This window comes from Shewanella sp. 10N.286.51.B8, from assembly GCF_041469325.1.
Lineage (GTDB): Bacteria > Pseudomonadota > Gammaproteobacteria > Enterobacterales > Shewanellaceae > Shewanella.
Map to the genome: position 1 here is coordinate 1 of NZ_JBFRKG010000026.1, position 57,671 is coordinate 57,671.

The 57,671-nt window shown below is 42.0% G+C and carries 39 protein-coding genes and 2 pseudogenes; 10 read left to right on the forward strand and 31 right to left on the reverse strand.

What is annotated here, in order from left to right; all coding sequences use genetic code 11:
- From AB4160_RS10410 to bioB, 17 genes and pseudogenes are all read right to left on the reverse strand, one after another.
- Window positions 1-437 (reverse strand): annotated as a pseudogene (locus AB4160_RS10410) (curlin); the annotation flags it as partial.
- Window positions 438-465: 28 nt separating this feature from the next.
- A complete protein-coding gene (locus AB4160_RS10415; RefSeq protein ID WP_102437989.1) occupies window positions 466-1,020 on the reverse strand; it encodes a curlin in 555 nt (184 codons plus the stop codon).
- Window positions 1,021-1,191: 171 nt separating this feature from the next.
- The gene (locus tag AB4160_RS10420; RefSeq protein ID WP_372004524.1) at window positions 1,192-2,913 is read right to left on the reverse strand and encodes a protein kinase domain-containing protein; all 1,722 of its coding nucleotides are present in this window, start codon (window positions 2,911-2,913) and stop codon (window positions 1,192-1,194) included.
- A gap of 225 nt (window positions 2,914-3,138) precedes the next feature.
- Window positions 3,139-4,606: pseudogene (locus AB4160_RS10425) on the reverse strand (NarK family nitrate/nitrite MFS transporter).
- Window positions 4,607-4,619: 13 nt separating this feature from the next.
- On the reverse strand, window positions 4,620-4,943 hold the full coding sequence (gene nirD / locus AB4160_RS10430; RefSeq protein ID WP_372004527.1) for a nitrite reductase small subunit NirD: 324 nt from the start codon (window positions 4,941-4,943) through the stop codon (window positions 4,620-4,622).
- A complete protein-coding gene (gene nirB, locus AB4160_RS10435) occupies window positions 4,940-7,555 on the reverse strand; it encodes a nitrite reductase large subunit NirB (RefSeq protein ID WP_102476411.1) in 2,616 nt (871 codons plus the stop codon). The genes nirD and nirB overlap by 4 nt, the downstream gene beginning before the upstream one ends.
- 398 nt (window positions 7,556-7,953) lie before the next feature.
- Window positions 7,954-8,598, reverse strand: a complete 645-nt coding sequence (locus AB4160_RS10440; RefSeq protein ID WP_372004530.1) for an ANTAR domain-containing response regulator — start codon at window positions 8,596-8,598, stop codon at window positions 7,954-7,956.
- A 4-nt stretch (window positions 8,599-8,602) separates the two neighbouring features.
- Window positions 8,603-9,778 (reverse strand): glycosyl transferase, encoded by a 1,176-nt coding sequence (locus tag AB4160_RS10445; RefSeq protein ID WP_102476413.1) that lies wholly within the window; start codon window positions 9,776-9,778, stop codon window positions 8,603-8,605.
- A complete protein-coding gene (gene cobA / locus AB4160_RS10450; protein WP_102438001.1) occupies window positions 9,771-10,628 on the reverse strand; it encodes a uroporphyrinogen-III C-methyltransferase in 858 nt (285 codons plus the stop codon). Before cobA ends, AB4160_RS10445 begins: the two co-directional genes overlap by 8 nt.
- Window positions 10,628-13,432: a molybdopterin-dependent oxidoreductase gene (locus AB4160_RS10455; RefSeq protein WP_372004533.1), complete on the reverse strand. Its 2,805-nt coding sequence runs from the start codon at window positions 13,430-13,432 to the stop codon at window positions 10,628-10,630. The genes cobA and AB4160_RS10455 overlap by 1 nt, the downstream gene beginning before the upstream one ends.
- A gap of 377 nt (window positions 13,433-13,809) precedes the next feature.
- The gene (gene cctA / locus AB4160_RS10460) at window positions 13,810-14,145 is read right to left on the reverse strand and encodes a tetraheme c-type cytochrome CctA (RefSeq protein WP_102438005.1); all 336 of its coding nucleotides are present in this window, start codon (window positions 14,143-14,145) and stop codon (window positions 13,810-13,812) included.
- Between the two features lie 286 nt (window positions 14,146-14,431).
- On the reverse strand, window positions 14,432-15,295 hold the full coding sequence (gene htpX / locus AB4160_RS10465) for a protease HtpX (protein ID WP_102438007.1): 864 nt from the start codon (window positions 15,293-15,295) through the stop codon (window positions 14,432-14,434).
- Between the two features lie 656 nt (window positions 15,296-15,951).
- The gene (locus tag AB4160_RS10470) at window positions 15,952-18,201 is read right to left on the reverse strand and encodes a TonB-dependent hemoglobin/transferrin/lactoferrin family receptor (RefSeq protein WP_303501975.1); all 2,250 of its coding nucleotides are present in this window, start codon (window positions 18,199-18,201) and stop codon (window positions 15,952-15,954) included.
- A 699-nt stretch (window positions 18,202-18,900) separates the two neighbouring features.
- On the reverse strand, window positions 18,901-19,617 hold the full coding sequence (gene bioD / locus AB4160_RS10475; RefSeq protein WP_198589311.1) for a dethiobiotin synthase: 717 nt from the start codon (window positions 19,615-19,617) through the stop codon (window positions 18,901-18,903).
- 45 nt (window positions 19,618-19,662) lie between these two features.
- Window positions 19,663-20,454: a methyltransferase domain-containing protein gene (locus AB4160_RS10480; protein WP_102438013.1), complete on the reverse strand. Its 792-nt coding sequence runs from the start codon at window positions 20,452-20,454 to the stop codon at window positions 19,663-19,665.
- Window positions 20,454-21,638, reverse strand: a complete 1,185-nt coding sequence (locus tag AB4160_RS10485; protein WP_303410050.1) for an 8-amino-7-oxononanoate synthase — start codon at window positions 21,636-21,638, stop codon at window positions 20,454-20,456. The genes AB4160_RS10480 and AB4160_RS10485 overlap by 1 nt, the downstream gene beginning before the upstream one ends.
- A gap of 34 nt (window positions 21,639-21,672) precedes the next feature.
- The gene (bioB, locus tag AB4160_RS10490) at window positions 21,673-22,725 is read right to left on the reverse strand and encodes a biotin synthase BioB (protein ID WP_102438017.1); all 1,053 of its coding nucleotides are present in this window, start codon (window positions 22,723-22,725) and stop codon (window positions 21,673-21,675) included.
- A gap of 111 nt (window positions 22,726-22,836) precedes the next feature.
- Between bioB and bioA the strand changes: the two genes are divergently transcribed.
- Window positions 22,837-24,210 carry an adenosylmethionine--8-amino-7-oxononanoate transaminase gene (gene bioA / locus AB4160_RS10495; protein ID WP_102438019.1) on the forward strand — a complete coding sequence of 458 codons (1,374 nt, stop codon included), beginning with the start codon at window positions 22,837-22,839 and terminating at the stop codon, window positions 24,208-24,210.
- A gap of 99 nt (window positions 24,211-24,309) precedes the next feature.
- Here the strand turns inward: bioA and AB4160_RS10500 are convergent, their stop codons facing one another.
- From AB4160_RS10500 to AB4160_RS10540, 9 genes are all read right to left on the reverse strand, one after another.
- Complete coding sequence (locus AB4160_RS10500; protein ID WP_102476421.1) at window positions 24,310-24,903, reverse strand: pentapeptide repeat-containing protein; 594 nt, start codon at window positions 24,901-24,903, stop codon at window positions 24,310-24,312.
- 203 nt (window positions 24,904-25,106) lie between these two features.
- A complete protein-coding gene (locus AB4160_RS10505; RefSeq protein ID WP_303410058.1) occupies window positions 25,107-26,732 on the reverse strand; it encodes a hypothetical protein in 1,626 nt (541 codons plus the stop codon).
- Window positions 26,733-27,179: 447 nt separating this feature from the next.
- Window positions 27,180-28,370, reverse strand: a complete 1,191-nt coding sequence (locus tag AB4160_RS10510; protein WP_372004537.1) for a porin — start codon at window positions 28,368-28,370, stop codon at window positions 27,180-27,182.
- Window positions 28,371-28,568: 198 nt separating this feature from the next.
- Window positions 28,569-29,186 carry an HD domain-containing protein gene (locus AB4160_RS10515; RefSeq protein WP_241904080.1) on the reverse strand — a complete coding sequence of 206 codons (618 nt, stop codon included), beginning with the start codon at window positions 29,184-29,186 and terminating at the stop codon, window positions 28,569-28,571.
- Entirely contained in the window at window positions 29,186-29,599 is a 414-nt protein-coding gene (locus AB4160_RS10520) for a GNAT family N-acetyltransferase (protein WP_102476424.1), read from the reverse strand. Before AB4160_RS10520 ends, AB4160_RS10515 begins: the two co-directional genes overlap by 1 nt.
- A 788-nt stretch (window positions 29,600-30,387) precedes the next feature.
- Entirely contained in the window at window positions 30,388-32,979 is a 2,592-nt protein-coding gene (locus tag AB4160_RS10525) for a TonB-dependent receptor (protein WP_372004540.1), read from the reverse strand.
- A gap of 319 nt (window positions 32,980-33,298) precedes the next feature.
- Window positions 33,299-34,657, reverse strand: coding sequence for a GntP family permease (locus AB4160_RS10530; protein WP_241904991.1), 1,359 nt, complete (start codon window positions 34,655-34,657; stop codon window positions 33,299-33,301).
- Between the two features lie 14 nt (window positions 34,658-34,671).
- Window positions 34,672-36,516: a dihydroxy-acid dehydratase gene (gene ilvD / locus AB4160_RS10535; protein WP_372004542.1), complete on the reverse strand. Its 1,845-nt coding sequence runs from the start codon at window positions 36,514-36,516 to the stop codon at window positions 34,672-34,674.
- 202 nt (window positions 36,517-36,718) lie between these two features.
- Window positions 36,719-37,447: a Crp/Fnr family transcriptional regulator gene (locus AB4160_RS10540; RefSeq protein WP_102519976.1), complete on the reverse strand. Its 729-nt coding sequence runs from the start codon at window positions 37,445-37,447 to the stop codon at window positions 36,719-36,721.
- Window positions 37,448-37,838: 391 nt separating this feature from the next.
- On the opposite strand from AB4160_RS10540, the gene AB4160_RS10545 reads away from it, so the two are divergent.
- The 4 genes from AB4160_RS10545 to AB4160_RS10560 all read left to right on the forward strand — a co-directional run bounded on the left by AB4160_RS10545 (window position 37,839) and on the right by AB4160_RS10560 (window position 42,951).
- On the forward strand, window positions 37,839-38,771 hold the full coding sequence (locus AB4160_RS10545) for a D-glycerate dehydrogenase (protein WP_102531580.1): 933 nt from the start codon (window positions 37,839-37,841) through the stop codon (window positions 38,769-38,771).
- 10 nt (window positions 38,772-38,781) lie between these two features.
- The gene (locus tag AB4160_RS10550) at window positions 38,782-39,936 is read left to right on the forward strand and encodes an alpha-hydroxy acid oxidase (protein ID WP_372004544.1); all 1,155 of its coding nucleotides are present in this window, start codon (window positions 38,782-38,784) and stop codon (window positions 39,934-39,936) included.
- Between the two features lie 279 nt (window positions 39,937-40,215).
- Window positions 40,216-41,085: a penicillin-insensitive murein endopeptidase gene (gene mepA / locus AB4160_RS10555; protein WP_102519975.1), complete on the forward strand. Its 870-nt coding sequence runs from the start codon at window positions 40,216-40,218 to the stop codon at window positions 41,083-41,085.
- Between the two features lie 255 nt (window positions 41,086-41,340).
- Window positions 41,341-42,951, forward strand: a complete 1,611-nt coding sequence (locus tag AB4160_RS10560; RefSeq protein ID WP_102519974.1) for an ABC-F family ATPase — start codon at window positions 41,341-41,343, stop codon at window positions 42,949-42,951.
- A 100-nt stretch (window positions 42,952-43,051) separates the two neighbouring features.
- Here AB4160_RS10560 and AB4160_RS10565 read toward each other — a convergent pair whose 3' ends face one another.
- From AB4160_RS10565 to AB4160_RS10580, 4 genes are all read right to left on the reverse strand, one after another.
- A complete protein-coding gene (locus tag AB4160_RS10565) occupies window positions 43,052-44,992 on the reverse strand; it encodes a S9 family peptidase (protein WP_102476432.1) in 1,941 nt (646 codons plus the stop codon).
- A gap of 188 nt (window positions 44,993-45,180) precedes the next feature.
- Window positions 45,181-45,327 (reverse strand): hypothetical protein, encoded by a 147-nt coding sequence (locus tag AB4160_RS10570; RefSeq protein WP_157936287.1) that lies wholly within the window; start codon window positions 45,325-45,327, stop codon window positions 45,181-45,183.
- 185 nt (window positions 45,328-45,512) lie between these two features.
- Window positions 45,513-47,696 carry an OsmC domain/YcaO domain-containing protein gene (locus AB4160_RS10575; protein ID WP_303410083.1) on the reverse strand — a complete coding sequence of 728 codons (2,184 nt, stop codon included), beginning with the start codon at window positions 47,694-47,696 and terminating at the stop codon, window positions 45,513-45,515.
- A gap of 276 nt (window positions 47,697-47,972) precedes the next feature.
- Window positions 47,973-49,139: a N(5)-(carboxyethyl)ornithine synthase gene (locus tag AB4160_RS10580; protein WP_372004547.1), complete on the reverse strand. Its 1,167-nt coding sequence runs from the start codon at window positions 49,137-49,139 to the stop codon at window positions 47,973-47,975.
- A gap of 669 nt (window positions 49,140-49,808) precedes the next feature.
- Between AB4160_RS10580 and AB4160_RS10585 the strand changes: the two genes are divergently transcribed.
- Complete coding sequence (locus tag AB4160_RS10585; protein ID WP_102437087.1) at window positions 49,809-50,204, forward strand: hypothetical protein; 396 nt, start codon at window positions 49,809-49,811, stop codon at window positions 50,202-50,204.
- Between the two features lie 272 nt (window positions 50,205-50,476).
- The gene (locus tag AB4160_RS10590) at window positions 50,477-51,838 is read left to right on the forward strand and encodes a M17 family metallopeptidase (protein WP_303410089.1); all 1,362 of its coding nucleotides are present in this window, start codon (window positions 50,477-50,479) and stop codon (window positions 51,836-51,838) included.
- Window positions 51,839-51,959: 121 nt separating this feature from the next.
- On the opposite strand, the gene AB4160_RS10595 is transcribed toward AB4160_RS10590, so the two are convergent.
- Window positions 51,960-52,487: an Lrp/AsnC family transcriptional regulator gene (locus tag AB4160_RS10595; RefSeq protein WP_102437084.1), complete on the reverse strand. Its 528-nt coding sequence runs from the start codon at window positions 52,485-52,487 to the stop codon at window positions 51,960-51,962.
- Window positions 52,488-52,716: 229 nt separating this feature from the next.
- On the opposite strand from AB4160_RS10595, the gene AB4160_RS10600 reads away from it, so the two are divergent.
- The 3 genes from AB4160_RS10600 (at window position 52,717) to AB4160_RS10610 (ending at window position 57,575) form a co-directional block, all read left to right on the forward strand.
- Window positions 52,717-54,870, forward strand: coding sequence for a TonB-dependent receptor (locus AB4160_RS10600; RefSeq protein WP_102437082.1), 2,154 nt, complete (start codon window positions 52,717-52,719; stop codon window positions 54,868-54,870).
- A gap of 64 nt (window positions 54,871-54,934) precedes the next feature.
- Window positions 54,935-56,323 (forward strand): cytosine permease, encoded by a 1,389-nt coding sequence (locus AB4160_RS10605; RefSeq protein ID WP_372004549.1) that lies wholly within the window; start codon window positions 54,935-54,937, stop codon window positions 56,321-56,323.
- Between the two features lie 112 nt (window positions 56,324-56,435).
- A complete protein-coding gene (locus AB4160_RS10610; protein ID WP_102519968.1) occupies window positions 56,436-57,575 on the forward strand; it encodes a DUF917 domain-containing protein in 1,140 nt (379 codons plus the stop codon).
- The last annotated feature ends 96 nt before the right edge of the window (window positions 57,576-57,671 follow it).

Consider the following 57,671-nt stretch of genomic DNA (forward strand, 5'->3'; position numbering starts at 1 on the left):
GATAGCGCGCCATCGGCATTGTTTTGCATGACTTTAGCACTATTGCTATCACCCAGCTGATTCACCGTCGCGGTCGCATTAAAGCCATTATAATATTGCTGCTCGATTGCAGCGCTATTACCGTTACCTTCGGAGTTTATTACTGCCGATGCAGTTTCTGTTGAATGATGCTGATAAATTTCAGCGTGGTTTTCATCACCCTTTTGGGTGATGATTGCTGAAGAGTCCGAGGTATCTTGTTGGACAATATCGGCGGTATTTAATGAACCATCTTGATCAATGATCGCTGTATTACCTTCGCTATTAAGCTGCTGGGTCACTGTAACGGCATTATCCTGGCCCCATTGATCCACAATTGCCGTATTACTGTCACTGGCAAATGCGCTAGTTAAACCTAATGTTGCTGTAATCAATATCGCTATATATGTTTGTTTCATCGTGGTATTTCCTTTTACGCTTTGTTTGTTACTTCCCTTGGGTTATTGCAACATGTTGCCCATTACCCCATTGCAGCACGCCTACGGCAAGGCCAGAACCATATTGTTTTATGCCAATTGAATTATCGAATCCGCTTTGTTTTATCAACGCCACGTTTGCAGTGCCTGTTTGCATAATATCCACATAAAGGTTGTCACCATCTTGATATGACACCAGCACATTACCGGCCCCCATCTGCAAAATTTCAGCTTCGATATTGGCACCAGACTGATAAACAGCAGAATATTGTTGCGACCCTTGTTGGTTAACTTGAATGGAATTAGTGTGGCCCAATTGTTGAGCATAAAGTTGGTGGCCAACACCTGATTGATCCAGTGTTAAATCATGATCAAAACCATCTTGGCTCACTTGAGTCGTATTTTCGAAGCTAGAAAGCTCATTAAAGTGACTCAAATCTGGCTGACTATAGCTCGGTAGGCTCACGAGGTTCATGACCAAAAATAGTAACGCGGCGAATATTGTAGAATGTGCTCTGGGGCGGTTTTTTCGATGAGTTGTTATTATTGGCGGTTGCATATCCATGCTTCATATCCTTATTAGAATGAAAGACGTTATTCTTTCAATACCTTCACCATAAGAGTATGGGCTGACTATTTCTTGTTCGAATCATCCTCTAGTATTAAAATCTTACCAGGAGTTAAAATCAAAACTTTAGGACGATAAAAAGATGAGAAACAATGCTGGCTGAGTCATTTATTTAAATAATAAATACATCGACCAAAGAAATAATGTCACGCTCAGCGTTTGCCAAAACTTAATGGGATTACGCTGAATAAACGGAATAGACGTTTTTGAAGTGGTTGAGGCAGGAGTCGTTAACGCATGTAAAAATTCACTACTATCAGCAAAACGTGTAGCGGGTTCTATGGATAATGCTTTTTCTAATGCTTTATCCATCCACTCAGGCACCATAGGATTGGTTGCATAAACAGGTATATAAACCAGTTTTTCAAAATCTTTTCGGCTTAAGCATTTACCTAATTGGCCTTTAAAGGGTTGTTCACCGGCCAACATCTCATAAGCGATAACAGCAAAAGAGAATAAATCGGCACGGCCATCAGATTGATAACCCAGTATGACCTCAGGCGCAGTATAATCTGCAGTGCCCAGAATGGTATCGCGTTTAAGCGGGGTGGTGATTTCAGCAATACCTTTAATGTAACAGGCACCAAAATCGATAATTTTAACAATCCCCTCTCGAGTGATGAAAATATTGTCCGGCTTTAAATCTTGATGCAGGGTTTCTTTACGATGAAAAGCGCGAATACCCGCCTCAACTTGTTTTAAAAGCTGCAGCACATCTTCAACCGGGCCGCGTTTATGTTGCGTCATCCAATCAGCTAAGCTCAACCCTTGTAAATAATCAGTGAGATAGTACAGCGCTGATTTAGGCATATGATGATCGACAACGTTAACCACATGAATGCTATTAATACGGTGCCCTATCCAACTTTCAAGCATAGAACGTTCAATATAAGCCCCGTCATCAATGTAATTTACCGACGGCGTTTTCATGCACTTTTCAATACCTTGCTTGTCTTTTACCACATAAACTTGGCTGCGCTGACTTTGATGAATAATCCCCGTCACTTCATAGCCATCTAACTTCATCCCTACTGATAGTGGCGGCGGAAAAGGTCGGCTGGCGAGTTTATGATAAACATCGTCAATAGCTTGAGTTGGCAGCTGTGAGATTGAAATTAACTGCGCACTGAGGTTATCTTGGCTGTCTAACAGATAGGCTTTATCGACCATTTTTTGACAAAATGCTTCACATAATTCGTCAGTAATTTCAGCGTGGCTTTGCTGTAGATGAATCAACATTTTCGACAATTCATGATCGGTCACCACATCATGAATACCATCCGTCGTCAGTAAATACATGTCATCTAAAGCAAGGTTAACCTGCTTATAATCAACATCTAACTTTACATCCATGCCAATAGCGCGGGTAAGATAACTGGAAAATTGATTTACTGAAGTGCTGTGATCACGACTTACCTTCATTAACTCACCATCGCGAAAACGATAGATTCGTGAGTCACCAACATGCAGCATATGCGCCGAGCAAGACTTGAAAACCAATGCACTAAACGTACACACATAGCCTTTTCTGGCATCGCGATAATCTTGCCCTAAGCCATACAACCACCGATTTAACGCCGTAAGAACACGGGTACTGGATGTTTGAACGCTCCAGGATTCAGGCGTTGAATAGTAATCAGCGATAAAGTTACTCACACTGATGGCAGAGGCTTTTGCACCACCTTCAGCTGCGCTAACCCCATCGCTGATAACACTCACAATACCTTTGGTGGTTAACATTAAACCTGAAGGAATTTTAATGCCTATAGCATCTTCATTATCCGCTTTTCTGCCTTTATCTGAGACTTGACCCGCCTTTACTTCCAACACGCCCGATATAGGCAGTTGATCTTAGGTTCTATTTTCTTCATGCAGCTTTACATTAGATTCAGTCTTAAGTTCAGACCCTGATTTAGACTCAAAATTAGCATTAATCACCCAATGTCCACCTTTTAATAAAAACGACAACACCGCTAAATTCATTAGCAGTGTTTTCAGGGTTAGTAACAATAGCGTTTAGCATTATTTATATTAAGTCATAGCCAATAATATAAACTAGTTAACGCTAATCAAGGTAACTTCACCTTCTTCATTCACCTCAGCGATATGGCCTTTGGGTTCAGTCATGAAGAATAAAGTAATAAACCCTAGCACCGCACTGACAGCAATAACATTAAAGAACACGGGTGTCGGTACCATAGAGTAGACCGTTAAAAAGAACACCGCGCCGACATTACCATAAGCACCTGTCATGCCTGCTATTTGCCCTGTTAATCGACGTTTAATCAGTGGCACTGCAGCAAACACAGCACCTTCACCGCCTTGAACGAAGAATGAACACGCCATTACCACCACAATAGCTAAAGGTAATGACCAAGTACCATCAATGAGACTGACGGCAAAGTAACCAACAGCTAGACCGGCAGTTAAAATCATCAATGTTGTCTTACGGCCAAACTTATCACTTAACCAACCACCGCCCGGACGAGACATTAAGTTCATAAAGGCATAGCTAGAGGCAACCATACCCGCTTGTGCCATCCCTAAATCAAATGTCTCAGCAAAAAACAGTGGCAACATTGACACTACGGCGAGTTCTGATCCAAAAGTCGTAAAATAAAGCACATTAAGTACAGCCACCTGTTTAAACTTATAACGTTCAAACTCAGGCACTTCTTTAACAAAAATATCTTTATTCACTTCATAGGTTTTATAAACATCAAAAATGAAAATGACGACTAATGAAGCATAAATGATATAGGTCATTTGTTGCTCAAGCATACTCACGCCTGCTGGAGATAACTTCCATGCCAGTAGAGCAAGTGTTGCATACATCGGGATCTTCATGAAAATTAGCAGTGCGAAATCACCTTTACTGGTTACCTCTAAGCCACCCGCTTTTTTCGGTTTAAAGTAAGTCGAGCCCTTTGGAGTATCTGTGACGTTAAAATAATAGACAAAAAGCAAATAAGAAGCTCATAACTCCCGTAAGCCCAATGGCATAACGCCAGCCATCTTCGCCGCCAAAGTAAATGGCCACCGCAGGTAAAGTAAACGCTGCAGCTGCGCTACCAAAGTTGCCCCAACCGCCATAAACACCTTCGGCCGTGCCTAACTCTTTTGCAGGAAACCATTCACTGACAATACGAATACCAATAACAAAACCCGCACCAATAAAGCCAATCAGGAACCGAGCCATGGCTAATTGCTCGAACGAGTCGGCAACTGCAAACATAAAACAAGGTATGGAACAGACCCCCATTAATACTGAATAAGTCAGTCTCGGGCCGTATTTGTCGGTCACCATGCCGATAATAACCCGAGCAGGAATCGTTAACGCCACATTCAAAATAAGTAAGGTTTTGATTTATGACTTTGTTAGTCCTAAGCTGTCTGCAATAACACTGAGTAAAGGTGCAGCGTTAAACCACACCACAAAAGTGATAAAAAATGCCACCCAACTCAGATGCAAGACTTTCATCTTGCCCGAAAACGAAAATAGATTAAATTTCTGAGAACTCATACTGCACGTCCTTTTATTTAGCTAAAACCAATACCTGGCCAGCTTCCTTTTTAATTTCGTATGGCGAAGCAACCAAAGCATTGTCTTCTAGACAGATACCTGTTGCTAAGCTGTAATGCTGTTTATATAGCGGAGAAGCCACACATAACTTACCTTCAACCTCGCAAATTAGCCCACGTGCTAACAAACTCACCCCTGTTGCAGGGTCAACATTATCAATGGCAAATAAACCGTGTTTTCCTAAATCAAAAATGGCGACGGCTTTACCAGCAACCCATGCGGCAATACCGGTCCCTTGCGGTAAAGTAGACTCATTACATACATTCACCCAACTCATACCAACTCCTCCGCAATTTCTGATTCTAATTCTGATTCAATTTCTTTAATCGCAATGTTTCCTGCACCGGTAGACGACATAGCAGGAAAACGCTGCTGACGGGCGCGATGATACAGGTGTGTTTCACCTTCAGGCTGAGCATCAGGGTTAACGAACTCATTAAAACGGGCAAGATATTCAGGTTTTTCAAGACTGGTTTTCCACTCACATTGATAAGCCGCGACCACTTTGGCCATTTGACTATCAAGCTCTGCAGCAAGGCCTAAACTATCTTGTATCACCACCGACTGTAGATATGCTAAACCACCTTCAAGCGACTCCATCCACACTGAAGTGCGTTGTAATTTATCAGCGGTTTTTATATAAAACATCAGAACTCTGTCGATATATTTGACTAAGGTATCGGTATCTAAATCGGTAGCAAATAAATCACCATGACGTGGGCGCATACCGCCATTCCCAGCAACATATAAGTTCCAACCTTTATCGGTTGCGATAACACCAATATCTTTGCTTTGGGCTTCTGCGCATTCTCGAGTACAACCCGAGACTGCAAACTTAATTTTATGGGGCGCACGTAAGCCTTTATAGCGGTTCTCTAAATCAATGGCTGTAGACACAGAGTCTTGAACACCATAACGACACCAAGTACTACCCACACAAGATTTAACCGTACGCAGCGATTTACCGTAGGCATGACCGGTTTCAAACCCGGCAGCAATTAATTTGCCCCAAATACTCGGTAACTCTGATAATTTTGCGCCAAATAAGTCGATTCGCTGACCACCAGTGATTTTGGTGTACAAGTCATATTCTTTGGCTACGGCGCCAATGGCAATTAATCCATCAGGGGTAATTTCACCACCTGCAATTCGCGGCACCACAGAGTAAGTACCATCTTTTTGTATATTGCCAAGATAGGCATCGTTAGTATCTTGCAACTGAACATGACTGCTCTCTTGGTTTAAAACATATTTATTCTGCAATGAAGCAAAAATTGACCCTGCTGCGGGCTTACAAATGTCACAACCAAACGTCGACCCAGCATTGGTACCAGCGTGTTTACCATGGCGAGTAATTAACGTCTCAAAGTCAGTAATGTTTTCAACTTGGCACAAGTGATACAAAGACTGTCTATCCTGTTCAAAATGCTCACAAATGCCAGTATTGCACTCAACCCCTTCTGCTACGAGCGCTTCATCCATGATTTTCTTCACCAATGGCGCGCAACCACCACAGCCAGATGCGGCTCGGGTGCAGGTCTTGATTTCAGCAATGGTATGATTGCCTTTGGTCACTGAAGTGGCGATATCAGCCTTAGTCACTTGATGACAAGAACAAACTATTGAGCTGTCTTTTAATTCAAGCGCCGTTTCATCACCCGTCATTAATAATTCAACCGCATTGCCTTCAATTGCATCTTGCGATAAATACAAATCCAGTAAACGGGCATAATCACTGTTATCGCCCACTAATACTGCGCCTTTAAGATATTGACCCGACTCATCTAACCACAGCTTTTTATATATGCCTGATTGATTGTCAGATAACTCCACAAATTGCGCATTGTCGAAACCGCGGCTTTCACCAATAGCGGCAACATCAACACCTAATAGCTTGAGTTTGGTGCTCATATCCGCACCAGTAAATGCCAATGATGGCGCAGGCGCCTTAGCAACTCCTGCCGCTAAATGCGACACAGCGACTCGCGCCATTTGATAACCTGGGGCAACTAGGCCAAAAATGCGGTTTTGCCATAATGCACATTCACCGATGGCATAAACATCGGGAGCTGAGGTTAAGCAGTTATCATCAATTGCAATGCCGCCGCGATCACCCATTTGCATACCGCTGCTTCTCGCTAATGCATCTTGAGGTCGAATACCGGCAGAAAACACAATCATGTCAGTTTCAAGAAAACTATCATCGTTGAATGTCATGCGGTGCTGTGCGCTCTCACCATCGATAATGGCGGTGGTGGCTTTAGAGGTATGTACTGATACACCTAAGTCATTAATTTTACTTTTAAGTAAGTCACCCGCTTTATCATTTAATTGTACTGGCATTAACTGTGGTGCAAATTCAACAACATGAGTTGTTACGCCAAGGGCCATTAATGCATTTGCCGCTTCAAGGCCTAATAAGCCGCCACCGACTACCACGCCAACTTTAGATTTTTTCGCCGCAGCTTCAATGTCTTGTAAATCTTCTATGGTGCGGTACACCACACAGCTTTCTCTATCGTTACCAGCAATAGGTGGGACAAATGGATAAGATCCTGTTGCAAGGACTAAACTGTCATAGGCTGTCGTTATGCCCGCTTCTGTGGTCACGGTTTTATTGGCGGTATCTAGCACGGTAATTCGGCTATCAAGGTGCAACTTTACCCCCCAATCTTGATAATCCTCAGCGCTAGTTAGCATCAATTCATCGGCACTACCGGTTTCAAAATATTTTGACAGTTGCACCCTATCGTATGCAGGTCGGGGCTCTTCACCAAACACTTCAATATCAAATTGCTGCTGCAACCCTTGACTACATAATTGCTCGATAAAGTGATGACCCACCATGCCATTACCTATTACTACCAGCTTGGATTTTGCATTTGCCATAGAAGGCTCCTTGAATTTTTGTTAAAGCCCTAAAAACAAAAAAGCGCCAGCCTCTGGGTTAACAGAGCTGGCGCCATTGCCAAAAGCCTTCAAATTTTAACTATAAACTGTTTAAACTACACTGTTATAGCGTCTCGATTAACGACGATTACGTGCACGCGCCATTGCATTTAGAAGTTAGAGATTCAAGCTACAGTTTGTCATGATGATAACGCTTGACCTAAACTCTTTATTTCCACGGTTATTTATTTACACAGCGATTTATTAATGCCAGCTAATGCTGCACACAACTTAATTGCTCACACGATCTAGCAAATACTAAGCATTGACTATGCCAACAAACATAAAATCGTAAGTCATTGTAAATATACAAAATAATGTATTAGCCTAAAAAGATACTAGGCTATACTGGTCACCACAGGCGCACTCGCACCAAATTGTTGCATTCGGTTCGTCCCTCTTTGATTTGCTTCAATTTGTTTTGCCGCTGCAATGATACTTTTTGCCATTTCAGCTACGGTTACCCCCTTGCTCATAGCCTGTTTTTGGATCAATTCATGCGCTATTTTTTCGCTAATACCCTGCAATTGCAGTAACGACTTGGCTTTTGACACCAGCTTCATCGCGACACATTTCTCATCTAATTGCTTCACTTTTTCGAGCATATTTGAAGCATTATCAAAGCGAATTTTTGCTAGGTTAACTAAAGAGCTTAAGCGTTTTGCTGACAGCTGCTCGGGTACGAAAGTCACCCTGCCACAAAGTAACAAACTGGCTAGATGATTTTCATCCCAATGCTGAGCATTCACAATAATGGGTAAAGCCGTATTCGATAACAAACGCTCAATAAATGCTTGCTGCAAGGGTTGTAACTCATTGGTTAGAAATACTAAACATGATCCGTTTCCTTTAAGCACATTTTGTTCTAGTTGGCTGAGGCTTGTTACTTCTACACATGCCTGAAACTGATTTAGTTGGATTTTATAATCTGTCAGCAATGCATTGTTATTAAATGATGGGTCACAATAGATATAATTAACCATATGCTTAACTCCTTACTGCATGACGAGTTGACGGAATAACGTTATTTTCAATATGTTGCCAAAGGGACGACCCCATGACATTTGAGTCTTGAATGACATATTTATTTCGCTCAAACCAGACTTTTTTGGCATGTTCTAAGGCATCATTAATAGCTAATCCTTTATTACATAGCACATTTACCAGCGCTATCGTGGCGGTGACACTGGCTATCGCTTGCTGTAATTGTGCCGTTGATAAATCGGCCTCAGCAATGTCTTCAGCCCGCCAAAGTTGCGCCAGTACAGCAGCAGACAAATCAGCTTGACCAAGCTTTGCCCCCACAAATGCCTCAAGTTGGGTAGGCAGATTAATCTCTGCAAAGTTAGCTTCATGTTGGCCATTAAAACGCAGTAAACCTACCCGAGTACTGACACGAGGGTTGATTTCTGTCTCCCCCTGCAGGCCTTTAAAAATAGCAATATCTGCCGCTTCTCTTTGGCAGCTATCCTTTGCCAAAAGCGCTGCCACTTGATGATGCAATTTATCTAATCCAGGATGAAAATAACTGCGTAGGCTAAATGCTGCATTACACGGGTTAACGCAGCGAACAGACATTTGAATAAAACTTCGTAAACCCAACTCTTGATGTAAAGCGCGGCAATCATTTAATACTGGAATAACATCTGCGCTGTTAAGGTAAATCAGCCCTGTTTTCGCTAACATTTCTGCGGCGGTTTCGGCGTTGTCACATTTAGGAATATCTAAAGCCGCAATATATGATTCAACATGACGACGATGAGGTAATGATTGACTATCTCCATGTAATACAATGGTTTTACCTTGTTTAGCCAGCATTTTTGCCGCTAATAATAACCAAGGTAACTGCTCGCGCTTACCGGCATATACCGGCCAATCAATATCTGCTTTAATAGTTTTCCACTGAGAAGAAACCAACTGCTTTAGCCCAGACGCTACACCAGCAAGTTCTTCAACTGACTCACCTCGCACTCGCATAAGCATCATCGCTGCCGCCATTTGCGCAGTAGAAATGTCACCACTTGCAAAACCTTTAATCAAGTAAGCGGCTTCAGCAAAATTCAAACTGCGGCTACCTTTAACCCCTTTGCCCATTGCTTTGATGAGCTTACGGCTATCAAAATCAGCGGCATTAAGCATATCTTGCGTTTGTTGCTCAACCATAAGCCACCTCCACAAAATCTGTTGGCTTGGCTTTTATATCAGACAATAAGCCAGCTAATTCTTGACCCACTGCAACCACTTCACCAATGATGATTAAGGTTGGGCCACTGTCTTTAATTAATGTCGCTTGCTTGGCCATATTGCTAACATTGGCATAAGTGATTAACTGATTAGGTCTGCCGCCATTGGTGACAAGTGCCACGGGTAAGTTTGCCTCAGCTTTAACAGACATAAGTCCTGCTGAAATTGCTGCTGCTTGCTCCTTGCCCATGTAAAAAACTAAGGTAGATTGTGCTTCTAATAAGCCTTTCCAATGAGTTGGAGCCTGATCTAGCCCATCATTTGTAATGCGGGTACCAGTGACTAACGTGACTGAACGAGCCATGCCGCGGTACGTTAGCGGAATACCTGTGGTTGAGGCGCAGCCTAAAGCTGCTGTAATACCAGGGGTAAATCGGCTAGCGATCCCTAATTTAGCAAGATACAGAGACTCTTCAGCCCCGCGCCCAAAAATATGCGGATCGCCACCTTTTAAACGTACAACTTTGAGTCCTTGTGTGGCAAGCTTTGCTAGTAAAGCGTTTATATCATCTTGCTTATAACTTGGCTGACCACAACGTTTACCCACAAAGTGGCGCTGACAATCTGCAGAGACTAATGAAAGAATATCGCTGCTGACCAAGCTGTCATAAACCAGCGCCTCAGCTTGAGACACTATTCTGGCGGCTTTAATGGTCATTAAATCTAATTGCCCGCAACCTGCACCGACAATTTCGACATCACCCGAAATCAAATCATTATTAGCGGCTGCGCTATTAAAGTTAATTAGCTTATTCAATGTATGACTCATTACGCCACCTCCTCTTGGGCTGATTTACGTTCTTGCTCTGACAACTCAGTCGTTATCTCAGCTAAAGCAATATGCCAAATATCATTGGCACATTGACCCACTTCACTGTGGCAGCTACCACATTGTCTGCCGCAGCCTAGCTCTGTTTGGGTTTCATCTAACGCCTTATCAAAATCTGCTTGTGTGATATCAGTGTTAATCGCTGTGGCGCTAGTAAAATCAGATGCTAAAGCACGTTTACTGAATACTGCATTATCAAGTTTTTGCAGCATGGCATATTCAATATTGGCTTGTGTGACACCGGTACAGGCACAAATTAGTGGGCTGTTACCAGCTTTAATCAGCTGATGTAATTGACGCATTAATGCAACATCTACTGTTTGACCAATAAGCAAATTCATCGCTTCAAGGGAAACAGCGACCTTTGTGCGACTTAACAGTTTCAGTGATACCAACAAGCCGTTACTGATATTGCAATGCACATGGATAATTTGCTGACTAGCAAGGGAAATTGTCCATTTTAAAGCGTGTACCGTTGACTGATAAGCAAATGCTGCATCTGTATTTTCAAAACCGATGTGATAACAACTGCCAGTGGTTAATGTTTGCTGAACATTCCAGTTCAGGCCTTGCATGTGTGGATCATGCAGACCAAAAACGATCCCTTGCAATGTCACAGCAACTTTAGTTAACGACACGGGTTGGCATTTAAACGCTGGCTGTTTTGAGTAAGGGTCAAACTGACTATCAAGTGGGGTATTAACGCCCTTACCTAACGAGAACTGCTCAGACCAATGCATTGACATAAACCCCAAGTCTGGCGCTTGGGAGTCATCTGCAACCACTCTTGCCACGGCAAAATTGGTTATTGATAAATTGGGGGCAGCAAAAGTTACCAAGTCGTCTTCAATTAATTTTAATTGCGCTAAAGTCGAAGAATGAACAGCAATAACAGGCTCTGGGATACTGGCTCTAAGCGCCGCAATATGACCTGTGCGGGTCATGGTGTGCCATTGATCTCGGCTGCGACCACTGTTTAAGCGTACTTGCCCAGCTGGCAAAGGGGCTATTTGGCAATCTGCAGTGGTTTCAATAAATTGCGCTTTTGATGATGCGGTGGCGAATATGCCATCGGCAAACAATCTTTGCTTATTGCCCCCTATGGCACCATGGTTAGCAGCAGGCCACTGCGTCGGTAGTAACTCATCATATTGCTCATCCGTTAAATCAGCCAAACCGCTTAAATCAAACTGCTTGCCTGGAAAAGATTGCTTTACAAGCTTAGATAACTGGGCAAATTCTTTAAAAACGGCAGCACTGTTTTTAAAGCTAAAACTTTGTTCAAAACCCATCGCTTTTGCGACTTCTGCCAAGGCCCACCAATCAGCTTTTGCAGTGCCTTTAGCTTGTATAAAGCCACGTTGGCGGCTAATCACTCGCTCACTGTTAGTGACAGTGCCACATTTTTCAGACCAACCCTGTGCAGGTAATAACACATCGGCTAATTGCGCAGTCGCAGAGTCTTGTGTTATCTCAGACACCACCACAAAAGGACAGGTTTCTAATGCCGCAGTTATTTTTGCAGTATTAGGCAATGACACCACTGGATTAGTGCCCATAATCCACACCGCTTTAATTGTTCCATCTGCCATAGCATCAAATAATTCAACGGCTGTGAGACCCTTATCAGTCGCGATCACCTCAGACTGCCAAAAATCTCCTAACACTTGACGCTCCGGCTCAGAAAACCCCATATGACAAGCAAGTTGTGTCGCTAAACCGCCCACTTCACGCCCACCCATGGCATTCGGTTGGCCTGTAAGTGAAAAGAAACCACAACCTTCCTTACCAACCTGACCAAGAGCTAAGTGACAATTGATTATCGCATTGCTAGTGTCAGTGCCTGCAATAGATTGGTTTACCCCTTGGCAGCTAGCTGTCATGACTTTTGCGTGAGAGATAAATAACTGATAGAAATCCTGCAACTGAGCAATAGGCACTAATAACGCTTGGGCAAGTGTTTCAACATCAGTGGCTTGACTGGCAACGTGTGCTAAGGTTTGAGTGAAGTTTTCAGTGTGCGCATCAATATATGGCTGATTTAACGCTTCATTTTTGGCAATGAAATTCAGTAAGCCATTAAATAATAACGTATCTGTCCCCGGCGCGATTTGAAGATGTAAGTCTGCTTGGCTTGCCGTAGCAGTTTTAGCTGGGTCAATTACGACAATTTTAGTGCCATAACGCTGGCGGACTTTAATCATCCGCTGAAATAAAACCGGATGGGTCCACGCTGCGTTTGAACCCACTAATACTATTACTTGTGCCTGTTCAAAATCGTCATAACAACCCGCTACAACATCCTCTCCATATGCGCGCATGTGCGCACTTACAGCAGAAGACATACAAAGGCGTGAATTGGTATCAACATTCGCCGTGCCAATAAAGCCTTTGGCCAATTTATTAGCTACATAGTAATCTTCAGTTAAAAGTTGCCCTGATAAATAAAATGCAACTGAGTCTGGTCCATATTGCGCAATAGTTTGTTTAAAGGTGTCAGCAATTGTCGTGATAGCTTCAGGCCAAGCAACTGACTTACCAGACTTATATTTGGGATAACGTAAACTATTTGGCTGGACTAAGCTTTCTAATAAACGCTCACCTTTGGCACATAACTGACCTTTATTGGCTGGGTGAGTACGATCACCTTCAAGCTCAAATCCAATGTCGTTAAGACTGCTAGGGGTTACACTTATTCCGCAGCCGACGCCGCAATAAGCACAACTAGATTGGATATTAGACATGCAACTTCCCTTCAGTGACTCAAATTCAATGACAATAACGTCGCAAATCTCGTGCCAATTGCTAACTTAATGATTTACAAACCGTTTACAAATAAGGCAAATTTAAAATCGCTACTTTTGTTCAACAAAAGTGCACCAAGCCGCACCAATAACGCACATGTCGTTGAAAACAAAAGAAAATTAATACCACTTTAGAGGTATACCGTATAGGTAGTGTGATAAATGCTAAGCCATGAATTGAATATTCATGTGGAATTATTCTTTGAGCTAATGTCGGCGGAAATATAAAAGTTATTTATAAACAGCAAAACTGGGGCAATAAAAAAGCGCTGAATTTCAGCGCTTTTAAACTTTGCTTAAAGCTAAATAATCATCAGTTATTTAGCAACGCGGCCATCATCATGGCAGCTATCACAAGTCGGTTTTTCACCAACATTCATGTCATGTGGTGCGTGACAGTCTTGACACATTAACATGCCATCATGTGGCGCATGGTTTTCATCCATTTCCGCAAGTGTTCCGTGACAGTCTTGACACTGCGCGAACTCATGCTCACCGTCAGCAGATGGCTCGCCATCAGCATGACAACTTTCACAGCCACCCATTTCAGCGTGGAAATCAGCTAAAACTTCATCTGCAGCGAATGCATTTGATGACAAAGTTACTACAGCTAAAGCTGCTGCAAACATTGCTACAAGTATTTTATTGCTCACTATTATACCCTCCAGTTACGATAGTCAAAAAGGCTCTAATAGAGAGACCTTTAATCGATATCAATTTTCAGAACGACTTTTTTAGGCTCAGTTATAAACTTAGCTAACACTGGTTAATTTAGCAACACTAAATAGTCAGCGGCAAAATTCAATCATCATCTCTGACACCTAAAAAGCGTTACATAATGTATCACCTTGAAAAGAAGGTTATATTAACGAGTTAAAATAAAAAGGGAAGCAATAAAAAAGGAGCTATTAAGCTCCTTTTATAACCAAGATCACATTATTAACTATTTCTAAGGGCGCTAATACGTTTTTCTAGTGGTGGATGGCTCATTAAAAAGTCAGTCATTGAACGTTTACCGTTAATACCTAATGCTGACATTTGCGCTGGCATTGCACCCGTTTCTGGGCCAGTTTTTAAACGCTCTAATGCCGCAATCATCTTATCTTTGCCAGCAAGCTTGGCCGCACCTTCATCGGCTTTAAACTCACGAATACGAGAGAAGTAAGCCACAACCATAGACGCTAAAATACCAAATAACATGTCAAGTACGAAAACCACAGCCATGTATGCAAACATACCAAGACCTTCACCCTCTTCATCATTACTCGCAACGAAGTTATTCACAATACCTGCAACAACACGAGCGGCAAAAATAACGAAGGTATTCACGACACCTTGAATAAGGGTCAAGGTGACCATGTCACCGTTAGCCACGTGGCTAACTTCGTGAGCCAGTACGCCTTCGATTTCATCTTGGGTCATACCGTAAAGTAAGCCTGAACTCACAGCAACTAGCGCGTTATCTTTACTTGGGCCCGTTGCAAATGCGTTCATCTCTTCAGATTGGTAAATTGCCACTTCTGGCATTTTAATCCCAGCTTGCTGCGCTTGACGAGCAACGGTGTCAACTAACCAACGTTCAGTATTATCACGAGGGTTTGTAATAACTTCACAACCCATGGTTTTCTTCGCCATCCACTTAGAGATAGCTAAACTGATAAATGCGCCGCCAAAACCAAACATAGCAGCAAAAATTAATAAACCACTCATGCTTGATGTGCTTACACCAAGCAGAGACATCACAATCGAAGCAACTAGCAAAATGGCTAAGTTGGTGGCGATTAGTAAACCGATACGTAACATTACAACTCCTAACTGGCATTCATGCCGACATAAACTCAACGCCTGAGCTCAATGCTCAAGCTGACTTGAACGCAAAAATATTATTAAACACTTAATGACATAATATGTCCTAAAAAAGATATTTCAAGCGTCTAATGGAAAAAACTGACATAAAATGACAGATTAGTTAAAAATACCACACTAAGCCTAACCTCAGCTGAATGCTTAACTTAGTAGCGGGCAGAGTCTAGGCAGCTTGTATTAATCGAAACTTAAATCTAACCAGCATTTGCTAGAAAGCCTAGTGTTTAGCGGATAGATGGCGATTAATCTTTGTTAATATCGTCACTAAGGAGCAGAACAATAACTAATTTAATTAGTTAGCAATTTATAACCCTCATTCAGCCCAGTATCCCTTTTATTCATAACCTTACCTTGAACGCTGCGAGTGAGTTAACTGTTAAGTTTAGCTAATGGCTATTCATTCATAATGGGGCTTCCCGGTCATTGACATTAATCAGCATGCCGTCAACTTATAAATACCCATTTAAGTGAGTGGAGCACTCATGTCTACATAAGAGTATCAGCCAATAAAAAAGCGTTAAATCCCATAAGAATTTAACGCTTTCTTTATCACTCAATCCAGTGAACTCATTCAGTAAACTGACTCTAATTCATTAAAAAGTGTAGCTCAGTTTAACGTTAAAGTAGCGACCTGGTTGAGAATAAGTCTCTTCAGTCACGCCCATATTACCCATTAAGAACTTTGACTGACCCGCTACATCAGAATACTCAATATATTCTTTATCAAACAGGTTAAATACGCCAGCGCGTACCGTCCAGTTATCATTCACATGGAAGTTAGCCGTCAAATCAAATACTGCGTAGCCTGCCGTGTTATACACTTCGTTGAAATCCATACCTGGCAGTGCTATAGGGAAAATATCTAAATCCGTTGTACGATCCATTTGATCAGCAAAGCGCATGGTTAAGCCAAAGTTAGCTTCAGTGTTACCTAGGTAAGTATAATAATTTACTCCCAAGTTACCTTTTAATGGACTTACGCTATTTAAGTAATCGCCGTTCTGATCTTCGCCATGGGTGTAAGCAATGTTACCCCATAGTTCAAATTCATCAGTAAACCAATGACTCATAGACATTTCAGCGCCATAAAGAGTCACTTTGTCATAGTTGATATAACGATATTCTAATGAACTTGGAATTGCACAGCCGAACCTGCCGCCACACCCCACAAATTCCCAATCGATGTAATTATCAGCTTGAGTATAAAAAGTGGTAAATTCATATCGTGTGTCGCCATGATCACCACGAACACCCACTTCAATGGTGTTACTTGATTCTGACTCTAAGTCGTAGTTTGCCTCAATGATAACAGGGAATGGCATCGCGCCATCTTTGACTTCTAACTCACCCCACTTTTGATCTGGGGTTGGCATTTTGTAGCCGTAAGCATATTGGGCATACACATTCACGTTTTCAGTCATGTGGTATACAAGGCCAAGCTTAGGTGACCAAAAACCATCACTCATCGCGGCAAAATCTTCAGGATCACGGCCAGCATCTTCAGCTTGCTGTTGATCAGGGGTGTTTTTGAAGTAATCGTAACGCAGCCCCACAATACCGTTTAGTTTGCCGTCTAAAAAGGTCATATCATCTTGAACAAATATGCCAGCGCGTAAACTTTTCGTATCAGCAAATGAGAAGGTATCGGTTTCAGATGGCGTTGAATTGCCATTTTCATCGATATCTTGATAGCTGCGTGGGCGGCTCATTTCAGACTGCTCTACATCCACGCCATAAATAATATTGTGGTCATGACCGGGTAGTGACAATGCCTTACTAAAAGTACTGGCAAAACCAAAACGGTATTCATCAAACTGGTAATCACGGTGCTGCGTTATTGCTCGGTCTGCGCCACTGATACCATTAAAGTAGTCACGTTTTTCACTTTGGTCGGTTTTACCGTAATAGAGTACGAAATCAACATTGTCATGAATGATACGGTCTTTCGTTGAGCGTAAACGTAATGAGGTATTTAACGCTTGAGTTTGGCGGTCATAATCAATTGACTCATCTTTATCAGCATATTTTTCCCAGCGGTCAAGCTGCTGGTTCATGTAATCAACGGTTAACTGCAGATTAGTATCATCATTAAAGTGATACTTACTTTTTAGTAATAAGCTGTCAGTGACTAAGTCACTATCTGGTAATGTGTTGTAGTAGTTTTGCTGTTCTTCACCACTACGACGTTGATAACTGACTAGGTTATCAAAATCACCTGCTGCAAATGCGCTAGTAAAGCCACCGCTGAACTCATCGTTCATACCTGTGTAGCCGCCATTTGCAGAGAAATAATAATCACTGCCACGTAAGTAATCATCCGCATCTTTAGTGGTCATGACCATCACGCCACCTAACGCATCGGAGCCATACATAGTCGATGCTGCAGTTTTTAACACTTCAACTTGCTTTAAGCCTTCAACTTCAGTTAATCCGCGGCCTGTGCCTTCAGCGCCTGGGCCTAATGGTGATGCATACTGGTTATTAACCCGAACGCCATCTTTAACCATCATCACGCGGTTGCCGCCAATACCACGAATAGTCACCGAGCTTGGCTTACCTGCGCCGCCTTTAACATCAACGGCAGCTTCTGTTCTAAATAATGAAGCAAAGTCGGTGCTCATATTACGCGCTATCGATTCTTCATCAATAACCACAACCGAACCGGCAACTTGATCAAGTGTTTGCTCCATACGAGAACCAGAAATCACAATTACATCATGAAAATTTGAAATAGATTGTTTGATTTCTTCTTGCGATACAATTTCACCAGTATCCGCAATAACTTGAGGGGACAATGCCGCGGCAATCGCGGCACTAATTAACTTGATCGAAAGTTGCTTCATCAACACTATCCTTAAAAAAACCTTAATAGGAATTAATCTCATCTTTAATGGCGCAGGATTCTAGCATGAACAAATTTTCACATAGCGATCATGATCTCAATATTCATTGTTGATATTCAGACTTAAGGGTTTTCTTATTTTTACATTGTTAGCGGTCACGGATATTTAATTAGCTGCAAAATAAAGCTAACAATAATTAACAGTTGAGCATCATTAACAACTCAAGATCCCAACACCCAAAGCGGTTGGCCAATGCCGTAGGGTTTCCATAAGGTTTTAAAGAGAAGATCATAGCGATGTTAAAAATATGCGGGGGAGTGAACAGTAAAAGCCAAAATACATGTTTAAAGGGTAAGTTTACCTTGATAAAACGACTAATCTAAAATCGTATAATATAAATACTCCCATGCGAACTGAACGCTATACATTGGTGGGTATGAGTTGACCTGATGCCAGAAAAACCAAAAGGCGTGTGACAGTGAGCGGTAGTCGTATACCAAGAAATAAAAGGAAATAGCCACTTTTGATGGGTGATATAAATGAAAAGGCCCAGCAAGGCATACAATACCACCCTGCGTATTTTTTCTGCCTTGGTAAACTCTGGTGCAAATTCGATGATTTCTCTCCTTGAAAATATCAAATGCTAAAACAACTACTTGTAAGCAAAAAGACAAAGGCTAAAAATCAAAACTTAAGTCTCTATAAGGTCGAGTTATCAATATGCACAGCGGCATTTATAGCTGTTGGCTCACTTAAGTACGGCACATAACCTAAGAATGGCGCTGTCATTAACTCTTTTAAACTTGATAAGTTCTCTTCTATTTCACTCATTTCAGGGTCAACTTGGTTAGCGACCCAAGCTGCAATATTAAGCCCGTCAGCTTCAATGGCCTCTTGGGTTAATAATGCATGGTTAAGACAACCAAGCTTCATGCCCACCACTAAAATAACCCCAACATCATTTTGCTGAGCCAGCTGCTGTACTGATTGCGATAAATATTGGCCTTTACTTAAAGGTAATCTCCAGCCACCAGCACCTTCAATTAATGCAAACTCGGCACTGTTTAGTGCTTCAAGTGGCAATAAATCAACAACGCCACTGGCAGTTAAACTCACCCCTTGTTGCTTTGCGGCAATATGCGGTGCAATGGCGGGTTTAAATGCGATAGGGTTAATTTGATTGTAATCGAGCGTGATAGTTGATTGTTCAATTAGGCTTAGCGCATCGCTATTTCTAAGCCCTGCGTCTGTTTCAATACAACCTGAGGCAATAGGTTTGACGCCGAGGGTTTTAGCTTCTGTGGTTTTAGCGACAGTTATTTTAGCTAGAGCCGTTTTTCTTGTTGCAAGATTAAGTAGCGCCGATGAAATCAGGGTTTTTCCGCTGTCAGTATCAGTGCCAGTAACAAAATAAATCATCGAAATAACCCCTTCACTGTTTATATCCAATTGTCTAAAAATTTAACGCTTACCAAGTTGTAAATAGCTGATGTTATAGCTCAATGGTAAGCCGTTTGCTTCACGTAAGCTTTCCGCTTTATCCATTAACGCGAGCCAATCTTTACGACCGCGCAAACGATTAGTTTTTTTATCCGTTAAGCTTTTATCTTGGTATTCATTCACTGACGCCCCGACCCCTTTAATTGAATACAGTAATGCCTTTAAATCGGCAAAATGTACTTGCTCGGTAGTGGTCTCAGCAGAGAGTATTTGCCATTTTTCGGTATCTATCGCGGCGATAATGTCATCTAAATGACGAAAACTATTATGGCCTAGCCCTAGGGTTTCAAGCTGTGAAAGACTGCCATCACTCACCACGCTAATAAAGGCTTGGCCTTGAGGTTTTATGACTCTATTAAGTTCATTAAATACTTGGGTTAATTCATCACACCACTGCAGAACTAAGTTTGAATAAATACTGTCCATGCTATTTGCAGTTATAGGTAAGTTTGCCGCATCGGCGCAAACAGTGTGATATTGCGGAAAAGACTGCTGCACCACATTTAGCATTTGAGGCGATAAATCAACTGCCGTGACCTTAGTTAGCTGGCAGTGATTTGATTCAAAGTCAGTACCTGGGCCACAGCCTAAATCCAATAAATGCCCGGTTAAACCTGCTTTTTTATCGGCATTATACTCAGTATTAGCAAGTTTTATTAACCTGCTAGCCGTGATGCGCTGTAATACATCGTGTTGTTTATAGGTAGCTGCAGCTTGGGAGAATTTAACCGCTACGGGGTTATCTAGATTCATTAATATTCTCTTGGTAACTGCACTGCTAGTGCATCAACTAATTGGGTTATTTGCTCGGCATTATGGCTGGCATTAATGGTCACTCTCAGCCTTGCCTGCCCTTTAGGCACTGTTGGCGGCCTGATTGCCCCGACCTGTAAACCTTGTTGCTTTAATGCCTTTGCTATTGCTAAAGTTCGTTCACTGTCACCGATAATTACAGGCTGAATGGCGGTTATTGACTCTGTTAGCGCAATGTTTTTAGCATTACAAAGCGACCTAAAGAAGGCAATATTGGCAAACAATGTTGATGCTTTATCAGGTTGCGACTGAGTTAAATTAACCGCTGTTAACGCTAAATGAGCACTGGCAGGTGACAGTGCGGTTGAATAAATGTAATGCCGTGATTGCGCCACCATATAATCAATAATTTGCTGTGACGCTAAAACGCAGGCGCCTTGGCAGCCGAGGGCTTTACCAAAGGTAATGACTTGAATATCGCATTGTGGTGTAACTGCCGCTCTGCTGACGTTAAAGCGATTGCTAGCAAGCTCTTCATAATTGATTCCAAAACCATGGGCATCATCAACCACTAACCAACTATTATGCTGCTTACACAAGTTCGATAACGCATCTAATGGCGCACGATCGCCATCCATACTAAAAACGCTTTCGGTAAATAAGGCGCTATTAGGAAATCGATTAAGTAACTGCTCTGCATGGGTTATATCATTGTGTTTATAGCGCTTAAGTGCAGCGCCGCTGTCTTTTACACCGTCTATCACTGATGCATGAATAAGCTTATCAGCAATAATCACATCGCCTGCTTCAAATAAGGTTTTGATTAACGCTTGATTGGCACTAAATCCAGAGCAAAATAATAGCCCTGCTTCATGACCGGTCAGCTCACATAAACCTTGTTCAAGCTTTAGGTGGGCTTCACTGTATCCAGATACTAATGGCGATGCTTTACTGCCAACACCATATTTTATCGCGCCAGCATGAATAGCGGCAATCATCTCAGGATCATTGGCCAGCCCAAGGTAATCGTTGTGACTGAAATCAATAATATTGGGAATTGTTCGAGCTAAGTTGTTAGCCGATGCCTTGTCTAACTCAGCTAACTTTCTTTGCCTCAGCAAGCCATCGGTTTGCAGTTGCTGCAAACGATGACTTATTCGTGATGATATTGGGTGATTTGCCATGAATACTGCCTTCTACTGACAAATGTGCATCGCTTTATAACGCCGCGGCATCAAAGAATTGTTGCGTTGCTTTATCTTTTTTTGCATTGGCTTTAGCCAATAACGCAGTGTCAGATTCAATGTCAGCTGATGGTCCTTGCTCAGGATGTAGCCCTAAACGTCTAAATAGGCTCATATCATCGTTTTCTTCAGGGTTGGGTGTCGTCAGTAACTTACAACCGTAGAAAATAGAGTTAGCACCAGCAAAGAAACACATAGATTGTAATTCATCAGTCATGCTTTCACGCCCAGCTGATAAACGCACTCGAGATTTAGGCATAATAATACGTGCAACGGCAATGGTGCGCACAAATTCAAAGGGATCTAAGTCATCTATCTTTTCAAATGGCGTACCTGCAACTTTAACCAACATATTAATCGGTACTGAATCAGGATGCTGCTCTAAATTAGCTAGCTGTTGTAATAAACCTGCTCTGTCTGTCGCTTTTTCGCCCATACCGACAATACCGCCAGAACACACTTTCATGCCTGACTGACGCACGTTGGTTAAAGTATCAATACGGTTTTGATAAGTACGGGTGGTGATCACATCGCCATAATATTCAGGTGAGGTATCAAGGTTGTGGTTATAGTAATCAAGACCTGCTTTGGCAAGTTCGTCAGACTGTTCTTTTGACAGCATACCCAGTGTCATACAGGTTTCCATGCCTAATGCTCTTACATCTTTAACCATTTGGGTTAAATATGGCATATCGCGCTCGCGAGGGTTACGCCATGCAGCGCCCATACAAAAACGTGATGCTCCCGCTGCTTTCGCGCTTTTGGCTTCGGTGATGACTTTTTCGATTTCCAATAAACGCTCTTTTTCAAGACCGGTATCGTAACGGGCACTTTGAGGGCAATACTTACAATCTTCAGGACAAGCACCGGTTTTAATTGATAATAAACGACTAATTTGTACTTCATTAGGATCAAACGTCTCACGATGAATACTGTGGGCTTTAAACAGTAAATCGTTCATTGGTAAAGCAAATAACGCTTCTATTTCAGCTTTGGTCCAGTCATGACGGATGGCTAATGATGACATTGATTAATCCTTTGTTATTCGTTTTATATTCACTTTATATTGGGTTAGGATACCTTCAGCACGTAAACTGTCAATGCTATCGCGCATTACACCTTGACTAACGGTTAAAATATGAACAACTCATTTTATCAGCAAGCATCCCAGACAATCGATTCTCAAGCTATAGACTCTCAAGCTATAGACTTTGAGTTTGATAAACAGCATATTTGGCATCCCTATACTTCGATGAGTCAAGCTGCCAGCGTAACTGGAGTCCATAGTGCCGATGGGTGTGAACTGACCTTAAGCAGCGGTCAAAAGGTCATTGATGGCACCAGCTCTTGGTGGGCCTGTATTCATGGCTATAACCGCCCAGAAATTATTGAAGCGATGCAGCAGCAGCTCACGACCCTAAGCCATGTAATGTTTGGCGGTATTACCCACGCCCCTGCAGTTAACCTCTGCAAGCAATTAGTGGCGATGACCAGCCCCAATTTAACCAAAGTCTTTTTAGCCGACTCTGGCTCTATTGCCGTTGAAGTGGCCATTAAAATGGCCATGCAATACTGGCAAGGTAAACAGCTACCACAAAAGCAGCGTTTATTAACCGTTAAGCGTGGTTATCATGGTGATACCTTTGCCGCGATGAGCGTCTGCGATCCTGATAATGGCATGCATACCATGTTTAGCGCAGCGGTTACTGAACACCTTTTTGCCCCAGCGCCACTATCTGTTTTCGGTGAAGCTTTAAAGCAAGGTGATACTGATGCGCTTGAGGCGATTTTAGCAGAGCATCATCAAGATATTGCCGCCATTATTATTGAACCCGTCATGCAAGCGGCTGGCGGGATGCATTTTTATTCAGCCGAGTATTTATCTGCCATTAGAACCTTATGTGACCAGTATCATGTCCTGCTCATTCTTGATGAAATCGCTACGGGATTTGGCCGTATCGGCAAGTTATTTGCTTATGAATATGCCAATATCGAAGCCGATATTTTGTGTTTAGGTAAAGCCTTAACCGGCGGTTACATCAGCTTAGCCGCCACACTATGTAGTGATGAAGTCGCCAAAGGCGTCAGTGACTCCCCTGCTGGTGTGTTTATGCACGGACCAACCTTTATGGGCAATCCGCTAGCATGCGCTGCAGCCAGTGCCAGTATGAGTATTTTACAAACTGGCGCATGGCAACAACAGGTCAGCGATGTTGAGTTGCAAATGAAGACTGAACTTGCTGAAGCTATTGATTATCAGCATGTGGTGGATGTCAGAGTATTAGGCGCAGTAGGCGTAATTGAAATGGATAGCGTGGTTAACACGGCTAAATTGCAGCAAGACTTTATTGAGTTAGGTGTGTGGATAAGACCTTTTGCCAACGTGATATACATTACTCCGCCTTATACTATTACCAAAGAGCAACTGACGACACTAACCCAAGCCATGAAAACTATTGCCGCAAATATTACTCAAGAGCAAGCCGCTGCAGATAGCTTTAGTAATGGTTAGCTGGGGTGTAAATAAGCTGGTTGATTGACGTAAAAGCAGTGTAAAACTGATAGCGCTATGACAGTGAGAGTGTACTCATAGCGCTTTTTATATTCTGTATTAATCCACCAGCTCGATAGCTAAACTCTCAAGTAAGTTTAGCGCTTCAAAACGTGAGAACTTAGCTTGGGCAATGCGGTTTTGTAGCACATCGATAGTAAAGTCAGTTGAATCACTAAAGTCGACAGCTTGTAAATTGGTTTTCATAAAAATACTATTCGTAAAATCACAAAAAGTCATGGTGGAATTGGCAAAGTCACCATTACGAAAATCAACATCATGCAGCTTGCATTCAATCAGCTTTAACTCATTTAGTACTAAGCCAAAAAATGAATTGTCATTAAGAATACAACGGCTAAAGCTTAATTGTGCATCACGATGAAATGACGGCCAATCCGCTTTAGTCCAATCAATACCCACCATTTTGCAGTCATTAAAATCTACCTCAAAAAAACGGCTACGGGGCACCTTAATTAAGCTCAAATTACAGCGATTAAACGTACAACTTAAAAACTTAGTATTTTTTAATACTGCTTCAGTAAAGTCGCAATCATTAAATTCACACTCTTCAAATTCACAGCCCTCAGTTGAGTCTATGGGTTGTTTATTGAAGCTTTTATCAAAGTACTGCTCATGTGTGACGATCTGACTCATTAAAACCCCATGCTCGATTATTCAAACTTGAGGCGTATTTTATAACACTTGCCCTGATAACAGAGAAAATAGCGCAAAAATATTATTAAGACCCCACTGATTGCTACGGCCTCACTAAAAATAAGCAAAAAAAACCGATAGTGGTTAAGTAAAAAACTTACTCACTATCGGTTACCTTGATACCGAATACTTACTTATCTAATTTAGAAGCGATAATTAAAGCTTACTGTATATGCATCACGGGTTTCACCTTTGTTATACAGCACACTTAAATTGTAATGTTTACCAATTTGCTTATTAAAGCCGACTAGATAAGCCCATTGGTTCAACTCAACACCTACATCGAAAGTAAACTCACGGTTCAACTCTTCAACAAAACCTAAATTACCTTCCATGTTAGCTTTTAATGCTTGATATTCTGCACCAACAAAAAACTGAGCACGGTAATCCAGTAACTGGTAACCCAACATAGGTTGCACGGTGAGAATACCGTCGCCCCAATCCTGGCCACTTAATTTAGTGAACGAATAGGTACCTGTAACTGAAGCAAAAAACTCCCTATAACCCACCGAAAGTGTGGTACCTGCGCCCACTAAATCATAATTAAGTTCCAAAGGAACATCAAAACGGGTTGGCTCACAAAGTGGTACTCCGACTTCAGCAGCAAAGGCACAAGCAATATCAGCTTTAAACTCTGAGCCTAATTTATCGACAAACACATCACGAATATTACCGGTATACTGGGCATCGATAACCGCATCGACTTTAATTTTACCGACTAATGCATACACATTCCAAAATGGAAAAATATTTAAATCGGCCCTTAGGGACACACTTTTAGCGTCTACGGTTCCGAAGGTGGTTTCTGGGTCAAAAAACTCGTCTAACTCCAACCCCATAATATCAAATGAAGTGAAACCTACATCCATACTTTGATCTCGATAGGCGACTGAAATACCGTAAGGTAATGGCACATCAATCCCTTGTTGACGCACCAAGTCAGCAAGTATTGGGAACATCGCTTGTAGCTCTACTTTTTCTTCTCGCATGCGCGGATCTGAAACCGTTGCGAGTAAGTCAGCATCAATCACCACCACGGCATCTTGATTATCATATAAAGCAATTGTGGTAACCGTTGTAGTTAAGGTGATCGGTTTGTCTTTTTTAGTGCCCTTGGCAATTTCAATTTTCTTTTTGATATAAGGCTTACCGTTTTCCAATTCAGTAAAATAAATCGTTTGCGAATAGTCTTTAACTTTCACGCCTTCGTAATCGAAGTCTTTTGAATTGGTAATCTCCATTTTAATTGGCTTGCCGTCTTTAGCCGTGATGGATACCTGCATAAAACGAAAATAAGCAATGTTTTGCGGAAGTTGGTATTTGGAGTAGTTAAAACGAATCACCACTTCTCCATTAGCCTTTTCTGCCACCTTAACTGATGACTCATCATAGCTTTTAGCGTATTGGCGCAAAAGGTACTCGGTTTTAGTCATACTTTCGATACGTGCAATGACATCTTCGTCTTTATCTAACTTAATTGGGTCATATTTAATTCTTAAATCAATATTGCCTTTAGTGTCAGTACTTTGGACTAAAAATATGTCCGACGTTGTTTGTTTCCCTTCAAACTCAGTGACTCGAGATGCATGTTCAACCAGGTTTTCACCTTGGGATAATGAGCTCATTCCAAATTTTGGGAGATCATCAGAAAGACCATACTTTTCAAATACACTCATCCCCTTGGGGACGCTAATAAACTCTAAATTATTGATATCTTCACTAGCAATTTCTTCACTAAAAGCCACATTACTTAGTAACAATGAACTCACAACTAAACTTGAAACTTTTATTACCTTGTTAAGTCTGAAAAATCCCACCTTTGCTAGAACATAATTAAACGTTATTCCGTTTAACGATCTTTTATTAGTATCCATATAAGCGCTACCTAATTGATGCATAAAGTCATTTTTATTGAGCTACTAGGTAAATTGTACGCACTAACAACAAAATTGCAAAGTTTCACCTACATTTTTTACATTTACCTGAGTGGCAGTATTAGCTGTTGTTCTAATAGAACAATTAAGCTGAACGATAAAGGTAAAACTGTGACTAAAACCCACACGCTAAACGATGACAAGGGGAAATGATTACAGGTAATAATCGGTAGAATTTAGGCGTTATTAAAGGTATTTGAAGGCAAACTAACAATGCTTTGAGCCTGTGCATTACCACGCTCAAAGCATCAATGGTAGAGTAAAGCGAGTATCCTCTTTTTCTTAAAAAGGGTAATACATACCCACTGAAATATAGTCGTCGTTACTATTGCTGCCGTCGGCATTTTTACCGTTATCGACCACTCCCTCAATAAAGGCAAAAAAACCCAACGATGGCACATTGTAATTAAGGGTAAGGATCAACAAATCAAGCTCATATTGGCTAGCTTGACTCTGCTCTGCAATATCATAATTATCTGGCTCGATATGGTTCCAACCGATCATTGGAGTCCAATTTCCTATGTCTCGGCTCAGTGCTATTTCGTAGCCTTTACCTTCAAAAATTTGATTACTGTTGTCTTGATACATGCCTTCTGAATGTGCGGCTACCGCAGATAAATACCAGTCACCCATGGTTGAACTAAAAGAAGCTGCTATGGCCCTAGGGTTACTGATCCTAATACCTTTCCCTTCAGCCTCGTCATTAACATACGCTAAGCCAAAGGTGAATTTGTCTACATCATAAGCATAAATAACACTGGCCGCTTCACCGCCTTTAGCTGTTAGAGTGACTTCATTACCGTCATCATCTAATACTGGCATATCTTCATCGTCTTTAAGCACTGTGGTGTCGTCGATAAACTGCCCTTGAAGGTTAACCGTTAAACTATGATTATCGAAATCGAACGGCTTATTCCAGAAAACACCATTATCGACTCGACCCGTGCCACTTAAGCCACCATCACCGTATACATAAGTTGATGATGCCAGCGCCGAATAAACATTAAACCTATCGGTTACCGAGGTCACTGCCGAATAAGCTCCTATTCTTTTACCAATAGACAGCTCTCCCCATTTGCTGTGCTGAGCAGCAAAGAAACCTTGCCTGAGTGACATAAACTCATTTCTACCATCACTTAGCGAGATTGCATTATGACCAACGTTGTAACTATCAATGCTATTGCGGGCTACCGCATTAATATACCACTCAAAAAAACCTCTAAATTTAAGGTCTGAATTTACCGAACTGCTAAAATCAAAATGTAATCGAGAGCCGTTATCAAACACAGTGGTGGTATTGTCACCATCGTTAGTGTCACTATTGATAACACCTAATTGAATATTGCCACCGACGTCTAAATTTAATAGATCAGACTTATAAACTTCAACTGCCTCTAGCGGTAACACGGTTACCAGTAAGCAAGCCCCTAATAATTTTTTCATCATCTCAATGACACTCCCATTTGTAGTCATTTTGGCGAAATCCTTCTCTGTGACTAATTTTTCGCCTCTTTATAAATGTAGCTAATTTTTCGCAACTATAAAGATACACAAGAAATTGTTTTTATTTTTTATTTTTTATTCAATAAAAGTCGTGAGAAGAGCGATGAGAATAAGAGTAATGAGAGTAATGAGAAAGAATTATCGGTTGTTACCTAAAGCGAGCCAGCGCTATTTAAGTAAACCTTGCTCAGCGGCGCTGATTAACTGTTTTTCAAGCTCAGTCCATAGACTATGACTACCTTTAGCGATTCGATCACCATTCAATGACATGACTTGCTGCTTTGAAATATTATGCTTTTTCCAACTATGACCACCGCCATGAATGTTATGCAGTAACGGCGGCACTCTATCAATGGCTTTAGCGAATATAGCATCGGCAGTTTTACCTGCTTCGAACTCAAGCCAAAGCTGTAAATATTCGTCAGCTAAATATTCTGGCAAGGTTTTGAATAACCGCTCTACTCCTTGCTGCTCCGCAATCGAATGCGTATTGCTGCTGGCATAAACTATGGTATCGCCTGCATCGATTTCACCAAAATCATGCAGTAGTAGCATTTTAATCACCCGATTGATATCAACGGGTTCATTAGCAAACTCTTTTAACATCAGCGCACTAATGCACACATGCCAGCTGTGTTCAGCTGAATTCTCATAGCGTTCTAAACCTACAGGTTTAGTATTAGGTGTTACCGACTTTAACTTTTCTATTTCTACAATAAATTCAACAATGCCTTTGATCTCATTCAAACATCCTTGTAAATGAATCCCATAATATTCAGTGAGCATTAGTATTCTTTGGTGAGGAAAATCCTTTCAGGGCTACCAGGAAAAGCTGCCACACTGCCGACAACTTTAAAACCCAGCTTTTTATAAAACTCTGGCGCTTGGTAATCTAAGGTATCCAGTTGGGCAACAACACAACCCCTTTTCTTGGCTTCCAGTTCTGCCGATGCCATTAATTGACGGCCAAGACCTGAGCCTCGGCTTGCTTTGTCGACCCAGAGCACTTCAATAAGAAAGTTTCTGTATATAGTTCGCCCTGCTATCCCACCTATAATAGTGCCTTGTTCATCACGACAAACCACAGATAAGGGCTTGGTTTCTTCTGGCCCCATATGTTCATATTTGTGCTCTCTAACCCCTGCGACTAGGGTGTCAAAAATAACGCTATCTTCTTGATGGTTTACTTCTAACATCATTTGCTGGCCTCCAAGCCAATATCTTGGGTTATCCAAACTAAATTAGCTTAGCCTTCGAATTTAATGTGAATTTTATTGCCACTGAAACTCGCCTTAAAGCCATACACCTGTAATTACTTAACTCATTTTTGCAACTGACTCACTCCATGTCCTTGTTTATAGCAGTCTTCAATATTTTTACACATTAAGCTTGGTTATCAAATTGTTAGATCCATCGTTTACTAAAATATCTACGGCCCAACTTTAACGCAAACAGCTTTATCTACCCCCTAGCAACACATAAAGGGGTTAATATACTGAGTGTATATCAACTATTACTATCAATTGCCCTGCTATAGGGCCATACTAAGATGGTTACTTATATATTCGACAATTGAGTCTAATGTACTAGTAACAGGGTCCTCCGGTTGATTAAAACTAGCCTCAGGTGTGTTACATGACAACAAATGGAAAGTATCATGAGCAAAGGACAAGACAGTAAGAAAAACACTAAAAAGCAACCACTTTTAACTGCAAAAGAAAAGAAAGCAGCAAAGACTGCCAAGAAAGCTAACAAAGGTTTTCTAGAGCATTAAGCAAGATGTGGCCATCGAGTTCCTTCGGTGGCCTGAATAGCTACCAACATTTCCCTCGCGATACTTACTTGTTATACCCCGCCCTAAAACTGTGATGTAAAAATTAGCGCTGCTAAAAGTTAAAAATCACCCCAACAAAATCCCAAAACGCAGTAATTGTTGAGATGACTTTAGTTCGGCATTAAGCCTGATTAACAATTAACTCATACTTAACTAAAACCATGTGTATTCAAATGTCACCCCGTATTGGGCGCCCATTGCTGGGTATTTGGCATACATTTCATTATTTTTGACTGTGGTATTGGTGTAGTACTCGTCAGTGATATTTTTACCCCATGCAAAGGCTTTCCAACTATCAGCTTCAACCCCAAAACGTAAATTCACTAGGGTATAAGACGGGTTAATAAAACGCTCATCAAACTCATAATCGGTTGCTGGTATTTCAACGGCATAAGGCTCGCCTGCAAAGTCTGATACGGCAAGAGTTTGATCAACTGAGCCTTCAAAATCGGCATGTGACTCACTTGAATATGCTACATCTGCGCCGACAAAGCCTTGCAGCCCGGCTGAAATTTCAAAGTCAAAACGGGCAAATAAATTAAACTGATGCTCTGGCGTAAAAGGCAGTGGCGAACCTTTAAAGTCTAAATATTGCCCTGGTTGGTTATAGCCGACACCTTGTTTAATCTGTGAATCTAACCAGCCGTAGGCAGCGCCTAAGGTCAAGTTATCTGTCGCTAACCAGCGCCCATCAAGTTCAACCCCTGTGATCGAAGATTTAGGCATATTACCCAGGGTAAATACGGTGTTAAATACTGGGGCGATTTTTTTGGTAAGCAATTGCTTATCTTGGTAATCATAATAAAAAGCCGCGCCATTTAACTGCAGAGTACGCTCGGCTAGGCTTGATTTAAAACCTATTTCATAAGCGTCAAGTTGCTCTTGAACAACGGGAACTAACTGTTGATCAGTCACTGCCGCTAAAGAAGGAAAGCTACCCGCTTTAAAACCACGGCTATAAGATGCATAGACTGATAAATCATCATTAAACTCATAATTAGCAGCTAGGCGCCATGAAAGTGAGTCTTCGCTTAATGTGTCACTAACCTCCCCAACACTCGCCTCTGGCGTTCCAAAATCTAATACCGTAACGCAACTGCCTGCGTTGTAGCCATCACCTTTGATGACGTCACTAGTGGGCGTTGTTCCGAAAAAGAAATTAAAAAAAGTATCAGCTAAACCGCCATCAACATCTCTTGAGCAGCCAGTAAAATCCGCTTCATCTTTTGAATAACGCAAGCCGGTGGTAAGCGTGAATTGATCTGTAATAAACCAGTCAGCACTGGCAAACACTGAGGCGGTTGTGGTTTGTTGATTAATATCATTTTCAGCAATATTAAAGCCAAAGCCAGGGATTGGCAGAATATTTACGTTACTACTTATGCCCCAATCCTGCTGGGTTTGGTAATCGACTTCGCTTTTACTGTAATAAAGCCCTGCAATCCACACCAGGCTATCAAGTTGTTGGCTAACTCGAAACTCTTGGGATATGGAATCAATTTCACCATTTTGATAAACATAGTCCATGGTAACGTATTCGGAATCGGCGGCATTTTGATAACGACCTAATAAGTAGCCGTCAAATCCTGCTCCAAAGGCTTGTTCAGTAGCGGCACTCAGTGGGTTATTTTTAATATTAGCAATGGTTTCCCCTGCAAAACCAGCTCGCTCGTATTCTGAACCATCATCTTCAAATTTTGAGTAGCCAGTCAGCGAGGTAAATAAGGTTTGATCATTAATGTCGTGCTCAACTTTCAATGACACATTCGTGCTGATGTGTTCAAGGCTCGGTGTGCGTCCAGCAGTCCAATCTGCTTTGGCATTATCATCCATTAAGCCGGTAAAATTCTGTGGATTTTGTGCCATATCTAACTGGGTTTGATATATCGAAGCAGTAAACGGCGCGCCCCCTGCTTTACCGGGAATATAATCAATATTTTGCGGCGCAATTGTTTCTGAATTATCGCTAGCATAACCGATAGTCAGCAATGCTTGAGTTGCCTCACTGAAGTCAAAGTTTAAGCTACCACGCACAGCCAGTTTATCTTGTCGACCTAAGGTTTCATCACGGCTAATGCTTTCCTGCCAGCCCTCGTCTGACTGAATCGTTTTAAGTGCCAGACGACCACTTACCATGTCGCTAATTCCGCCTGTCACGTAACCTTCAGCAGAAATGGTTTCATAAGAAGCAATACCCGCTTTGATGGCGGCTTCAAAATCCTTAGAGGGTTTCGCCGCAATATAATTGACCGCGCCAGCCGTTGAGTTACGGCCATAAAGCGTGCCTTGTGGCCCTTTTAAAATCTCCACCCGTTCGACGTCAAGGTTAGTGCCTTTGGTCATAATAGGAAATGGTACTGCAATTTCATCAACATACACTCCAACCGTTGATGTCGCTTGAGCGCTTGACTCATTGAAACCCACCCCACGCAAGGTATAAACCGGTGCCCCAAATGCGCTATCACTGAAATTAAACCCAGGTACAATATTGGCTAAATCAGTGGTGTCATCGATACCTATTTCATCTAATGTCTCGGCATTAAAGGCCGAAATCGACATAGGCACTTCATTAATAGACTGGCTGCGTTTTTGCGCGGTCACTTCAATTACTTCAAATTGTTTTTTTTCTGACTGAGTTTGTTCTTGTTGTGGCTCATTTGCCATTACTGGCGCATGAATTATTGATAACAGCACTGTCGCAATTAACGACTTTTTAAAATTTCCGTTTGCTTGAACATTTGACATAGTTAATCCCCAAATTGACTATTATTATTTTTCAACCCATGTTAATTATTTGTAAAGAAATACAGGTTAATTTGAGGGTAACGCTAGCGCTGTACAATAAACTGCCACATTTGTTCGGTTGGGATATCTGTGGGATAAAATATCAACTAATTTATAGCGAGGATTTGTTTATTAAAATGGGTTGGCTAAAAAGATTTTGCAAGCTTTGGCTGTCATGAATTCAAGATAATGGCATTGTTCGGCTCAATATGTCCAAAAGACAGATTAAGCCATAAAACCTAGCCTCATAACATATAAACATACCTTATGAGGCCACTGCTTATATCGTGTTAAGCAGCCAATAACTCCCAATTGTGGTTAAACAGGCAATGACGGGGAACACCACAGTCACGACTCCGACATCTTTATAAGCCGTTTTATGGGTTTGCCCTGTTATTGCCAATATCGCTACTACCGCGCCGCAATGAGGCAGGCTATCAAACCCGCCGCTGGCCATAGCAGCAACCCGATGTAAGATCTCTGGATCGACGCCTTTATCTAAATAAACAGGCGCCATAGTCCCTAAAAAGATTTGCAAGCCACCTGATGACGAACCCACAATTGCAGACACTGAACTTGCGGCAATAAAAATTGACAGCAGCACAGGGACATCTAAGGTGGTGATCCACTGGGAAAACTGCGCAAACGTTTCGGTATGGCTCACTACGCCACCAAAACCGATGACAACTGAAGTCGCGATTAACGGCGATATAGACTCTTCAGCGCCTTGACCAAGCTCGGTAATACTGCGGGGTAGAATACGTGGAAACAACACTATGGTGGTAATAATACCAATCAAGAGTGCCATACAAGGCCAAATTATCGGCTGACTGTTGGCATAGTCAACAACCTCAATGCCGTTAACGCCTAAAGCACTGATGATCCTTGGAGAGACAATACAAATTACCACAGCGGCAATGGGAATGACTGAACGAAACCAAGATGGCATCGCCATTTGCTTATTGTTGGCTAAAATCAGTTTATCTTTTTCAGAAGGGATAAAACCCTCACCATTGGCCTTGGCTATGTGACGCTGCTTTTCAAGATACCACAGCCCCAAAGACAACATAATGGCGCTACTGAATAGGCCATATCCCGCTGCGGCAAATAAGTCGGTTTTTAGCGATACCGAAGATATCACATTATGTATTGACGGTGAGCCTGGCATAGCGGTCATGGTGAACGTACCAATACCTAAGGCAATGGCACCAGTAAATAACCGCTTAGGCACATTCGCTTGTTGCAATAGCTGCACCCCAAGCGGATACATAGTGAAAATAACCACAAACAACACCACGCCACCATAGGTGAGCAAAGCTGAAAATAATACCGTAATAATTAGCACACGTTCAGCGCCTAAGGTGTCGACTAACTTATTCGCAATACTATTGGCCGCTCCTGTTGCCGCCAATAAACGACCAAACATCGCACCTGCGGCAAAGAGTAAAAAGAACCGTCCCGCAAATGTAAATGCCCCCAGTGCCCCGGTTGGAAAATATTCCAGCATGGCTTTATCAAATGCCATGCCGCTAGTGATAATCACTATGGTGGAACACACTAGCGAGGCCAGCACAATGCTATAGCCGCGCATCGCCATCCATATAAATACAGCTAATGCCGCAATAATTCCTAAAGCCATATCAATAACTCCATTTATAGCTCACGATATCCACCGCGATCGGCACTGGTAGCAAACGCTGCATAGGATTTTAACGCGCGGGTGATCACACGGGTTCTTGGTTCATTGGGCTGCCAAGCTTGATCCTTTGGCAACGCATTCATGGCATCACGACGTTGCTGCAATGCCGTATCAGAGATCAGTAAATTAATCGAACGATTAGGAATATCGATGCGTATTTGATCGCCATCTTCAATTAACCCGATAGCACCTTGATTAGCCGCCTCAGGTGAAACATGGCCCACTGACAGACCCGCAGATGCACCAGAGTATCGACCATCTGTCACCAGTGCACAGCTAGCATCTAACCCTTGAGCTTTTAAGCTCATGGTTGGTTTAAGCATCTCTTGCATGCCAGGTCCGCCCTTGGGGCCTTCGTAGCGAATAATGATGATGGTGTTAGGTTGAATTTCACCATTATCAATGGCGGTTAATGCCGTTTCTTGCTGATTGAATACTCTTGCCGTTCCGGTAAAATCCAGCATATGTTCATACACTGCTGCAGTTTTTACTATACAGCCATTTTCAGAAATATTGCCATATAAAACCGCTAAACCACCTTCGGTGCTATAAGGGTTATCAATATTACGAATACAGCCATTTTCACGGTCTAAATCTAACTCTTTCCAGCGCTGTGACTGACCGTACGCTTTAATCGTTCGCTTTCCTCCGGGGGCAGCTTTAAAATACTCATGCACTTCGGGATTATCTGTGCGCAGTACATCCCAATAATCGAGTACCTCTGCTAACGTGCCGCCTGCGACCGATTTAACACTAGTATCGATTAATCCAGCACGTTCTAATTCACCAACTATCGCCATCATGCCGCCAGCGCGATGGACATCTTCCATGTAATAATCTTTGGTGGCTGGTGACACTTTACATAAGTGAGGCACTTTTCTTGATAAGGTGTCAATATCACTAATATTGAAATCTACCTCACCTTCTTGGGCCATGGCTAACAAATGTAAAATTGTATTGGTTGAGCCTCCCATTGTAATGTCTACTTTCATTGCATTGAAAAATGCTTCTCGAGTCGCAATCGAACGGGGTAAAACTGAATCGTCATCTTCAAAATAGAACTTTTTGGTGTTGGTTACGATTTGCTTAGCTGCACGGGTGAACAAGTCTTTACGATCGGAATGAGTCGCCAATAATGAGCCATTGCCCGGTAGTGCGAGCCCTAACACTTCAGCCAAGCAATTCATTGAGTTGGCGGTAAACATGCCAGAACAAGAGCCGCAGGTAGGACAGGCATGATTTTCTAAAAACTCAGCACTTTTACCATCAAGTTCCTGACTACTGAAAGCGGCAATATAGGTATCAATGGGGTCAAAACGCTGAACTTTATCTTTTTCAACTACGCGGCCTGCTTCCATAGGCCCGCCTGAGACAAATATCACTGGAATATTTAACCTTAATCCCGCCATTAACATGCCAGGGGTGATTTTGTCGCAGTTTGAAATACAGATCATCGCATCAACGCAATGAGCATTAATCATATATTCGATGCTGTCAGCAATAATTTCACGGCTCGGTAAGCTATAAAGCATACCGTCATGACCCATGGCAATGCCGTCATCGATAGCAATGGTATTGAACTCACGGGCAATGCCGCCCGCTTCAAAAATAGCCTCACACACTAGGCGGCCGACGTCTTGTAAATGTACATGGCCTGGGACAAACTCGGTAAATGAATTAACCACGGCAATCATGGGCTTGCCAAAATCTGTTTGCTGTAATCCCCCTGCTAACCAAAGTGCACGTGCTGCAGCTGCACCTTTACCGTCGACAACTTTTGATGATCTTAATTTAGGCATGTTAACTCTCGTTTTTATTATTAGTGTTAACTACTTTGTCATAGATGATTTGTTAATTTCTGTCACATTTGTGACAATTAAGGCGAAGCACTGAGTTTGGTTCGAAACTCAATTGCAATGACAGGTGTAGCAAATATCAGCCATAAGACCTTGCGAGGCACTGTTAACACAATAGATGATAAAATATAATACAATCAAATATCTAGGCGGTATCTGCCATTGTCGAATAAAGCGGCACTATGGCTTGATGTGACAAATTCAAATCAAACAATTTGATCATGTTATCAATATCATTAATAAAAATTTTACCGTACTCAATTTGAATCAGGTTTTCTTGCTGCATTTTTTTCAATTCACGCCCGACGCTTTGCCGTGTTGCCCCCACCATTTGCCCGAGCATTTCTTGTGATATATCAGGTAAAGAGACGGCTTCAAGTTCTTTGGCGCCGCGGCTTAGGGCAAGCCTGACAATTGCTGCACCTAATCTTTCATAAAGTGGCAGTAATAATGCTTCATTTAAACTGGCAAAAGTGTATTGAATGCGGGTACATAGAAAGCGGTTTAGTGCTATCGACATTTCAGGAAAGTGCTGACTTAAATGTAAATAGTCTTTATGTGACAATACATTAACTTCAACATCAGTGCATGCCACAGCATAGTTAGGTCGATTATAGCGGGTGATTAATCCGATATCCCCAAAGCAATCACCTGCATGCAAAATGGCCACAATTAACTCTCGACCTTCTTTATTGTAATTACAAATCTTGACTTTACCTGACACCACTTGAAAGCCACAATTTGAGGTTTCACCAGAGTTGTAAATAAATTCATCTTTACGAAATTTTTTAAAGCTAAGCCTGTGGGATATTTGCTGCTGTATTTCGCTGGGTAATTCAGCGCGCCAATTATGTAGATGTTGAATTGTTAACATAGTGCAGAGAGTCCTTGTTCATTCGAACTTATTATTATTGGTCAATCATGGCTAGATTAAGTGATAGTCCCTACAAAGGCAAAGGCTAAAAAAACCACACGCTAGCAACAAATGCTGCCTAGGTTTTTATCCACTTAACAACACTATTCTTCTACCGATTAATAGTGATATTTATAGTAGACACGTTATTATCGTTCACAAAAGCAAGCCAATTAAGCTTATAAATTTTATATCAATATCGACCATGAAGCATCTCAAATGCAACATTTGTTGCGGAAACAAACCATCGCTACTGGCACTCTAAACAATCACTAGCTTCAAAAATCATGACAGAAATGGCGTGACCTAAAACCAATTGATTGCCCATAAAAATAATAATAAGGACAAGATAATGACTGATATTATTGTACTTTCTCGCCCATTACCTCTACCGCAAATTAGCGCTAATGGCTCCGCAATCGAAGTGCGGGTATTTGAAGGTGATTACGCTGTTTTTACAGGTGCAAAGGTGTACTTAACAACGGCATTAGATGCCGTTAGTTCTGATTTTATTAATACCTTGCCGACATCCATTACATTAATCGCCAATATTGGTATTGGCGTTGATAATATTGACCTTAACGCCGCTAAAGCGCGCTCCATTTCGGTAACTAACACCCCGGTGGTCACTGAAGATACTGCCGACTTAGCCTTTGGGTTATTGCTAGCCACTTGCCGCCGACTTGGCGCAAATGAGCGCTTTTTACGCAGCGGTAAATGGTCTAAACAAGCCCCAATGGCCATGATGGGAAATCAAGTCCACGGTAAAAAGTTAGGCATTGTGGGAATGGGTAGCATAGGCCAAGCCGTTGCGCGCCGCGCCAAAGCCTTTAATATGGATATTTATTATTATAATCGCTCACGATCTCTCGAAGCCGAAGCAAACTATCAAGCTCATTATTGTGACAGTCTGGCGAGCTTGTTATCGTCTGTAGATATCATTAGTTTACATTGCCCACTCACCCCTGAATCACAACAGATAATCAATGCTGATAGCTTAGCCAATTGCAACGATGGCGCCATTTTGATCAATACCGGCCGCGGCGGATTAATTGATGACAACGCCCTCATCGATGCACTAAAAAACGGTAAAATTGCTGCAGCTGGATTAGATGTATTTGATGGTGAGCCTGATTTCCATTCTGGCTATCTTGATTTTGAAAATGTCACCTTAACTCCGCATATTGGCAGCGCAACGGCTGAATGCCGTCAAGCAATGGCAGGCAAAGCCTTACAAAATATTATTGCGATGCTTGAAGGCAAACCGTTATCAACTCCTGTATAGAGCCGCCACTATGTTATTAACTAAGTCTTTAGAAAAATGCTTTAACATTGGGCAGTTACATCAGCAAGCACATAAAAACCTCCCCCTACCTGTGTATGACTACATGGCAGGCGGTGCTGACGATGAAGTGTCTTTGAGTCACAATGTTAATGCCTTTGATCAATATCAGATTATTCCTAAGTGTCTCACTAATGTCACCGACATCAATACCCACAGCCATATACTGGGCTGTGACATGTCGGCACCATTTTTTATTTCACCTGTGGGTCAGCAGCGCATGTTTCATGCTGATGCAGATATCGCTGGCGCTAAAGCCGCTGAAAAACAGGATATTTTGTTTACCTTATCCACTTTCTCTTCCAAAACCATTGAAGAGGTCGCCAGCAGTAGTTATGGCAATAAAATGTTTCAGGTATATGTAGTGACGGATCCGCAATTAAATGAAGAAATTATGCAGCGGGCAAAAGCGGCAAAATATCAAGCCATGTGTTTAACCGTTGATACCGTGGTGGGCGGCAATCGTGAGCGAGACATAAAAAATGGCTTAACCATACCCATGAACCTCAGCTTAAAAAGCCTATTGGAATTTGCTAAACATCCTTTGTGGGTAAAAAACTACTTTATGTCAGGTGGCAAAGATTTAGTTAATCTAAATGCAGCCCCCTCAACAGGCGATACCGAAAGCTTCCTTAAGTATATGGGTAATCTATTGGAGCGAAATCTCACTTGGGATCACGCCGCCAAGATGATTAAACAATGGGGCGGCCCTTTTGCCATCAAAGGCATTATGTCGGTAGATGATGCAGTTAAAGCTAAACACATTGGCGCATCGGCCATTATGATTTCAAATCATGGCGGCAGACAGCTGGACTGCACCCCTGCGCCAATTGAAATGGTGGCTGACATTCGAGCAGCAGTCGGTCCAGACATCGAGCTCATCGTCGATGGCGGCATCAGACGCGGCAGCGATATTTTTAAAGCGATAGCCTTAGGCGCTAATGCGGTATCACTTGGCAGAACATACGCCTATGGCCTAGCTGCGGGCGGGCAAGCGGGTGCAGAAAAAGCCATCTGTATACTCAAAACAGAATTGGTCCGTACTATGGCCTTGGCAGGCTGTCAAAGCCTTAAGGATATTAACACCAGCATGATCCGTAAGCGTTAACGGTCATCCTCATTCCCTTTAAGTGAGATAATATTAAGTTAGAACAACATCAGGCCTGCGAGCTCCCCCCCCTTCGCAGGCCTGATGCTCTAGTGTCATAATGCTACGACTTAAAAGAATTTAAGCATTCAAACTAATCCGCGCTATTCACTCGCCTAATTCCTATCGCCTTCTATACTTTTGTTGAGCTCATAAGTGATTTGATTATCAAGCATTCGCTAATTAACTCGCTCATGTCCTATACCTTTAATTCACAGTCTTGTAGGAGTAATTTTATCAATGACACGATTAAGCACCATATTACTGCTATTAAGTTTGTTAAGCATTTATCCACTGCAGGCCAGAACCAATCCTTGGGAGCTCGCCACCAGCATCTATCAAGGGCAAGTTGCAGCTATTGGCGGCTATGCTAATGGTTGTTTATCAGGCGCACAGCCACTGCCGTTAACGGGTGACGGCTACCAAGTTATTCGTAGTCAGCGGCAGCGTTTTTATGGCCACCCTAATCTCGTGAATTTTGTCAGTCACTATTCAAAGCAGCTAACTCAGCAAGGGATCAATAATATTTTCATCGGTGATATGTCGATGCCCCGCGGCGGTCAATTTGATTTTGGCCACAGCAGCCATCAAATAGGCTTAGATGTGGATATTTGGCTAAAACTAACCGAGGCGCCACTCAAGCCCCAAGAATTACAAAATCCACGTCATTTGTCTGTGGTTGATATTGATAAATTAACCGTTAATCAAGCATGGTCAAAACAACATAAAACCATGCTCAAAGTCGCTGCAGAGAATAATCAGGTCGCTCGGATTTTTGTTAATCCAATCATCAAGCAGCAGCTGTGTAATGAACGAAGCGACAAGGATACTTGGCTACAAAAAATTCGTCCTTGGTGGGGCCATACCTCTCACATGCATGTGCGCTTGCATTGCCCTGAAACTGATAGCTTATGTAAAGCGCAGCAGCCCATTAAATCAGGTCATGGCTGTGAAGAATTAACTTGGTGGACCCAGCAACTTAAGCGTGCAGCGGCAAGCCAGCAACAAGCTAAACAACCTAAAACGGCAGCGGCGCCAAAGCCAAAGCCTTTAAAACAAAAACCGCTTTCCTGTGAACCACTAGTTAAAAACTTACAGGCAAAACAGTAATTTCCCCCTCTTAAAACATTCACTATTGAGCATTTGCCCGTTAAATTGCACTAAACAGGCCAAAAATATACTTTAACTGCATTGGCTGCTCGACATATGAGCAGTTATGTCTGTATAATCCGCGGCTGTTTTACCTACGTAAATGCTCTGCCTTTTTAAGGTCAGCGTTTATCTGCTTAGCTTGGCTGAACTCAAAGTACCTTTTTATTGTACATCGAGCTTTGTTTTGCATACTTAACCATTCAGGATATTCCTTTGATTTCTACCGCAAATATCACCATGCAGTTTGGCCCAGAGCCATTGTTTGAAAACATCTCAGCTAAATTTGGCCACGGAAACCGTTATGGTTTAATTGGTGCCAACGGTTGTGGTAAATCAACCTTCATGAAAATTCTAAGTGGTGAACTTGCACCGACTTCTGGCAACGTGTCTATTACTCCGGGCCAAAAAGTCGGTACCTTAAGTCAAGATCAGTTTGCTTTTGAACAGTACAGCGTAGTCGATGCTGTCATTCAGGGTGACCCAAAACTGTGGGAAGTTAAGCAAGAGCGTGAACGCATTTATTCTTTGCCTGAAATGACTGAAGAAGACGGAATGAGAGTCGGTGAACTTGAAAGTGAGTTTGCTGAAATGGACGGTTACAGTGCAGAAAGCCGCGCTGGTGAAATCTTACTTGAAGCCGGTATCGATGAAGAATATCACTTTGGTTTAATGAGCCAAGTCGCTCCCGGTAAAAAGCTACGTGTATTACTGGCACAGGCTTTATTCTCAAACCCTGATATCTTGCTGCTTGATGAACCGACCAACAACTTGGACATACATACCATTAGTTGGTTAGCAGATGAGTTAAACAAACGTAAATGCACCATGATCATCATCTCCCATGATAGACATTTCTTGAACACTGTCTGTACTCATATGGCTGATATCGATTACGGTGAACTGCGTATTTACCCTGGTAATTACGAATACTTCCTTGAAGCTGCAGGCTTAATCCAAGAGCAGTTATTAGCAGGTAACGCTAAGAAAGTGGCTGAAATGGCTGAACTTCAAGACTTTGTTAACCGTTTTGGTGCTAACGCATCTAAAGCGAAGCAAGCCAGTTCTCGTGCTAAAAAGCTTGATAAAATTTCGCTAGATGAAGTTAAATCATCTAGTCGCATGACGCCTTCATTACGTTTTGACGAAAGCAAAAAAATGCATCGTCAAGCGCTTATCATGGAAGACGTTGGCCATGGTTTTGAAGATAATACCTTATTCCAAGGCGGTAACATTATCCTTGAAGCAGGCGCAAAGCTTGCTGTTATTGGTGAAAACGGTGTCGGTAAAACTACCCTGCTACGCTGTTTAGTTAACGATCTGACCAATAACGAAGGTGTGGTTAAGTGGTCTGAAAATGCCGCTATCGGTTACTGCCCGCAAGACAGCAGCAAAGACTTTGATAATGATCTAAGTTTATTTGATTGGATGTCGCAATGGCGCACCCCAAGACATAACGATTTAATGGTCCGTGGTATGTTAGGCCGTCTTCTATTTACTGAAGATGATGCCAACAAGAAAGCCCGTAACTGTTCAGGTGGCGAAAAGAACCGTCTATTATTTGGTAAGTTAATGATGATGGATGTAAATGTACTCATCATGGACGAGCCAACCAACCACATGGACATGGAAGCCATTGAAGCGCTGAACAATGCCCTTAAAGAATTTGAAGGCACCTTGATTTTCGTTAGCCACGATAGAGAATTTGTATCATCGCTTGCAACTCACATCATTGATGTGAGAGACCAAAAGTTATTAAGCTTCCACGGTACCTTTAACGAGTACATGGCAAGCCAAGCTGAAGCAGCAGCGCTGATAAAAAAATAAGCCTTATTAACGAAGATTATTCGTAATATCGCAGTCATAAAAAAGCCATTTGAATATTCAAATGGCTTTTTTGTTTTTACGCTATGCCAACCTTTGGAACTTATAAATAGGTATTTAAAAATTCGAGGTATTTATTAGAAGCACTAATGCGGTTAGCTTTTTTACTAAAGCCATGGCCTTCATCATCAAACACAAGGTAATCAACATAAGTGCCGCCCGAGCGGATTGACTCGACCATTTCATCACTCTCAATTTTTAGTACTCGGGGATCATTTGCCCCTTGCACCACCAACACCGGGCTTTTCACTTGTTCACCAAAAAACACTGGTGAAATATTGTGTAAGCGCTCTTTATCTGTCGTTGGGTCCCCTAACTCGTCATAAAGACTTTTACGAAATGCTTCCCAGTAAGGCGGTATGCTTTCAAGGGTTCTCACCCAGTTAGTAACGCCAAAGATATTAATTCCAACCTTAAACTCATCAGTAAATGCCATCGCAGCCATTGTTAAGTAACCGCCATAACTGCCACCCATAACACCAATCTTATCGGCATCAACCCAATCTAAGGTTTGAAGGTATTTTTTGTTATACACCACATCTTGTAAATCATCTTCACCATGACGTTTATCATCTAAGTGAAAAAACGTTTTACCATATCCACTTGAACCACGATTGTTAATCTTAATGATGGCATAGCCGTTATTCACCAGATGTTGAACTGTTGCAGAGTACCCTTTGCGAGATTGCCCGCCAGGACCACCATGGATATAAATCAATGCGGGCACTTTTTTCATATTAGCTTGTTTAGGCTTATATAAAATCGCAGGAATCTCTAAACCATCAAAGCTTTTAAAACGCACCACTTCACCGGTAACAAGATTCTGTTCTTTTATGTTTGGATTACCAGAATTGGTTAATCGAAGTATCGAGTCTGTACCTAATTTGTGGGTATATAAGTTTGATGGTGAAGTATCTGAGTTAATGTAAAACACCATTGAACTTGAATCATCAGAGAAATTTACCCCGCGTAAATCACCACTGGGTAAGGTCGGTAATTGCAGTTCAGAATTAGTGGTTAAATCAGTAATAATCAACTGTGTTTGCGCATCGGCATTGACACCGGTAATTTGAAAACGACCATCTTTTGAAAAGTAGCTAAAACTGACATCCCAATCTGCCTTATAGCTTAAGGTGCTCTCACCTGTTGCTAAATCATATGCCCATGATTGATTGAACTCACCAAATTCATCGGTGGCATACAACAAGCGTTTATTGTCTTTAGAAAAAGTATCAACCGAATAAGACACATCACCACTATGTTCAGTGAGCAAGCGTGGTTTTGCCATTTTCAATCTAAGGTCGATTAAATAAAGATCTGAGTTACTGTTTGAATGGCTTTTACTCAGCGCGATAAAACGGCCATTTGGACTCACACTTTCTACACTAAAACCAGAGTCATTTTTAAACACTAATTGGCGACTGTAATCTTCAGTATTATATTGATAAACATCAAAATACTTAGCATCTCGTTCATTGGTTACCACAAAGAAAGATTGCTCATCTTCATGCCATGACATTACTGACGCTTTTAAGCCTTCGCCTGGGGTTAAATCCACGTCAGTGCCATCTAACTCTTGGACATAAAGATGATTAAGTTCATCACCACCTTTATCCGCGCTATATAAAAAACGTTCGTCTTTTGGAAACCACGACTCAACAAATACTGATTCTTTAGTTGAAAACGTCAGTTGTTTTGACGGGCTGCCATCAACAGGCACACGATAAGCATTGAAAATACCGCTTTTATCATTACTGACTAAAACAGCATTGCCTAAATGGTTAATTGAAGAGCCAAATACACTGGTGGTTTTATAAAACTCTTCAGCATTGTAAGTTTCAAATGCCACTGAATTACTGGCAACTAAATCAATTGGATCAGCTTGTGGTTTAACATCATTGGAGTTACTGGAATTCGAGCAACCACCTAGTGCAACCGCCATTATGGCTGTTGTGATAGCAGTTGTGATGAGGGTTTTAAGCATGAAAATATCCTTATTATGTCCGAGAACTTAAACGAGATAATTCAAAAAGTAGCGATGAATTATTGAGTACAGTATTCAACCTAGCAGGAGATGCTAATATTGGCTAGCCGTATGAGAATCAATAAAACAGAAGTTGAAGCGGAACGTTATAACATTTAAATAAAATAACGATTATGCGAATACATTAACTAGCAAGTTGAAATGAGATAGCCAAAGGTATTATTTGCATGCTCTGGAACGCCCAAACCCACTAAAGTAGACATCACAAAAATGACTAAGATGGTAATTGCTAACGCTGCGGTGATAATCATTAATAGCCTAAATAATGTTGCCATCTAAGTTCCTTTAGCCTTCACTTTTAACTGACTGATACGATTTATCTCAATCATATTTCAGCCATAAGTTAACAGAATGAGCTCATATAGTGTTATTGATAAATGCTATTACCTTTATACAAATGACAAAAACAACAAAGCCCATCATGAAATGGGCTTTGTTAAATTGGTTTTAACTGTATTCGTTATTTAGCGGCATTCGCCCGTGCTTGATGCAGTTTTTTATAGCTTTCAATCAATCTAAGGTGCGGCTCGATACCTTCAAGCTTCATGCTGGTTTGAGTCAAACCAAAGAACTTCACCTCACCAGTGACACTGCCAACAACGTTTTTCATATTGTCTTCACCAAACATACGGTTGAAGTTATTGATAAAGTGCTCAAGCGCTAAACCGTCATCCAAGGTGACTTCTAATACCGCATTAACCGCTTGATAGAACAAGCCGCGCTCGACTGTATTGTCGTTGTATTGTAAAAACTCACCAACATAATCCATCGCATCTTCAAGTCTGCCTATCGCAAGATAGATTAAGATTTTAAGCTCGATGATGGTTAACTGTCCCCAAGGGGTGTTTTCGTCAAACACGATACCAATTAAGGTTGGAATATCGGTTTGATTATCCAGTTGGCTTTCTTCTAAGCGCTCAACTAAATCAGTTAACTGCTCTTGGGTTAACACATGCAGGTTTAAAATCTCTTCACGGTAATCCAGCGCTTTATTGGTGTTGTCCCAAATAAGATCTTCAACTGGATACACTTCTGAGTAATCAGGCACCAAGATACGGCAAACCGCTGCGCCTAATTGGTCAAACTCAGCAATATAAGCTTCTTTGCCAATATCCGCTAAGATGCCAAATAAGCTTTCAGTTTCTTCTTCCGTAGTACCAGAGAAATCCCATTCGCAGAAATCATAATCATGATTGCTGCTAAAGAAACGCCACGAGATAACACCTGTAGAGTCAATAAAGTGCTCAACAAAGTTTTCAGGCTCTGTCACTGTCATGCTATTGAACGTCGGCTTTGGCACATCGTTCAAGCCTTCAAAGCTTCGACCTTGCAATAATTCTGTCAGGCTGCGCTCAAGCGCCACTTCAAGACTCGGATGGGCGCCAAATGAAGCAAATACGCCGCCAGTTTTAGGGTTCATCAAGGTGACACACATTACAGGGAATTGACCACCGAGTGAGGCATCTTTAACCACAACAGGGAAGCCTTGTTCTTCTAAACCTTTAATACCCGCTAATATGCTTGGGTACTTTTCAAGTACAGCCATTGGCACATCTGGCAGGACAATTTCTTGCTCGATGATTTGGCGTTTAACCGCGCGTTCAAAGATTTCAGATAAACACTGCACCTTGGCTTCAGCTAGGTTATTACCCGCGCTCATGCCGTTACTTAAAAATAAGTTCTCGATTAAGTTAGACGGGATATTAACCACTTCGCCATCTGAGTGACGAGTATAAGGAATGGTACAAATACCACGCTCAAAGTTACCTGAGTTGGTATCTATCAGATTTGAACCGGCTAACTCACCATCTGGATTATAAATCTCTAAACAGTAGTCATCTAAAATGCCGCTTGGCAGCGAGTCATCTTCTTCTAACTCAAACCATGTTTCATTGGGATAATGCACAAACTCGCTATTAGCTATCTCTTCGCCAAAGAACTGGTCGTTATAAAAGAAGTTACAGTTTAAACGTTCAATGAATTCACCTAATGCAGAGCACAGCGCACTCTCTTTCGTCGCGCCTTTACCATTAGTAAAACAGGCTGGTGATGCTGCATCACGAATATGCAGTGACCACACATTCGGCACAATGTTACGCCATGAAGAAATTTCAATCTTCATCCCCAGCTCTGCTAGCATGGCAGTCATGTTGGTGATGGTTTCTTCAAGGGGTAAGTCTTTACCTATGATGTAGGTGCTGGTATCGCCTTCAGGTTGACCCATTAGCATGGCATTGGCGTCAGCGGCTAAATCATCAACGGTTTCGATTTTAAATTCAGGGCCGGTTTGCACCACTTTTTTAACCGTGCAGCGGTCGATAGAACGTAAAATACCGGTACGATCTTTTTCAGAAATATCATCTGGTAATTCAACTTGGATCTGAAAAATCTGGTTATAACGATCTTCAGGATCAACAATGTTGTTTTGTGATAGCTTGATATTTTCCGTAGGAATATCACGGGCTTTACAATACACCTTGATAAAGTAAGCCGCACACAGCGCTGACGACGCTAAGAAGTAATCAAACGGACTTGGCGCTGACCCATCACCTTTGTAGCGAATAGGCTGATCGGCAGTAACAGTAAAGTCGTCAAACTTGGCTTCAAGTCTTAAGTTGTCGAGAAAATTAACTTTGATTTCCATTGAATAGTTCCAGAGTCGTGCGCTGTAAATTGGCGGGTATATCTAATGAGGTGAATTATCGGTGTTTTTAGCGCAATAGTCTTGGGTTAATTGTCACTATTGCTTAATTAGCTGAAAAATTTCCCCTGCATTAAACAATAATCAAAGGCTTAGCATTGGCCATGCTTGCACATGACCAGCTAAGTTATTGCTGATTAAGTCGACATATAGATTTATTTATGACATCTGCCATAGTTAAATGACTATAGTTAAATGACTATAGTTAAATGACCATAGTTAAACGGCGAGGCTTAATTCAATATCTATAATCTTGTAAGGGTACTCTGCCTCACGGTGCTGAAACGATAAAATCGCCTCATTTAAAACAACGCCCTCTTCAATGTTTATCGCTTGGCGAATGGTTTCATTTTGCTGCCAAGCGCTCTGCCCTGCTAGCACTGCAGGTAAATACACAATCAGCGCTGCTGAAATCGACCGAGTAGCACTTTCCCAAAGGTAAGTCGGGGTATGATCCACCGCATAATAATCCACCGTTTTATAGTTAAACATTGGCTGTTTAAATGTGGTCGGCTTAGCAAAAAAGAAGCCCATTTTTTCATCGCAACTGACATCAATGATCAAACTATGGGGTTTTAGGCACTCTGCTTCAGATTCGATCACGAAATTAGTTGGCTTGGCAGTGTTTTGAAAAGTGCCGTTAACGATAATATCGGCTTCACTGATGAGCTCTGTTAATGGCCTGCTACTGCCATCATGCTCAACCACCATCATTCGGGCTTCGCCCGTCTCGCCTGCGCGAATACGGACATAGTTACAATCTAATACTTCTTCACGCACTTGCTCTTCAGGTCGCTGAATACAAATGGTAATGTCTTTAAAACCATGGGCTTTAAGGGCGTAAATCGCGCCGCGACTCACGGCGCCAAAGCCAAAAATAATCGTCTTACGTTGATCGCCATAGTGGCCATCAATGCCTTTAAGTTGTAATGAGTGTAGCACCGCACAATAACCAGCCATTTCATTATTTTTATAAAAAGTATGACGACCCATTTGCCCCGTTGCCGACCAAATAAACATATCTTCAAAAGCAATTAGGGTTTGTTTGCGATCTAGCGCTGCTTGAGTAATATCTTGCTGCTGCACACAATGTACATAACCCCATAAAGTGCCGCCTTCACGCAGCTCTTGTAAATCTTCTAACACCGGCTTGGCAATAATTACCGTACCAATATTTGCCAGTAACTCATGACGCGTGGCAATACCGCCAGTTAATGCAGCAATTTCAGCATCTGAGATCCCAAAGGGTTCGCCATAACCTTGCTCAAATATGAGTTGCTTTCGAAGCGCTTGCGGAATGCGCAGTAAATGTCCTGGGTGAATGGGAAAGCGTTTTTCGTCTACTTTTCTTGAAGTCCCTATGACTCCTACTTTTAACGTGTTCATGTCATCGTTCCTTGTTATATCAATGGATCTATGTGACTGCATACACGAATGTTTATTTTCGCCAATGGCCAGTTGCTCTAATGATTAGAGGTGGGATCTGCTCTGGTTAATGCGACAGTCGTAAACAACGCGGCCTAATTAACATAGAGTTTTATAAATGGAAGAACTTTACGGTGACCGAGCTTAAAAAAGCGTCGCAGACGATAAAGTGTCAATATTTGAAGGGAAATTTATTGCATACTCATTTATCCACTACGAAGGTTTTAGCTACAGAATTATGGGAAGTTCATATAACTAGCAGTGTGAGCACTTAATGAATTAATCATTGCTAACGCTTTTGAAAACTCATATAGCACAAGATGAGGTTGTCTATTTACCGAAGAAGATAAAAAAGATAAGCGCCTTACTTTAGCATAAATTAGCCCGCTAAAGTTAAAATGCGCAGCTTTAGTCCTGTTAAAACCGCGGCTGCTAAATATAAGCTCGTATTTAAACAAGATAAGTCAAGCCAGCTAAATTGGCCTACTTTTGCATAATCTTTAAAAAAGTCAGTCTATATTATTAGATTATGCTTAAAAACAACTACACTGATCTCATCGAGATCAGCTAAATGTAACTATTCACTTTAATAAATAGGTTAACTACAGCCACTATGCGACAATCGCGCCCATGAGTATCTACCAGCTATTACACAAGGCCCCTATTCGCGTTATCCGTATTGGAAGACGGCGCATTTGGCTACGTGTAAAACTGGATATGTTGGTGGTAAAACAGGCCTTAGCCCAAGAAAAGCAAGAAACCAAAGCCATGCTGGTGACTTATAAACGCTATACCTGCAAGCAAGCCAACAAGGATGAATTAGCCGAAGCCAATAAACAATTTGCCGACTTACTCAAAGGTTTGGGCTTAGGGGTTTTCGCGGTGTTACCTTTTGCCCCTATTACTATTCCTTTGGTATTAAAACTCGGCAAAATGGTAGGCGTTGACGTGCTGCCAAGCTCATTCAATAATATGTCCGAACGCAAAGCCAATGCTCGAAAAAACGCCATTAACAAAACCAGTTAACCCAAATAGCCACAGCCTAACTGATAAGTGACAATAGCCAGTAGCTAAACTAATAAGCAACTACCACGGTTATTTTTTAGCAATCCTAATAACTTTGCCAAAAAGTAGTCGTAACCTCAGCTCATAACCGCCTATTTCAGTCGCGCCATTCCACTATAGTCATCTATTGCAGCAAACAAGCACACTAAAACCATCTCTATGCTTTCTAGAATCAAATCAGCCTGATACTCTTAGGGATATCCTTAAACTCATCGCAATCAACGAGTCCTACTATGAGCAATATCATTATTTCAGGTGTTTCAGGCATTCCCCTGTCTATTTTCAATAGCGAAACATTTGCACAGTGGCGCGATAAGCAGTCTAAAAATGTTACTAACTGGCTCACCACCACCCAGTTTTCAGGTAAAGGCATGAGCTTAATTCCTAATACCGAAGGTGAGTTAGCTGAAGTTATTTTTGTGAGTAACCAAGATGACTCTTATTGGCTGTGTGGTGATCTGGTTAATCAACTGCCCGCAGGTCAATACCAATTAAACGCGGATGACAAGCAGATAAAAACCGCCGCATTTAGTTGGGGTTTAGGGGCGTATCAGTTCGATCGCTACAAAAAAAGCGACAAGCAAATTCCACAGCTTATTGTGCCGACTAGTGCGCAAGCTGATGAAGCTAATAAGTTCATCCGCTCAGTGTCATTAGTCCGTGACTTGGTTAACACACCCGCCGCCGATATGATGCCGCAACACTTAGCTGAGACCATGAGCACCATGGCGACAGAATTTGGCGCTAAGCTCAACCAAATTGTCGGTGATGAACTACTTGAGCAAAACTACCCGACCATTCATATGGTTGGCCGCGCCAGCGCAAATGTTCCGCGCTTAATCGACTTAACTTGGGGTGATGAATCGGCTCCTAAAGTGACCCTAGTAGGTAAAGGTGTGTGTTTTGACTCTGGTGGCCTTGATTTAAAACCCGGCGCCGGCATGCGCTTTATGAAAAAAGACATGGGCGGCGCAGCGCATGTTATTGGTTTAGCGCAATTGATTATGGCGAGCAACTTACCTATTCGTCTGCGGGTATTGGTTCCTGCGGTTGAAAATGCCGTTTCAGCCAATGCCTTTAGGCCCGGTGATGTGATTACTACCCGCAAAGGGCTGACCGTTGAAATTGATAATACTGACGCCGAAGGCCGCTTAGTATTGTGTGATGCCCTTGCTGAAGCCAATAACGACAAACCTGAGCTAATGATTGATTTTGCCACCTTAACAGGGGCTATGCGAGTTGCTTTAGGCACCGAGCTGCCGGGGTTCTTTAGTAACGATGACCAAGTGGCCGCCGATATTACCGCATCGGGTTTATCTGTAGACGACCCAGTTTGGCGCATGCCACTGCATAAACCTTATTATGACTTAACCTGTAGTGATATTGCTGACTTAGCCAACTGCGGCAAAACTCCATTTGGCGGCGCAATTACCGCAGCACTTTATCTTGAGGCCTTTGTTGATAAAGATATTAGCTGGAGTCACTTCGATGTGATGGCATGGAATAACCGTAAATTACCGGGTCGTCCTGTGGGTGGTGAAGCCTTTGGTATTCGTGCGGTATTTGATTACCTGCAAAATCGATTTGATAAGTAAACTAAGCCCAAAACCTCATTAGCGAAAAGGCCTGTCGATACAGGCCTTTTCTTTATTAAAACCATGATACTTTTATCACTGTTTTATATAGCAAACAAAAAACACTGCATAGCTATTAAGCTTACTCAGCGCCACGGTCTACATCTTGACCATTATCATCTAACCACTTCAAACTTGATAACGGATAGCCTAAAAACCACTTACTGCGTTCAAGTACGATACGGGTCTTAATATTTTTGATACTTAGCTCTGATCTGTCTGAAAGCTCGGTACAGATCTCATTGAGTTTTTTGATATTGGGAAAGCAACTTAACGACATATAATCCACATCACCAGCAAGCTGCATGCAATCCATAAATTCTGGAATATCTTGAATAGCACTAACAAAGCGTCGCCGCGACGGTGCTGTGTTATCGGTTAAGGTAAACTCCACATAGGCCATCACGTGCTCACAAATCTGCTCTAAATTCACATCCGCATGAAAGGTTCTGAAATAGCCGGCTTCTTTTAACGATTTAACTCGCTGAAAACAAGCACTAGGTGAAAGGTTTACTTTTTCAGCTAATTCAATATTGGTCAAATCCCCTTCAAGATGCAGGGTCGCCAATATTTTTTTATTGTAACTATCAATTTTTACTTTCTTTTTCATTTTCAGAAACCTAGTGTTATTTTATCTATGGTTTTCGCTACCTATAGTGGATTATCCATGATTAATTTGCAAAATGTCCCGTGTTTCCTCTCAAAGCGACAAATTTTTACTGCATTTTTGCTGCATTACAAAATATTATTTTCTACCAAAGTCCCACAATGGTTATAACGGATCACACAAATGCATAATAACTACATATTTATGCAAGGAAGCCTATGAGGGCCAAAATATGAGTCATACTAATCGTCGTTTTTTCGCAAAATCAATATTAGCCACTGCGGTGGGTTTATCGCTTGTTAGTTCAGCCCACGCTGAGAACAATGAGCCACAAACTGTTGAAGCCACTAGCGGAATAGAGCGCATCGAGATTAGTGCTCGTGGCCGTGTAGAAACCTTACAGAATGTACCAGACTCGGTAACCGCGTTTAGTGCTGATATGATCCAAAACCAGCGTATTGAAAATTTCAGAGATGTTGCCGATCTCACGCCTAATTTAAGCCAGTTGGACAACTTCAGACCAGGCCTTGCCCGTATCACTATCCGCGGCTTAATTACCCCGCAAGTGGGCGATGCGCCGCTGGCTTTTGTGGTTGATGGGGTCACCGCACCCGATTTAGAATTTATTAACCAAGATTTAGTCGACATTGAGCGTATTGAAGTCATGCGCGGTGCACAGGGTGCACTTTACGGTAAAGGCGCCATTGGCGGCGCAGTGATTGTCACCACCAAAAAACCAACCGAAGAGTTAGAAGGCACCATTAAAGGCTCATACGGTAACGGCAATACCTATAATTTAAATGGCGTGGTATCGGGCGCGCTTAATGATGACAGCAGCGCATTTTTCCGTGTTGGCGGTTATACCAAAAACTCTGATGGCTTAATTGATAATGTGTTTTTAGATGAGCCAGCAGATTACTTTTCAGAAGACTCAGTGTTTGCCCAGCTTGAATTTGATCTCACTGACGACACCAGTTTAAACCTGCGCGGCCGTTACACCACCAGCGATGCCGGCTTTGCTTATTATCAAGGCGTCACTGAAGACAGCGCGGAAGACTTTGATATTGGCACCTCGCAAAACATCCGTAATAACGACCAACGTGATGTATATGAAGTCAGCGCCAAACTTACCCAGCATTATGACTTAGGTACCTTTGACTTTATCACTGCTTACAGTAGCTCTGAAAACAAACACTTTTACGATGGCGATTACTCCGCCGACCCGACCTTTATTGATGAAGATGATTTTTTCCGTGCCCCTTTTGGCACTGAAGGCTTATTTGATGTGAAATCACTGACGGTTGAATCACGCTTTACTTCTCAAAGTGATCAGGATTTAAGATGGGCAGTGTCAGCTTTCTATCAAGACAAGAAACGTGACAACACCATTAACTTCTTTGACGACTTCTTAGGCGATGTGCCGCTAGACAGAGACGATTTTACCGATGAGATGATGTATCTAACCATCGCCGATAAAAACAGCAGCAAAGCCTGGGCATTATCAGGTCAAATTAACTACGACATTACTGACAAGTTAGAATTAACGGCAGCGCTACGTTTTGATAGCGACAAACGTGAGTCTTACGACCCTAACTTCCCTGTTGATACGTTTGCAGAGGATACCTTTAGCCAATGGCAACCTAAGGTGACTTTAGCTTATCAAATGAATGAGGAGTTGCTGCTTTATACTGGCTACTCAAAAGGTTTTAGAAGTGGAGGCTTTAACGAGCCCGCAGAAGGTATAAACCGTGTTTACAATCAGGAAGTGTCTGACAGCTACGAAGCGGGTTTTAAAACCACCCTATTCTCAAATAAACTGACCTTAAACGGTGCGTTATTTGTCATCTCCCAATCTGATGCACAAATTACCCAATTTAATGTCGACAGCTTTACCCTTGAAAACCTCGCCATTGATGACGTGCTCACTAAAGGCGCTGAAATCGAATTAGGCTGGGCTGCGACAGAAAACCTCAATGTACGTTTTAATGCAGGTTATATTGACTCAGAAATAAAAGAGTTTACAGATAGACCTGAGCTTGAAGGTGAATCACAAGTATGGGTGCCAGAATATACTTATAGTTTATCTGCAGATCATTATTTCCCTATTAGCTCAAACTGGTCACTGGTATCTCGAGCTGATATTCAGGTGCAAGGGCCACAATATTTTGATATTGAAATCCCACATGTTACTTCGTCAACCTTCACCTCAATTAATGCTGGGGTCGGTTTGAAGTCTGACGATTGGACAGTGCAGCTATATGTCAATAACTTAACTGACGAGCGCACCATTGAAGATATCTTCTTTTATGGTGATGGCGTAACCGATTTAGCCCGCATGCCTAATAAACCGAGAACATATGGTATCGAAGCGATTTATAATTTCTAAGGCAAGACATCGTCACTCCCATACAGGCCTCTAGATTAGGGGCCTATTTTTACAAGTAGAACTTATGCCTAACCGTCTGACACCTAGCGCTGAATACTGCGCAAGAAACAACCAAGAACACAGCCCTAAGCCAAGCTCTGAATATAGCTCTGAATATAGCTCTAAAAATAGTGCAAACAATGATCTATTTGATGATTATGCCACTCGCCCCGTGCCGCAAGATAAAACCGTCGGCGGCGTGCGCATTGGCATGATAAACGGTGGATTGGCATTTGCCGTGCCGGGTCTAATCACCGGGCTTGAGCTTGGCGGCGCGTTAGGCCTTAGCCAAAGTATTTACGCCTTTATTATTGGCGGCATTATTTTGTCAGTACTTGGCACTGTCACTGGCTTAGTTGGCATGCACAACCGCCTAACCTCATGCATGACCATGAAATTTGTCTTTGGCCGCAAAGGAGCAAACCTGCTCAGCCTTGCGTTTGTATTATCTTTACTGGGTTGGTATGGGGTTAACATCAATCTGTTTAGCGAAGTCTCTCAAGCCCTGTTTCAACAGTTATTTACTGTGACAGTGCCATTGTGGCTATTAGAAGTATCAGCCGGAATGTTAATTACCCTCACCACTATTTGGGGCTTTAAGCTGATTGAAAAGCTGTCCAGTTTATTCGTGCCGATTCTATTTATGTTAGTGGCTTATATGCTCTATAAAAGTGTCGGTTATGTCATCGCCCCAGATGCAGTTACTCAGTTTAACAGCATTGAACTCACCTTTGGTGAAGCGGTATCAGCCGTTGTCGGCAGTTTTATTGTCAGCGTGGTATTAATGCCTGACTTTAGCCGGTTTGCAAAAACCACCAATGACACCATTATCGCTTCATTTCTGCCATTTTTAGTACTCAACAGCTTCGTTTATATCGCTGCAGCCATGGCAGGTATTGCGGTGCAACAAAGTGATATTCTTGCTGTCATGCTCACATTAGGCATTGGCACTTTAGCGTTTTTCTTGCTCATCATGTCGAGCTGGGTCACCAACGTGGTCAATTTATACAGCACCGCGCTGGGTTTTAACGCCATAAATATTAGCTGGAAAGAATGGAAAATCATCGTTGTTTCAGGCGTATTAGGCACGATTATCGCTTCATTTAATTTACTGGCTAATTTTACTGACTTCTTATTTAGCCTATCGATTATCTTCACCCCTGTTGCGGCGATTTATGTGGTGGATTTTTTCATCGTACGTAATAAACAATCTTACCTGTTAAGTGAATTAAGCCAAGTTGCGGCGGTTAATTACCTTGCCGTTATCGCCTGGGCTGTGGGAATTGCAACCTCAATGCTGACCAATCATGGCCTAATCACCATCACAGGTATTGAAGTATGCGACGCCATTTTAGTCACCGCGCCAACCTACTATTTATTGATGCAAGCTTTTGCAAAAAAATCCATTGCTTAAGCCAGTAAATACATAGGAATGTTTTTGCTTCGCGGCACAAATGGAACACAAATTTTGCAGCGTTGGCATAAGATCAACACCATAAAAAGTTTAAGTTTAAGAGCTATTATTTATGAAAACACTAACAAGAGTTGACCTATCAGATATCTTGCACGGCTGCGCTATATTAGGCACAGGCGGTGGCGGTGAGCTAGATGAAGGCTTTTACTATATTGATAAAGCACTGGCTGAAGGTAAGACATTTAAGCTTGTTAGTGTTGATGATGTGCCCCAGGGCAAAAAGATTTGCACCCCCTATATGCTAGGGGCATTATCACCAATGACACCTGAAGAAGAACAGCAATATACCCGCTTACCTAAAAGCAGCAGCTCATCGATTATGACCGCATTTAGACGGTTAGAAAAATACACTGGCGATGAGTTTTATGGCACCATTTGCTGTGAATTAGGCGGCTCAAATACCGCTATTTCGTTTTACGTGGCCGCCATGGCTAATGGCTATATTATTGACGCCGATGTGGCAGGTCGTGCGGTACCTGAAATAACCCATTCAACCTACTATTTCAATAACATCCCTGCTGCGCCCATTGTCACCGCCAACGAGTTTGGCGAATGCTTTATTTGTGAAAATGTTATTGATGATTTACGCGCCGAAAACGTGGTAAGAGCCTTATCGATGATAAGCCGTAACGACATTGCTGCTATCGATCATGCGATGCCCATAGAGCAGGTTAAAGATGCGGTGATTAAAGGCACCATATCTAAGTCACTTGAAATAGGTAAAGCCTACCGGTTAGCCAAAGAAAACAACCAAGATATCGCCGATGCCATTGCCAGCCATGGTGGTGGCTATGTGGCCTTTAGAGGCTCGATTGCCAAATATCAATTTAAAACCCAAGACGGTTTCACTCTTGGAGACATATTTATTGAAGGCACAGGCCAACATCTCAATGACCGTTACCATATTGAAGTAAAAAATGAGAATTTAGTCAGTCGCTTAAATGGCGTTGTTGATGTCACTATTCCTGATTTAATTTGCTGCCTAGACATGGATAGCAATAGCCCTATCACTAACCCCAATGTCAGTTATGGCGTCAATGTTGCCGTTATAGTACTGCCAGCACCAAAAGAGTTTGTCACCGAAAAAGGCTTACAGGCTTTTGGTCCCGCTTACGTAGGCATAGATGCGCCCTACCAAGCTGCGGTAGAGCGTCATTTTTTGCAAGCGACTCATTTTGAAAATCATGACTAAATGCTTAAACAGGTTAAATTAATTTCTAGCTAAATTAAGTACTTAAATGCTCATAAATAAAAACTAAATAGAAAATATGCGAAATGAACCTATTCA

Bases quoted from the DNA above. Each gene is read 5' to 3' on its own strand.
- AB4160_RS10580 (WP_372004547.1), bottom strand. From the start codon at position 49,139: ATGAACACGTTAAAAGTAGGAGTCATAGGGACTTCAAGAAAAGTAGAC.
- nirD (WP_372004527.1), bottom strand. From the start codon at position 4,943: ATGAGTTGGGTGAATGTATGTAATGAGTCTACTTTACCGCAAGGGACC.
- bioA (WP_102438019.1), top strand. From the start codon at position 22,837: ATGAACAACTCATTTTATCAGCAAGCATCCCAGACAATCGATTCTCAA.
- AB4160_RS10530 (WP_241904991.1), bottom strand. From the start codon at position 34,657: ATGGCTTTAGGAATTATTGCGGCATTAGCTGTATTTATATGGATGGCG.
- bioB (WP_102438017.1), bottom strand. From the start codon at position 22,725: ATGTCATCATTAGCCATCCGTCATGACTGGACCAAAGCTGAAATAGAA.
- AB4160_RS10485 (WP_303410050.1), bottom strand. From the start codon at position 21,638: ATGGCAAATCACCCAATATCATCACGAATAAGTCATCGTTTGCAGCAA.
- AB4160_RS10550 (WP_372004544.1), top strand. From the start codon at position 38,782: ATGTTATTAACTAAGTCTTTAGAAAAATGCTTTAACATTGGGCAGTTA.
- AB4160_RS10515 (WP_241904080.1), bottom strand. From the start codon at position 29,186: ATGCTCACTGAATATTATGGGATTCATTTACAAGGATGTTTGAATGAG.
- AB4160_RS10415 (WP_102437989.1), bottom strand. From the start codon at position 1,020: ATGGATATGCAACCGCCAATAATAACAACTCATCGAAAAAACCGCCCC.
- AB4160_RS10605 (WP_372004549.1), top strand. From the start codon at position 54,935: ATGCCTAACCGTCTGACACCTAGCGCTGAATACTGCGCAAGAAACAAC.
- AB4160_RS10565 (WP_102476432.1), bottom strand. From the start codon at position 44,992: ATGCTTAAAACCCTCATCACAACTGCTATCACAACAGCCATAATGGCG.
- htpX (WP_102438007.1), bottom strand. From the start codon at position 15,295: ATGTTACGTATCGGTTTACTAATCGCCACCAACTTAGCCATTTTGCTA.
- AB4160_RS10570 (WP_157936287.1), bottom strand. From the start codon at position 45,327: ATGGCAACATTATTTAGGCTATTAATGATTATCACCGCAGCGTTAGCA.
- AB4160_RS10520 (WP_102476424.1), bottom strand. From the start codon at position 29,599: ATGATGTTAGAAGTAAACCATCAAGAAGATAGCGTTATTTTTGACACC.
- AB4160_RS10470 (WP_303501975.1), bottom strand. From the start codon at position 18,201: ATGAAGCAACTTTCGATCAAGTTAATTAGTGCCGCGATTGCCGCGGCA.
- AB4160_RS10610 (WP_102519968.1), top strand. From the start codon at position 56,436: ATGAAAACACTAACAAGAGTTGACCTATCAGATATCTTGCACGGCTGC.
- AB4160_RS10590 (WP_303410089.1), top strand. From the start codon at position 50,477: ATGAGCAATATCATTATTTCAGGTGTTTCAGGCATTCCCCTGTCTATT.
- AB4160_RS10440 (WP_372004530.1), bottom strand. From the start codon at position 8,598: ATGGTTAATTATATCTATTGTGACCCATCATTTAATAACAATGCATTG.
- AB4160_RS10600 (WP_102437082.1), top strand. From the start codon at position 52,717: ATGAGTCATACTAATCGTCGTTTTTTCGCAAAATCAATATTAGCCACT.
- AB4160_RS10455 (WP_372004533.1), bottom strand. From the start codon at position 13,432: ATGTCTAATATCCAATCTAGTTGTGCTTATTGCGGCGTCGGCTGCGGA.
- mepA (WP_102519975.1), top strand. From the start codon at position 40,216: ATGACACGATTAAGCACCATATTACTGCTATTAAGTTTGTTAAGCATT.
- AB4160_RS10545 (WP_102531580.1), top strand. From the start codon at position 37,839: ATGACTGATATTATTGTACTTTCTCGCCCATTACCTCTACCGCAAATT.
- AB4160_RS10500 (WP_102476421.1), bottom strand. From the start codon at position 24,903: ATGAGTCAGATCGTCACACATGAGCAGTACTTTGATAAAAGCTTCAAT.
- AB4160_RS10525 (WP_372004540.1), bottom strand. From the start codon at position 32,979: ATGTCAAATGTTCAAGCAAACGGAAATTTTAAAAAGTCGTTAATTGCG.
- AB4160_RS10480 (WP_102438013.1), bottom strand. From the start codon at position 20,454: ATGAATCTAGATAACCCCGTAGCGGTTAAATTCTCCCAAGCTGCAGCT.
- cobA (WP_102438001.1), bottom strand. From the start codon at position 10,628: ATGAGTCATACATTGAATAAGCTAATTAACTTTAATAGCGCAGCCGCT.
- AB4160_RS10445 (WP_102476413.1), bottom strand. From the start codon at position 9,778: ATGGTTGAGCAACAAACGCAAGATATGCTTAATGCCGCTGATTTTGAT.
- AB4160_RS10540 (WP_102519976.1), bottom strand. From the start codon at position 37,447: ATGTTAACAATTCAACATCTACATAATTGGCGCGCTGAATTACCCAGC.
- nirB (WP_102476411.1), bottom strand. From the start codon at position 7,555: ATGGCAAATGCAAAATCCAAGCTGGTAGTAATAGGTAATGGCATGGTG.
- AB4160_RS10575 (WP_303410083.1), bottom strand. From the start codon at position 47,696: ATGGAAATCAAAGTTAATTTTCTCGACAACTTAAGACTTGAAGCCAAG.
- AB4160_RS10510 (WP_372004537.1), bottom strand. From the start codon at position 28,370: ATGACTACAAATGGGAGTGTCATTGAGATGATGAAAAAATTATTAGGG.
- AB4160_RS10595 (WP_102437084.1), bottom strand. From the start codon at position 52,487: ATGAAAAAGAAAGTAAAAATTGATAGTTACAATAAAAAAATATTGGCG.
- ilvD (WP_372004542.1), bottom strand. From the start codon at position 36,516: ATGCCTAAATTAAGATCATCAAAAGTTGTCGACGGTAAAGGTGCAGCT.
- AB4160_RS10585 (WP_102437087.1), top strand. From the start codon at position 49,809: ATGAGTATCTACCAGCTATTACACAAGGCCCCTATTCGCGTTATCCGT.